At 50.0% G+C, this 57,671-nt stretch carries 60 protein-coding genes (2 of these 60 cut by a window edge); 12 read left to right on the forward strand and 48 right to left on the reverse strand.

The features are described from left to right. Positions 1–375 carry the start of a glucose-1-phosphate thymidylyltransferase RfbA gene (gene rfbA / locus R3187_RS12735; RefSeq protein WP_318967435.1) on the reverse strand. It extends 522 nt beyond the left edge of the window, so 375 of the gene's 897 nt are visible here — the first part of the coding sequence; it begins with the start codon at positions 373–375; its stop codon lies off the left edge, out of view. Positions 376–570: 195 nt separating this feature from the next. On the opposite strand from rfbA, the gene R3187_RS12740 reads away from it, so the two are divergent. After that, on the forward strand, positions 571–1,230 hold the full coding sequence (locus R3187_RS12740) for a transposase (protein WP_318967501.1): 660 nt from the start codon (positions 571–573) through the stop codon (positions 1,228–1,230). 29 nt (positions 1,231–1,259) lie between these two features. Here R3187_RS12740 and tviB read toward each other — a convergent pair whose 3' ends face one another. The 13 genes from tviB to ccmA form a co-directional block, all read right to left on the reverse strand. Continuing rightward, a complete protein-coding gene (tviB, locus tag R3187_RS12745) occupies positions 1,260–2,537 on the reverse strand; it encodes a Vi polysaccharide biosynthesis UDP-N-acetylglucosamine C-6 dehydrogenase TviB (protein ID WP_318967436.1) in 1,278 nt (425 codons plus the stop codon). A gap of 16 nt (positions 2,538–2,553) precedes the next feature. After that, the gene (locus R3187_RS12750) at positions 2,554–3,579 is read right to left on the reverse strand and encodes an SDR family oxidoreductase (protein WP_318967437.1); all 1,026 of its coding nucleotides are present in this window, start codon (positions 3,577–3,579) and stop codon (positions 2,554–2,556) included. A 104-nt stretch (positions 3,580–3,683) separates the two neighbouring features. Beyond that, a complete protein-coding gene (wecB, locus tag R3187_RS12755; protein ID WP_318967438.1) occupies positions 3,684–4,826 on the reverse strand; it encodes a non-hydrolyzing UDP-N-acetylglucosamine 2-epimerase in 1,143 nt (380 codons plus the stop codon). An 88-nt stretch (positions 4,827–4,914) separates the two neighbouring features. Further along, a complete protein-coding gene (locus tag R3187_RS12760) occupies positions 4,915–5,778 on the reverse strand; it encodes a VacJ family lipoprotein (protein WP_318967439.1) in 864 nt (287 codons plus the stop codon). A gap of 1 nt (position 5,779) precedes the next feature. Continuing rightward, the gene (gene ccmI / locus R3187_RS12765) at positions 5,780–6,985 is read right to left on the reverse strand and encodes a c-type cytochrome biogenesis protein CcmI (RefSeq protein ID WP_318967440.1); all 1,206 of its coding nucleotides are present in this window, start codon (positions 6,983–6,985) and stop codon (positions 5,780–5,782) included. After that, positions 6,982–7,491: a cytochrome c-type biogenesis protein gene (locus tag R3187_RS12770; RefSeq protein ID WP_318967441.1), complete on the reverse strand. Its 510-nt coding sequence runs from the start codon at positions 7,489–7,491 to the stop codon at positions 6,982–6,984. The genes ccmI and R3187_RS12770 overlap by 4 nt, the downstream gene beginning before the upstream one ends. Further along, positions 7,488–8,078 carry a redoxin family protein gene (locus tag R3187_RS12775; protein WP_318967442.1) on the reverse strand — a complete coding sequence of 197 codons (591 nt, stop codon included), beginning with the start codon at positions 8,076–8,078 and terminating at the stop codon, positions 7,488–7,490. Before R3187_RS12775 ends, R3187_RS12770 begins: the two co-directional genes overlap by 4 nt. Then, the gene (locus R3187_RS12780) at positions 8,071–10,050 is read right to left on the reverse strand and encodes a heme lyase CcmF/NrfE family subunit (RefSeq protein WP_318967443.1); all 1,980 of its coding nucleotides are present in this window, start codon (positions 10,048–10,050) and stop codon (positions 8,071–8,073) included. Before R3187_RS12780 ends, R3187_RS12775 begins: the two co-directional genes overlap by 8 nt. A gap of 11 nt (positions 10,051–10,061) precedes the next feature. Then, on the reverse strand, positions 10,062–10,592 hold the full coding sequence (gene ccmE / locus R3187_RS12785) for a cytochrome c maturation protein CcmE (RefSeq protein ID WP_318967444.1): 531 nt from the start codon (positions 10,590–10,592) through the stop codon (positions 10,062–10,064). Further along, positions 10,592–10,792 carry a heme exporter protein CcmD gene (gene ccmD / locus R3187_RS12790; protein WP_318967445.1) on the reverse strand — a complete coding sequence of 67 codons (201 nt, stop codon included), beginning with the start codon at positions 10,790–10,792 and terminating at the stop codon, positions 10,592–10,594. The genes ccmE and ccmD overlap by 1 nt, the downstream gene beginning before the upstream one ends. Before the next feature lie 2 nt (positions 10,793–10,794). Continuing rightward, positions 10,795–11,529, reverse strand: coding sequence for a heme ABC transporter permease (locus tag R3187_RS12795; RefSeq protein WP_318967446.1), 735 nt, complete (start codon positions 11,527–11,529; stop codon positions 10,795–10,797). Between the two features lies 1 nt (position 11,530). Beyond that, entirely contained in the window at positions 11,531–12,193 is a 663-nt protein-coding gene (gene ccmB / locus R3187_RS12800) for a heme exporter protein CcmB (protein ID WP_318967447.1), read from the reverse strand. Next, positions 12,187–12,855 carry a cytochrome c biogenesis heme-transporting ATPase CcmA gene (gene ccmA, locus R3187_RS12805; protein WP_318967448.1) on the reverse strand — a complete coding sequence of 223 codons (669 nt, stop codon included), beginning with the start codon at positions 12,853–12,855 and terminating at the stop codon, positions 12,187–12,189. The genes ccmB and ccmA overlap by 7 nt, the downstream gene beginning before the upstream one ends. Before the next feature lie 103 nt (positions 12,856–12,958). Here ccmA and R3187_RS12810 point away from each other — a divergent pair, with 103 nt between their 5' ends. Then, the gene (locus R3187_RS12810; RefSeq protein WP_318967449.1) at positions 12,959–14,971 is read left to right on the forward strand and encodes a flagellar hook-length control protein FliK; all 2,013 of its coding nucleotides are present in this window, start codon (positions 12,959–12,961) and stop codon (positions 14,969–14,971) included. Beyond that, positions 14,968–15,306: an EscU/YscU/HrcU family type III secretion system export apparatus switch protein gene (locus R3187_RS12815; RefSeq protein ID WP_318967450.1), complete on the forward strand. Its 339-nt coding sequence runs from the start codon at positions 14,968–14,970 to the stop codon at positions 15,304–15,306. Before R3187_RS12810 ends, R3187_RS12815 begins: the two co-directional genes overlap by 4 nt. A gap of 60 nt (positions 15,307–15,366) precedes the next feature. Here R3187_RS12815 and R3187_RS12820 read toward each other — a convergent pair whose 3' ends face one another. From R3187_RS12820 to R3187_RS12980, 33 genes are all read right to left on the reverse strand, one after another. After that, positions 15,367–15,813: a DUF2802 domain-containing protein gene (locus R3187_RS12820; RefSeq protein WP_318967451.1), complete on the reverse strand. Its 447-nt coding sequence runs from the start codon at positions 15,811–15,813 to the stop codon at positions 15,367–15,369. 14 nt (positions 15,814–15,827) lie between these two features. Next, the gene (locus R3187_RS12825) at positions 15,828–16,322 is read right to left on the reverse strand and encodes a chemotaxis protein CheW (protein WP_318967452.1); all 495 of its coding nucleotides are present in this window, start codon (positions 16,320–16,322) and stop codon (positions 15,828–15,830) included. 29 nt (positions 16,323–16,351) lie between these two features. Further along, positions 16,352–17,143: a chemotaxis protein CheW gene (locus R3187_RS12830; protein ID WP_318967453.1), complete on the reverse strand. Its 792-nt coding sequence runs from the start codon at positions 17,141–17,143 to the stop codon at positions 16,352–16,354. Further along, positions 17,143–17,922, reverse strand: coding sequence for a ParA family protein (locus R3187_RS12835; RefSeq protein ID WP_318967454.1), 780 nt, complete (start codon positions 17,920–17,922; stop codon positions 17,143–17,145). Before R3187_RS12835 ends, R3187_RS12830 begins: the two co-directional genes overlap by 1 nt. A gap of 2 nt (positions 17,923–17,924) precedes the next feature. Beyond that, positions 17,925–18,890, reverse strand: coding sequence for a flagellar motor protein MotB (locus tag R3187_RS12840; protein WP_318967455.1), 966 nt, complete (start codon positions 18,888–18,890; stop codon positions 17,925–17,927). A 5-nt stretch (positions 18,891–18,895) separates the two neighbouring features. Then, positions 18,896–19,639, reverse strand: a complete 744-nt coding sequence (locus tag R3187_RS12845) for a flagellar motor protein (protein ID WP_318967456.1) — start codon at positions 19,637–19,639, stop codon at positions 18,896–18,898. Continuing rightward, positions 19,632–20,831 carry a chemotaxis response regulator protein-glutamate methylesterase gene (locus R3187_RS12850; RefSeq protein WP_318967457.1) on the reverse strand — a complete coding sequence of 400 codons (1,200 nt, stop codon included), beginning with the start codon at positions 20,829–20,831 and terminating at the stop codon, positions 19,632–19,634. Before R3187_RS12850 ends, R3187_RS12845 begins: the two co-directional genes overlap by 8 nt. A gap of 11 nt (positions 20,832–20,842) precedes the next feature. Beyond that, positions 20,843–23,062: a chemotaxis protein CheA gene (locus R3187_RS12855; RefSeq protein ID WP_318967458.1), complete on the reverse strand. Its 2,220-nt coding sequence runs from the start codon at positions 23,060–23,062 to the stop codon at positions 20,843–20,845. 15 nt (positions 23,063–23,077) lie between these two features. Beyond that, complete coding sequence (locus R3187_RS12860) at positions 23,078–23,836, reverse strand: protein phosphatase CheZ (protein WP_318967459.1); 759 nt, start codon at positions 23,834–23,836, stop codon at positions 23,078–23,080. Between the two features lie 25 nt (positions 23,837–23,861). Next, positions 23,862–24,245, reverse strand: a complete 384-nt coding sequence (gene cheY, locus R3187_RS12865) for a chemotaxis response regulator CheY (RefSeq protein WP_026349410.1) — start codon at positions 24,243–24,245, stop codon at positions 23,862–23,864. A gap of 47 nt (positions 24,246–24,292) precedes the next feature. Then, on the reverse strand, positions 24,293–24,973 hold the full coding sequence (locus R3187_RS12870) for an RNA polymerase sigma factor FliA (RefSeq protein ID WP_318967502.1): 681 nt from the start codon (positions 24,971–24,973) through the stop codon (positions 24,293–24,295). Positions 24,974–25,008: 35 nt separating this feature from the next. Beyond that, the gene (locus tag R3187_RS12875) at positions 25,009–25,839 is read right to left on the reverse strand and encodes a MinD/ParA family protein (RefSeq protein WP_212682426.1); all 831 of its coding nucleotides are present in this window, start codon (positions 25,837–25,839) and stop codon (positions 25,009–25,011) included. Positions 25,840–25,879: 40 nt separating this feature from the next. Next, positions 25,880–27,325, reverse strand: coding sequence for a flagellar biosynthesis protein FlhF (flhF, locus tag R3187_RS12880; RefSeq protein ID WP_318967460.1), 1,446 nt, complete (start codon positions 27,323–27,325; stop codon positions 25,880–25,882). 9 nt (positions 27,326–27,334) lie between these two features. Continuing rightward, complete coding sequence (flhA, locus tag R3187_RS12885; protein WP_318967461.1) at positions 27,335–29,440, reverse strand: flagellar biosynthesis protein FlhA; 2,106 nt, start codon at positions 29,438–29,440, stop codon at positions 27,335–27,337. Between the two features lie 150 nt (positions 29,441–29,590). Beyond that, the gene (gene flhB, locus R3187_RS12890; RefSeq protein ID WP_318967462.1) at positions 29,591–30,721 is read right to left on the reverse strand and encodes a flagellar biosynthesis protein FlhB; all 1,131 of its coding nucleotides are present in this window, start codon (positions 30,719–30,721) and stop codon (positions 29,591–29,593) included. 13 nt (positions 30,722–30,734) lie between these two features. Beyond that, positions 30,735–31,508 (reverse strand): flagellar biosynthetic protein FliR, encoded by a 774-nt coding sequence (gene fliR, locus R3187_RS12895; protein ID WP_318967463.1) that lies wholly within the window; start codon positions 31,506–31,508, stop codon positions 30,735–30,737. Beyond that, positions 31,508–31,777 carry a flagellar biosynthesis protein FliQ gene (fliQ, locus tag R3187_RS12900; protein ID WP_318967464.1) on the reverse strand — a complete coding sequence of 90 codons (270 nt, stop codon included), beginning with the start codon at positions 31,775–31,777 and terminating at the stop codon, positions 31,508–31,510. Before fliQ ends, fliR begins: the two co-directional genes overlap by 1 nt. Then, on the reverse strand, positions 31,774–32,517 hold the full coding sequence (gene fliP / locus R3187_RS12905) for a flagellar type III secretion system pore protein FliP (protein WP_318967465.1): 744 nt from the start codon (positions 32,515–32,517) through the stop codon (positions 31,774–31,776). The genes fliQ and fliP overlap by 4 nt, the downstream gene beginning before the upstream one ends. Before the next feature lie 6 nt (positions 32,518–32,523). Further along, the gene (gene fliO, locus R3187_RS12910) at positions 32,524–33,150 is read right to left on the reverse strand and encodes a flagellar biosynthetic protein FliO (RefSeq protein WP_318967466.1); all 627 of its coding nucleotides are present in this window, start codon (positions 33,148–33,150) and stop codon (positions 32,524–32,526) included. Beyond that, entirely contained in the window at positions 33,150–33,539 is a 390-nt protein-coding gene (fliN, locus tag R3187_RS12915) for a flagellar motor switch protein FliN (RefSeq protein ID WP_318967467.1), read from the reverse strand. The genes fliO and fliN overlap by 1 nt, the downstream gene beginning before the upstream one ends. A 4-nt stretch (positions 33,540–33,543) precedes the next feature. Beyond that, positions 33,544–34,632, reverse strand: a complete 1,089-nt coding sequence (gene fliM, locus R3187_RS12920) for a flagellar motor switch protein FliM (protein WP_318967468.1) — start codon at positions 34,630–34,632, stop codon at positions 33,544–33,546. Between the two features lie 12 nt (positions 34,633–34,644). Beyond that, on the reverse strand, positions 34,645–35,217 hold the full coding sequence (gene fliL, locus R3187_RS12925) for a flagellar basal body-associated protein FliL (RefSeq protein WP_318967469.1): 573 nt from the start codon (positions 35,215–35,217) through the stop codon (positions 34,645–34,647). A 55-nt stretch (positions 35,218–35,272) separates the two neighbouring features. Further along, entirely contained in the window at positions 35,273–37,225 is a 1,953-nt protein-coding gene (locus R3187_RS12930) for a flagellar hook-length control protein FliK (protein WP_318967470.1), read from the reverse strand. Positions 37,226–37,330: 105 nt separating this feature from the next. Further along, positions 37,331–37,783, reverse strand: coding sequence for a flagellar export protein FliJ (gene fliJ / locus R3187_RS12935; RefSeq protein WP_318967471.1), 453 nt, complete (start codon positions 37,781–37,783; stop codon positions 37,331–37,333). Then, positions 37,783–39,126 (reverse strand): flagellar protein export ATPase FliI, encoded by a 1,344-nt coding sequence (gene fliI / locus R3187_RS12940; RefSeq protein ID WP_318967472.1) that lies wholly within the window; start codon positions 39,124–39,126, stop codon positions 37,783–37,785. Before fliI ends, fliJ begins: the two co-directional genes overlap by 1 nt. After that, entirely contained in the window at positions 39,119–40,039 is a 921-nt protein-coding gene (gene fliH, locus R3187_RS12945; protein ID WP_318967473.1) for a flagellar assembly protein FliH, read from the reverse strand. Before fliH ends, fliI begins: the two co-directional genes overlap by 8 nt. A gap of 32 nt (positions 40,040–40,071) precedes the next feature. Beyond that, on the reverse strand, positions 40,072–41,106 hold the full coding sequence (gene fliG, locus R3187_RS12950; RefSeq protein ID WP_318967474.1) for a flagellar motor switch protein FliG: 1,035 nt from the start codon (positions 41,104–41,106) through the stop codon (positions 40,072–40,074). Continuing rightward, on the reverse strand, positions 41,099–42,811 hold the full coding sequence (gene fliF / locus R3187_RS12955) for a flagellar basal-body MS-ring/collar protein FliF (RefSeq protein WP_318967475.1): 1,713 nt from the start codon (positions 42,809–42,811) through the stop codon (positions 41,099–41,101). Before fliF ends, fliG begins: the two co-directional genes overlap by 8 nt. 10 nt (positions 42,812–42,821) lie before the next feature. Beyond that, positions 42,822–43,160, reverse strand: a complete 339-nt coding sequence (fliE, locus tag R3187_RS12960) for a flagellar hook-basal body complex protein FliE (RefSeq protein WP_318967476.1) — start codon at positions 43,158–43,160, stop codon at positions 42,822–42,824. A gap of 183 nt (positions 43,161–43,343) precedes the next feature. Further along, entirely contained in the window at positions 43,344–44,750 is a 1,407-nt protein-coding gene (locus R3187_RS12965) for a sigma-54 dependent transcriptional regulator (protein WP_318967477.1), read from the reverse strand. Continuing rightward, on the reverse strand, positions 44,747–45,937 hold the full coding sequence (locus R3187_RS12970; RefSeq protein WP_318967478.1) for a sensor histidine kinase: 1,191 nt from the start codon (positions 45,935–45,937) through the stop codon (positions 44,747–44,749). The genes R3187_RS12965 and R3187_RS12970 overlap by 4 nt, the downstream gene beginning before the upstream one ends. A 117-nt stretch (positions 45,938–46,054) precedes the next feature. After that, on the reverse strand, positions 46,055–47,545 hold the full coding sequence (locus R3187_RS12975) for a sigma-54-dependent Fis family transcriptional regulator (protein WP_318967479.1): 1,491 nt from the start codon (positions 47,543–47,545) through the stop codon (positions 46,055–46,057). A 143-nt stretch (positions 47,546–47,688) separates the two neighbouring features. Beyond that, on the reverse strand, positions 47,689–48,483 hold the full coding sequence (locus tag R3187_RS12980) for a flagellin (RefSeq protein WP_318967480.1): 795 nt from the start codon (positions 48,481–48,483) through the stop codon (positions 47,689–47,691). A gap of 224 nt (positions 48,484–48,707) precedes the next feature. Here R3187_RS12980 and pseB point away from each other — a divergent pair, with 224 nt between their 5' ends. Genes pseB through R3187_RS13025 form a run of 9 tightly spaced genes read left to right on the forward strand, consistent with a single transcriptional unit; the run spans position 48,708 to position 56,938 of the window. Beyond that, positions 48,708–49,706: a UDP-N-acetylglucosamine 4,6-dehydratase (inverting) gene (gene pseB, locus R3187_RS12985; RefSeq protein ID WP_318967481.1), complete on the forward strand. Its 999-nt coding sequence runs from the start codon at positions 48,708–48,710 to the stop codon at positions 49,704–49,706. Continuing rightward, entirely contained in the window at positions 49,707–50,855 is a 1,149-nt protein-coding gene (gene pseC / locus R3187_RS12990) for a UDP-4-amino-4,6-dideoxy-N-acetyl-beta-L-altrosamine transaminase (RefSeq protein WP_318967482.1), read from the forward strand. It begins immediately after the preceding gene. After that, entirely contained in the window at positions 50,852–51,550 is a 699-nt protein-coding gene (gene pseF / locus R3187_RS12995) for a pseudaminic acid cytidylyltransferase (RefSeq protein ID WP_318967483.1), read from the forward strand. The genes pseC and pseF overlap by 4 nt, the downstream gene beginning before the upstream one ends. Then, positions 51,547–52,575, forward strand: coding sequence for a UDP-2,4-diacetamido-2,4,6-trideoxy-beta-L-altropyranose hydrolase (pseG, locus tag R3187_RS13000; RefSeq protein ID WP_318967484.1), 1,029 nt, complete (start codon positions 51,547–51,549; stop codon positions 52,573–52,575). The genes pseF and pseG overlap by 4 nt, the downstream gene beginning before the upstream one ends. A gap of 29 nt (positions 52,576–52,604) precedes the next feature. After that, a complete protein-coding gene (gene pseI, locus R3187_RS13005; protein WP_318967485.1) occupies positions 52,605–53,654 on the forward strand; it encodes a pseudaminic acid synthase in 1,050 nt (349 codons plus the stop codon). Beyond that, the gene (locus R3187_RS13010; protein WP_318967486.1) at positions 53,651–54,628 is read left to right on the forward strand and encodes an ATP-grasp domain-containing protein; all 978 of its coding nucleotides are present in this window, start codon (positions 53,651–53,653) and stop codon (positions 54,626–54,628) included. Before pseI ends, R3187_RS13010 begins: the two co-directional genes overlap by 4 nt. Continuing rightward, entirely contained in the window at positions 54,612–55,283 is a 672-nt protein-coding gene (locus R3187_RS13015; RefSeq protein ID WP_318967487.1) for an HAD family hydrolase, read from the forward strand. Before R3187_RS13010 ends, R3187_RS13015 begins: the two co-directional genes overlap by 17 nt. Next, positions 55,276–56,148, forward strand: coding sequence for a class I SAM-dependent methyltransferase (locus R3187_RS13020; RefSeq protein WP_318967488.1), 873 nt, complete (start codon positions 55,276–55,278; stop codon positions 56,146–56,148). Before R3187_RS13015 ends, R3187_RS13020 begins: the two co-directional genes overlap by 8 nt. Positions 56,149–56,170: 22 nt before the next feature. Continuing rightward, entirely contained in the window at positions 56,171–56,938 is a 768-nt protein-coding gene (locus tag R3187_RS13025; protein WP_318967489.1) for a hypothetical protein, read from the forward strand. A 233-nt stretch (positions 56,939–57,171) separates the two neighbouring features. Here R3187_RS13025 and R3187_RS13030 read toward each other — a convergent pair whose 3' ends face one another. Next, positions 57,172–57,671 carry the 3' end of a 6-hydroxymethylpterin diphosphokinase MptE-like protein gene (locus R3187_RS13030; RefSeq protein ID WP_318967490.1) on the reverse strand. It continues 2,299 nt past the right edge of the window, so only the last 500 of its 2,799 coding nucleotides appear in the window; its start codon lies off the right edge, out of view — the gene reads right to left on this strand; it ends in the stop codon at positions 57,172–57,174.

The raw sequence follows: 57,671 nt of genomic DNA on the forward strand, positions 1-57,671 counted from the left end.
GAAGCCATGACCAATAAAAATATTATCACCCAGTACCAGACAAGCAGGGCTGCCAGCGAGAAAATCTTCAGCAAGAATAAAAGCCTGAGCGATTCCATCAGACGACGGTTGAATGCAGTAGCTAAAACTGACACCAGAATCGCTACCATCGCCCAGCAGGCGCTTAAAAGCGGCTTGATCCTCTGCAGTGGTAATGATCAGAATGTCACGGATCCCGGCCAGCATCAGCACTGATATTGGGTAGTAAATCATCGGTTTGTCGAAGATTGGCAATAATTGCTTTGAAACACCCCGGGTTATCGGATGCAAACGGCTACCGGTTCCACCTGCCAATACTATCCCTTTTACGCCGCTACCTGCTTTGGCGATACCCATACCTGCCCCGTATCTGACAATCTCAAACAAAGCCCGCATCTTACCAAAATAAAATGGGTCAGAGTGATTTTAACTTAACTTACAAAATCACTCTGACCCATTTTATTGCTTTGGCAGCAGATAATGCTATATTTTTATAACTTTAATTAACCTAATATTAATATGGCACGCAGGAAGCGATATCTGATAGCCAATATGCCTTACCATGTGGTGCAAAGGGGCCACAACCGCAGCAATTGCTTTTTGGGTGATGCTGACAGAGCTTGCTATTTATCAATTCTAGAACGGTATTTAGTGGTCTATCAGGTACGGCTTCATGCTTTTGTGTTGATGAGCAATCATGTTCATTTGCTAATGACGGCAACTAAGAATGGAGCTATTTCAAGTTTGATGCAGAATCTTGGTCGTGACTATGTGCACTATTTTAATAAACGATATCAACGGGTGGGGACATTGTGGGATGGGCGCTTTAAAGACAGCCTGGTAGATACCGACCAGTATTTTCTGACTTGTCAGCGTTATATCGAACTTAATCCGGTAAGGGCTAATTTGGTTACTGATCCCGCTGACTATCATTGGTCGAGTTATCACGCCAATGCCAGAGGCATACCAATCAAGATCATCAGCCCGCACCAATGTTACCTTAATCTGGCCGATACCGATGATGCACGGATAACAAGTTACCGAACGTTATTTGACCAGCAGTTTGCAGAAAACGAGCTAACCCAAATCCGCGATGCGATTAAGCATAATTACCCGCTGGCGAACGAAAGTTTTGTGCAGCATATAACCAACAAGTACAACATTCGTTTTGGCAGGCGCAATAAAGGCAGGCCAGAAAAAGGGTCAGAGTGAATAGTTTATTCACTCTGACCCTTTTTATATTACAGTCTTAAATCTGCAGTACCGGCTGGTAGCAGGTATTTAAGATCGTAAATAATATGCTCAGGTTTAGTCAGGGCTTTGATGCCCTGAGCGCCCATCTCGCGGAACTGTTTGTGCGCCACAGCCAGGATAACGGCATCGTAACTGCCATTTTCAGGGGAGTTAATCGGCGTAATGCCGTATTCGTGCTCGGCTTCTTTACTATCAACCCAGGGGTCGTATACATCGGCGGTAACACCGTATTCTTTTAATTCGCTGACAATATCAATCACTTTGGTATTGCGGATATCCGGGCAGTTTTCTTTAAAGGTCAGCCCCATTAGCAATACTTTTGCGCCAGCGACATGAATTCGTTTTTTGACCATGGCTTTGACCAGTTCGCTGACGACATAGCGGCCCATACTGTCGTTTATGCGCCGGCCGGCCAGAATAACTTCCGGATGATAACCTATCGATTGGGCTTTATGGGTTAGATAGTACGGATCAACTCCGATGCAATGCCCCCCCACTAAACCCGGCCTGAATGGCAGGAAGTTCCACTTGGTGCCGGCGGCCAGCAATACTTCTTCGGTATCGATACCCAGTTTATTAAAAATAACGGCCAGCTCGTTTATCAGCGCGATATTTAAATCCCGCTGGGTGTTTTCAATCACCTTAGCGGCCTCAGCCACCCGGATGCTGCTGGCCTGATAAGTACCGGCAGTAATAATACTGGCATATAACGCATCGACTGTGGCTGCGATAGCCGGTGTTGAACCTGAGGTGACTTTTTTAATGGTGGTAACCCGGTGCTCTTTATCACCCGGGTTTATCCGCTCCGGGCTGTAACCGGCATAAAAATCGATATTATATTTAAGGCCGCTTACCCGCTCGATCACCGGAATACAGTCTTCTTCGGTCGCGCCGGGATAAACCGTTGATTCGTAGATAACAATGTCGCCTGGCTTAATCACTTTACCGAGGGTTTCGGAGGCTTTAATTAATGGCGTTAAATCCGGCCGGCGGTGCTCGTCGATAGGTGTGGGTACCGTAACAATATAAATATTGGCACTTTTTAAATCATCCAGCTGATGGCTGAACTGCAGTTTAGACGCGCTGGCCAGCTCTTCGCTACTGACTTCCAGCGTATGATCAGTGCCCTTTTTTAATTCCGCTACCCGGGCCTGATTAATATCAAAGCCGAGCGTCTGATAATGCTTACCAAATTCCACGGCAAGTGGCAGGCCGACGTAGCCAAGGCCGATAATGGCCAGTTTTGCATCTGTTAAAGCTGTCATATCATTCCTTTTGCCATTATTTGGCTGGCTGGGCAATATACCAGGGCATCGCTACTGCGATACCTTCATTAATGGTGTGGCTGGGCAAATAGCCAAGCATAAGCCGCGCTTTACTGACGTCGGCCTGGGAGTGCCGGACATCGCCCGGCCGGAAATCAGCATATTCCGGCGCATGCGGGTAGGCAATACCATTGCTGGCCAGCGCGCTCTGAATAGCTCTGAACAGCTGGTTCAGGGTGGTTCTGTCGCCTACCGCCACATTAAACACTTCACTTTGTTCAATCTCTGCCAGTGCTGCACGCAGATTAGCCTGGACGGCGTTATCAACAAAACAAAAATCGCGGCTGGTTTCACCGTCACCGTTAATCACCACCTTGTCGCCGGCAATCATTGCTGCAGTCCATTTTGGGATCACGGCCGCATAGGCACCGTTTGGGTCTTGTCTTGGTCCAAACACATTAAAGTAGCGCAGACCAATACTGTGAAAGCCATAGCTGCGACTGAACACATCTGCGTATAGCTCGTTGACATATTTAGTGATGGCATATGGGGATAGTGGCTTGCCAATATTGGCTTCCACCTTGGGTAGCGCCGGGTGATCGCCATAGGTTGAACTGGATGCCGCGTAAACAAAGCGTTTGACCCCGGCATTGCGGGCGGCCAGCAGCATATTCAGAAAACCACTGATATTGACGTCATTGGTCGTCACCGGATCGGCCAGCGAACGCGGTACTGAACCAAGTGCAGCCTGATGCAATACATAATCCGCACCGGCTACTGCCTGAGCGCAATGTTCAGGATTGCGAATATCGCCTTCAATAAAATTGAAGCGTTGCCACTGCTCCGGACTTACCAGGTTTTGTACTTCATCTAAATTGCGTTGATGGCCGGTGGCAAAGTTATCCAGGCCGGTAACCTGCTGCTCAGCGGCCAGTAATGCCTGCAGTAAATTAGAACCGATAAAACCGGCGCAGCCCGTTATAAGCCAGCGGCGTGGCCCGGCACCACTGGTTAAACTGCTGATAATCTGACTAAAATCCATGTCTGCTAATCCTTATTGCTACGCTAACATTTTGGCTAACATGCTGGTCGACGTGTTCACCGGGTGCAGCATAACATGGCCAACAAATCGATTTAAACATCTGTTTATTCATTATCGCCTGCTGCTAGCTGCTGTTTAATTGCAGTAACAATGCGTTCGCAGGCTTTACCATCACCATACGGGTTATGGGCAAAGCTCATGGTCTGATAGTATTCACTGTCGGTTAATAGCCGGCTGACCTGCTCGACAATTTTCTGGCGGTTAGTCCCGACCAGCTTCACCGTACCGGCACTGACAGCTTCCGGTCGCTCTGTGGTGTCGCGCATAACCAGCACAGGCTTACCCAGTGACGGTGCTTCTTCCTGAATGCCACCCGAATCAGTTAACACGATAGTGGCGTTACTCATTAAATAAACGAATGGCAGATAATCCTGAGGCGGTATTAAATGCACGTTTGTAACATCGCTGAGCAACCGATACACTGGCTCGCGGACATTCGGGTTTAAATGAACCGGATAAACAATATCACAATCAGGAAACGCTTTGGCGAGATCTGCCAGGGCGGCACAAATTTGCTCAAAGCCGTCACCAAAGCTTTCGCGCCGGTGGCCGGTAACCAGAATTAAACGCCGGCCATGCTGGCCATACGGAAACTGTTGGGCAAACGCATTACTAAGCTTGTCGTCCTGACCAATTTTACTGACAACCTGCAGCAACGCATCAATGACAGTATTGCCGGTAACGACTATGCTGGCGGCGGCCACATTTTCAGCCAGTAAATTTGCCGCCGAAGTGTCGGTGGGGGCAAAATGCAAGCGAGTAATAGCGCCGGTCAGTTTGCGATTCGCTTCTTCCGGCCACGGACTGTAAATATTGCCGGTTCGTAACCCGGCCTCAACATGGCCCACGGCAATTTTTTCATAGTAGCAAGCCAGCGCTGCAGCAAAAGTGGTACTGGTATCACCATGCACCAGCACAATATCAGGCTTAAAATCGCGCAGTACCGGCTTTATTTTCAATAAAATGCTGGTGGTAACATCAAACAAGTCCTGGCCGGATTTCATAATTGCCAGATCATACTCAGGCTCTATCTGAAATAAACTGAGCACCTGATCCAGCATTTCCCGGTGCTGGCCGGTAACGCATACGCGGCTGTCAATCTCACTGTCAGTTTTTAACAGATTAACCAGCGGTGCCATTTTTATCGCTTCGGGGCGGGTTCCGAATACGCTGAGTACTTTAATCATAATAATCCTTAATTCTGTTACTCCATTTAAATCACTCTGACCCCTTTTTTATCGGCTGGTGCAGAAAAAGGGGTCAGAGTGATTTTATTTATTGGAATTCATCAAGATAGTCCAGCAGCTCGTCATCCAGCTCTTCTTCTTCAGGTTGCGGCGGATTACCGTCGTATATTTTAAATTCCTGACGCTGATAATATGACTCTTTGACAAAAGAATAAGGGTCAAGCGAGTCTTCCAGCATTTGCTCAACATTCATAAGTTGTTCGCGACTGTCCAGCGCGTCAATAGCAAAGCGGGTAAGGGTCAGTGGTGTATTTAGCAACCCGAGTGGAAAGTATAGTCCATCGACAATGCCACCGGCCGTACCGCGGACTGTGGTGGGCCCTCTGGCCGGGATCATTAAGAAGGCACCATCACCTACTCCCCAAACTGCCAGGGTCTGACTGAAGTCTTCTTCCACTTCGGCCAGACCAATTTTTGCCGCAACATCAAATAAGCCTAAAATACCAACGGTAGAATTAACCAGAAACCGGCCGGCGCTCACTGCGGCCCGGCCAGGCTTACCCTGCAGTAAACCGTTGATAAAACTGGCAGGCTCACTGAGGTTATCAACCGCATTAATTAAGCCTTTGCGGGCCGGCTTTGGTACCACTGTCATATAGCCCACGGTCGCAGGACGTAACAAATATTTGTCGAGGACATCGTAGTTAAAATCCCAGAGTGGCCGGTTTATTTGCTCCAGCGGATCGCGCGGGTCCGTATAGTCCGGCACCACAGGGGTAGCGGCTTCAGCCGCCTCTACATATTCATTATCGTCGCCCGATTGCACGGTGGCGTTGTTCGATTGCGCCGGCTGAGATTGTGAAGCCGGTTTGCCGGCACAACCGGCAATGAACAGGGTAACGGTCAGTACAAAGAGCAGCGGCATCCGATGCTTACAAGTATTTACAGCCATGTCAGGGTTCCAGAGTCAGCGTTACGCTGATTTTTGCATCGTTAAAAGTAAGGACATCCGATTCTACCTGCAGGTCGCCGGCCATTTGCTCAACAGTGCCTGCCTGCGACATTCGCGCCACAACCACCACCTGGTCGGCCCGGTTCAGGCTCCAGTCTGGTTGCATCGCCATTTTCTCATCCAACAGTAATTCCACTTCGCCACTGGGGAGTGGGATCCGCTGCACCGCAAGTGGCAATTTCGGTCCATCGACCGCGCGGGCAAACAAAAACAAACTGGCTTGCGGATTTTCAGCCGCAAGCTCTGGCGCGACGGTTAAGCGCACCCGGATTTGCCGGCCAATGCTCCCGGCACTGTCTACCCCCAGCTCGTTAAGCTTGCTTAGCACCAGCGGATAACGGGGATCAGTCGGTTCCAGTTGTTCAGCCAGTAAACTCCAGGCTTTTATCGCCTCGGCGGTATCGCCTTTTTCATGGGCAATCAGCGCCATTAATGACATGGCATCCAGATTATCCGGCTCGGTTAATAATATTCTGGCAACCGCCCGCCCGGCTCTGGCCAGGTTTTCATCGCCACCTACCACAATCAATGCCTGGGCAAAATTAAGCAATAACGGGATCCGGTTCGGGCTAAGCTTAAGTGATTTTTCAAAGGCCTCGATGGCATCTTCCATTAGCCCCTGTGACATCCAGATCCGGCCCAGCAGCATCCAGGCAACGGCGTCATCGCCCTCTTCTGCCAGTTTGGTACGAAGCGCCAGGGCAAATAAGCGGGTTTCATGCTCAGATAACGGCTCGCCCTGGCCCAGCAAGGCCCGCTCGCCATAACTTGCCAGGTCGGCTCTGGCCTGCTGCCAGTCGGCAAGTTCAGTGTAATGGCCGTTAAAACGGTAAATTGCCGCCACCGCGATCAGCACGAACAACAGCAAGCCCAGATGCCACCAGATTTGCCGCTTGGGCTGCTGGTATTGCATTGTTTGTTGCTGTTGCTGATTAAACTGTTGCTTTAACTCAGCGGCAGCAGCGGCAAAATCCTGCTCTGCCAGCTCGCCACTGTCACGCGCTAATGCCAGCAATTGCAGCCGCTCTTCAAATAATTGCAGCGGAGTCTGATTGTTGGCGGAACTGGCCTTGCGGGGCCAGCTGATAATAATGGCACTGAGAGCCAGCATTATCACTGCAGCAAGCAGTAATGGCCATAACATCATTTTTTACTCCGGTATTGTTCAATCAGTTTATCCAGCTCGGCGTCCAGCTGTTCTGACGGCGCTGTTTCTGCTTGTTGTTCAGCTGAGTGCTCATCTTCATCCGTTACTGCCTGCTGCCTGCGCCGCTGTAGTTGCAAGCCAAACAGAGCCAGCAGCATAAGCAACGGGGCCAGCCATAGTAACAGGGTGTAGCGATTAACAGGCGGCTGATAATGGACAAAATTACCATAGCGGTTAATCATATAATCCAGCACGTCATCACGGCTGCTGCCCTGCATAATCATATCGTAGGTTTTCTGGCGCATATCCACCGATACTACTGCATTGGAATCCGCTATATTCTGGTTCTGACATTGCGGGCAGCGTAATTCAGCAGTCAGCTCCTGGTATAACTGGCGCTGCGTTTCATTTTCAAAGCGCAGCGCCTCCTCAGTGGCCTGCAGCGGCAGGCTAAACAGCAGTAAGGTAAACAACCAGCAGACTGTTTTTATGGCTACTGCTTTCATTCAGAGCCCCCGTCCAGCTGGCGCCATTGCTGATACAGCGGTGCCAGTTTATTGCGCCACACCTGCGGGTTAATGTCGCCAATATGGTGGGCCCGCACTATGCCCAGACTATCAATAATAAAGGTTTCAGGCGCACCACTTACCCCTAGATCGAGCGCCAGGCTGCGATCGAAATCCAGAATATTAAACTGATAAGGATTACCCCGCTGTTGCAATTTGTTACTGACATCGGCTTGTAAGGCGGCTAAATCGAAGCTTTCACCCAGCAAGGGGTCAACCGGTAGCACATAATACAGGCCGATAATTTTAACGCCCTGCTGCTCTCGTAGTTCTGTCATGTAGCTGAGTTCAGCATTACAGGTAGGGCACCAGGTCCCCCAGACGTTCAGTAAAAAGGTCTCGCCGCGCAGTTGTTCCGGCTGCCACCGCTTTGCCGGGTTCATTAAATCGGGCAGATTAAAGGCCGGCAACGGCTTATCGGTGCTGACAGACTCCCGCTCCATCGGGTTGGAGAAAAGACCACTGAGTAAAAACAGTGCCAGTCCGAGAAATAACGCCAGCGGCAGAAAAAACATCAGTTTACGCATTGGCTGCCTCCGTCTGATTTAGCGATGTCGCCACAGGGCCGCTGCGCCGGTACCGTTTATCCAGCAGTGCCACCAAAGCCCCCAGCGCCATTAACAGGCCACCGAGCCAAATCCAGCGGACAAAAGGTTTAACGTATAAGCGCAACGCCCAGGCATTGCCGGGCAGAGTCTCGCCCAGTGACACATATAAATCGCGGCTTAACCTGGCGTGGACTGCCGACTCGGTCATCACGGTACGCTGAATAGTGTAGAAGCGTTTTTCAGCATGTAGCTGGCTGATAAATTGCCCCTTACTGTTATGCACCGCGATTTCTGCTGCTTCGCCACCATAATTGGCGCCATCGAGCGGATAAACCTCCAGCAAGGTGAACTGATAACCTGCCAGGGTAATGCTGTCGTTTACCTGCATCCGCACATCGCGCTCGACACTGAAGGTTTTGGTCATTGCCACCCCAACCACTAACACGGCAAAACCAATATGGGCAATGGTCATGCCGTAATGGCTGGCATGCAGCTTAAAGGCGCCTTTGGTTACCGAGCCAAACTGACTCAGCCGCTGATACAGCTCATACAAGGCTGATACCCCTACCCAGGCGCCAAGCAGCAGGCCGAGCAGCGCCAAATTGGCCTGCACACTCTGCATTGCCGCCAGCGTACCCAGCGCCAGTACCAGACTGGCGACAGCGACTAAACTGAGCGGGCCCAGCAAGGGTTTTACCGGTTGCTGTTTCCAGCGCACCCAAGGCCCCAGGCCCAGCAGCAGCGCAAACGGAATAGTCAGGTAGTAAAACATCTGGTTGAAAAACGGCTCGCCAATCGAAATGGTACCAAGCCCCAGCTCTTTATGAAACAGCGGGAATAAGGTGCCTAAAAACACCACCAGGGTGGCGGTTAATAAAAATACATTATTGCCCCACAACATCACTTCGCGGGAGAACAACTGATAGCGGGCCTGGCTGCGCACTGAATTCATCCGGCTGGCATACAGCGCCAGCGAGCCGCCGATGACCACTAGCAGAAACACCAGCAAAAAGATGCCACGATCAGGATCTGCCGCGAACGAATGGACCGACACCAACACCCCGGAGCGGACTAAAAAAGCACCGACCAGACTTAACGAAAAAGCCGCCAGTGCCAACAGCACCGTCCAGGATTTAAAGGTACCGCGCTTCTCTGTAACCGCCAGGCTATGAATAAGAGCGGTACCAACCAACCACGGCAGGAAAGAGGCGTTTTCCACCGGATCCCAGAACCACCAGCCGCCCCAGCCCAGCTCATGATAAGCCCACCAGCTGCCAAACATTATACCGAGGGTTAAAAATAGCCAGGCTGCCAGGGTCCAGGGCCGGGCCCAGCGCGCCCAGGTGCTGTCAAATTTGCCACCAATTAACGCGGCAATGGCAAAAGCAAACGACACGGCAAAACCGACATACCCCATATACAGCAGCGGCGGGTGGATGATCATGCCAAAATCCTGCAACAGCGGATTCAGATCCATGCCCTCTACCGGATAAAACGGCAGGCTGCGGGCAAAGGGGTTAGACATAAACAGCGAAAAAGCAATAAAGCCAATATTAATCAGCCCCAGTACGCCCAGGATCCGGCCCTGCATTAACAGCGGTAAGCCTTTGGAGAATATGGCAACCAGTGCGGTCCAGCCCGCGAGCATTAATATCCACAACAGCATCGAACCTTCGTGCGACCCAAAGCTGGCGGTTATCTGATAATACCAGGGTAAAATTGAACTGGAGTTAGTCGCGACATTAATAACAGTAAAGTCGCTGGTTAAAAACGCATGCACCAGCGCCAGTTTTGCGAGCAGGCAAAATACAAAAAGGCCGATTGCCAGGGGTTTAGCCTGCAATAAAGCCCGCTGATTGCCACTGAAACTGCCATATAACGGCACTGCCGCCAGCAACACCGCCAGCGCCAGGGCAAAGGTCAAAGCCAGCTGGCCATATTCAGCTATCATCGCCTTGCCCCTTAGTAAGTTGGTTTTTCGGCTGGTTGGCCGTCAGTATTGTCTGACGCGCCCTCAGCCGCCGGAAAATTCGCCTGCGACGGCGGTACATGCCGGATCCCTTTCATCGCTTCTGCCACTTCTGGCGGCATATATTCTTCGTCATGCTTGGCCAGTACTTCACTGGCCTCAATTACATCGGGTGCCAGTAAAGTACCCTGGGCAACAATACCCTGCCCCTCCCGGAACAGATCCGGTAAAATGCCGTCAAATTCCACCCAGACCATCGGTCCGGTATCTACCAGCTGAAAGCGCACTTTTAAGCTTTCTGCATCCCGGGATACTGAGCCCGGCACAACCATGCCGCCAATCCGCAGCCGCTGCCCGACAACGGGTTTAACCTTGTCTTTACCCAATCCTTCCACCAGCTGGGTTGGGGTATAAAACAAATCGATATTTTGCTGCAGCGCATACAACATGGCGCCGATAGCACCGCCAATCAGGCTGATAATCAGTAGAATCGAAAACAGGCGTTTTTTGCGTCGTGGCTGCATTAGACTTGTTGCTCCTGATACTGCTTAACCCGGAGTTCGCGGGCAATGGTAGCTTTAAGTTGCTGTTTAAACTGTTTTTGCTGATAAACGCTGATGACAATTAACCCCAGCAGCAGCAGGTAGGTAATGCCGAACGACAACCAGACAAAAAAACCGTAGCCGCCCATGGCCAGAAAATCACTGAAAGATTGAAAATGCATGGTTAGCCTCCTACCAGCTTTCTGACCCACGGCCGGTGCTGCTCGTTCACTAAAATAGCAGTACGCAACCGTAAACAGGTTAGCGCCATTAATAATACCGCAAACGCCAGAATACTGATTAACAAAGGCCACAACATGCTGGGGTCAATTGAAGGCCTGGCGAACTTGGTAATACTGGCTCCCTGATGCAGGGTGTTCCACCACTCCACCGAAAAATGAATAATGGGTAAGTTAATTACCCCGATAAGGGCCAGTAAACTGGACACTTTGGCGCCAACCTGGCGGTCACTGAATGCGCCGTTTAATGCAATTACCCCTAAGTACAGAAATAACAGAATAAGTTCCGAAGTTAAGCGGGCATCCCATACCCACCAGGCACCCCACATCGGTTTACCCCAGGCCATCCCGGTGATAAGGGCAATGGCAGTATAAGTAGCGCCAATCGGCGCGATAGCCAGCACCGCCCAGTGGGCGACTTTAATCTGCCAGATCAGGGCGACAAAGGCAGCACTGGCCATAGCCGCGTAAGCGCCCATTGACATAATGGCCGATGGCACATGAATATGAATGATCCGGTAACTGTCGCCCTGCTGATAATCAGCCGGCGTGAACGCCAGGCCCCAGATATTGCCAAGCAGCAATAGCGTAATTGCGCTTACCATCAGATAAGGCAGCAGTTTGCCGCAGAAATGATAAAGTGTTTCACTTTTTGCGTACGGATCTAACCACTTAAACATATCAACTCACATTAATTCGTAGCGCACTGGTCACAGCCATCGGCACCAATGCCAACGCCAATAATAACATGGCCAGCAAAATGGCCAACTGTCCCTGATAACCCAGGCCCATACTGGCAGCTTCTATCGCACTGCTGGCAAAAATTAACAGCGGAATATACAGCGGCAATATCAGTAGCGCCAGTAAAATTCCGCCTTTATCCGCCGCCATGGTAAGGGCAGAGCCCAGTACACTGAGCAGACTGAGCAGCGGTGTACCCAGTAGCAGGGTAAGTGCCATAGCGGCAAGAGCCGATTGCTGCAGCCCCAGTAACAAGGCCACCACAGGGGATAACAAGATCAGTGGCAAGCCGGTGCTTAACCAGTTAGCAAAGGTTTTCGCCAGCACAAATGCCAGCAGGCTTTGCCGGCCTGCCACCAGCTGTTCAATAACGCCGTTGCGGTAATCATCTTTAAACAGTCGCTCCGCCGCCAGCAACACACTCAACAGTGCCGCAATCCAAATTACCCCCGGAGCAATAATACGCAGCATATTGGGCTCTGGTCCAACACCAAGCGGAAACAGGCTGAGCACGATAATAAAAAACAGAATAGGATTAAGCCAGTCGGCTTTTTGCCGCGCCAGCAAGCGCAATTCGCGCTGTAAAAAAACCAAACTTACCATCGGTAGGCCAGCTCCAGCTGCACCAGCGACTGAAATTGCAACGTCAGGCTCTGGTGGGTGGTCAGAATAATGGCGCCGCCAGTGTTCAGGTGGTCCAGCATACGTTGCTGCAGCAAACCAATAGCGCTTTGATCCAGTGCCGTAAAAGGCTCATCCAGGATCCAGATAGTGGCCGGGGTTAACCACAGCCGGGCCAGCGATACCCGACGCTGCTGCCCGGCAGATAACATCCGACACGGTACATCTTCCAGACCAGCCAGGCCAAGTTGCGCCAGTAAGGCCCAGTCGTCCGCCGCATTAAGGCCCGAAGCGGCGCGCCAGAACCGTAAATTTTCCAGTGCAGTTAATTGCTCATGTACGCCGCTCTGGTGGCCGATATAACATAAGTTGCTGCAATAAGCTGGCAAGCTTTGCGCCAATGGCTTAGCCTGATAATACAACTGGCCATCGTCGGCTGCGCTTAAGCCCGCTAAAATACGTAATAATGAGCTTTTTCCGGCGCCGTTTTTACCGAGGATTTGCAGTAACTGGCCACGGCGTAATTGCAGTGACAGCGAGGAAAATAATACCCGGTCCTGCCGGATACAACTTAAGCCCTCAGCCCGTAAGATGGGCAGGTCAGGCGCTGCAGTGGTTGCTGCTGGTGGCTGCGTTATGTTCACTGGCCTTGGTATCAACTGCTGATAAAATTGCGCGCATAGTAGCATACCAGCGCTGGAATACGAATCAGATCGATATCGCTCATTGTGATTAATCAGGAGAAATATGAACCAGATCAATCTGGATAAATTGCTGCAAAGCTTGCCGGCAACCTCAGCGCAGCCAACCACAGGAAAAAGCGCTGAACTGAAGCTATTAGCCGGTGAACTTTACACGGCGCGCCTGCAGATGCTGTCCGGCCACAGCCAGCTGCAGCTGCAAACGCCGCAAGGCCCGCTGGCTATCAGGCTGCCAACACAGCTAAGCCAGCAGCTTAGCCAGCAATTTGGCACCCAGATGCAGGTAAGACTAAGCCCGGCAGCGCCAAACCAGCTTACCCTGACACTGCAAACCATGCCCATAGCAACCAGCAGCATCAGTCTTAGTCCAACTCAGTTACCACCGGTGCTGAGCCAGTGGCTTAGCCAGCAACTGCCTGGCGCGTCCTCAGCCCCCGCCGGGGCATTAACGTCGACGGTCAATTCAGCCGCCACAACCAACACCGTCACAGTACCCATGCAGCTTGATCTGAAAACCGGCCAGTTGCAGCTAACAACCGCTGCGCCAACCAACCCGGTGTTACTGACCTTGCCAGCTAAAGACATAGCAGCTTTAAACCAGCAGTTGCAGGCAGCCCGGCAGCAAGGGGCACCAGCAGCCCAGACAAACTTGGCCCAACCGGCACCATCGGCTGGCGAGCTGGCTAACAGGAGCAACCCGCTCAAGCCGGGTAACACTCAGCTGCCGGTAATGCTGATTATCAGTTTTAACCAAAAAGCAGGTGCCGCACAACTGGCGTTGCAGCCCGTTAATACTGATGTTCGCCCCCTGCCGCTAACCCCGGCCAGTCAGCAACAATTACTGCAAACACTGGTAAGCCAGCTGGCCCCTGTTAAACATACCGTGTTAGCCGACAGCGGGAAAATTAATCTCGGCCAGTTAACGATTAGCATCCCACCGCAGCTGGCAGCGTCTCTTGCCAGTGCAAAAAGCAACATGGCAGGCGCCGCTGCGAATCCAGTGACAGCTGCGGCGCCACTGCTGCTGCAACTGCAACCACCGCCGACCAAAAACGGTCAGTGGCAATTACAGCTGCAAGCTGTCGGTCACAGCCAGCAGCTGACCATCAGTCAGCAACAAGCGGACAGAGCTGTCAGCTGGCAAATGCCCCAACAGCCAACAACAACTGCGCCAGCAACCGCAAAAAATCTGCAGGCAACAGCGGTTACAGGGGCCAGCCAGCCGCTGCTGCCACCACTTTCTGCTGAAAGTAAAGCCCAGGCCTGGCGCAACTTACTGCCACTGTTATCTCAGCCGTTAATCCAGCCCAATAACATGCCAAACCTGCCGGTACCGTTGCAACAACTGTTCAGTCAGATCCAGCAAAGCCTGCCGGAAATTAGTAAACCGCTGGCGCCGCCGACCATCGCAACTCAGCTGGCGGCGCTGTTGCAGTTTCAGCCGCTACAAGTCCAGCCAAACCCGCAAACCACCGGCGGCACCCTGGCGCTGGCTATTCAGTTATTGTTAGGACATTTAAGTCAGAAGCCATTACCCCCGCCAGCCAGCAACCCGGCCAACCGCTTAAGTCAGCTGATCTCGCAGCTTGATAATACCCAGGCAGCCAGTGCGCTGCGCCAGCTGGCAAGCTTAAGCAGCCCGCTACAGCAAAGTCAGCTGGCGACAGTCGATGCCCAGAGCCAGCTGCAGCAGTGGTTGTTACAGTTACCGTTGCAGCAGCAAGGCCAAACCATCATGCCGCAATTGCTACTGGAGCAACGCGAAGCTGATGGCAAAAATGCGGAACAAGGCCAGAAACAATGGCAACTGACGATGAAATTTGATTTGCAGCAGTATGGAAATTTATTGGCAGTGGCCAAATTACAGCAGCAGGACTTACAACTGCAATTTTACACTGATCATAATGAAGCGCTGCGCCTGGCCCAGAAGTTTCTGCCACTGTTAAAAGACCGCTGTCTGGCACAAGGCTTAACCGTAACCCAGGCAGAGTGTCAGCTTGGCAAAATCCCTGAAAGCTTGATCCCCCGCCATAACAGCCTGCTAACGGTACGAGTATGAACAACGACGAGACACTGAACAAAACCAGCACAGACAGCAACCCGCAGAAAAGCGCGACCGCGTTAAAGTATGATGGTAAATCGGCACCGACTATCGTCGCTAAAGGCCATGGCGAGCTGGCCGAAGATATTATTGCCCTGGCCCGGGAGCATGGTGTGTTAATTCATCAGGATGACGAGCTAAACCGGCTGCTTGGCCAGTTGCAGCTTGGCGATAACATTCCGAAAGAGTTATATATTGTGATTGCCGAGCTGATTGCGTTTTCTTACGTGCTGCAGGGCAAATTCCCCGACCAATGGCAGAATATTCACCAGAGAATTGACTTAAAAACCTAACGAGAATAAATGAATAGTTAAAAAGGGTCGGAGTGAATTTTTTATTCACTCCGACCCTTTTTAGGATTTGGCCTGGTGCAGGTTGAATAGCAGTTCGGCTTCAGCCCGCGGCAGTTCACATTCGCGCATAATTTCTTCTAAATCTGCGCCCAACTGCACCATTTTCATAGCCCGGGTATAAATTTTACTTTCCGGATCGGTCAGCGACAGCGCTTGTTGCTGCTCGGCCAGTTCGTTGTAGGCGTTTTGCAGATTTTGCAGCTCATTTTCCAGGCTTAGCACCCGCTGATCGAGCGTTAATACCCGCTGACCGACCCCGATAATACCGGCCCGCAATTCTTCTGTTTCGCTTTGGGCATTGGTAAGTTGCAGGCTGTTTTGTTCCAGCTGTTGCTGCAAAATTGTCAGCTGCTCATTGCCGGTACTGCGCTGTTTCAGCAGCAGCCAGCACAGCACCACGACTATTATGGCAATGACAATCGCCTGGCCCAGCAGCCATGAATTCATTGGGAATGCTCCGCTCACAGACTGTTAATTTCTTCCCACTCTTCATCGTTGAGCAATTTGTTTAAATCGACCAGGATAAGCAGCTCACCCTCGCGGTTCGACACGCCCTGGATAAAGCGCGCACTTTCGTCAGTGCCAACATTAGGGGCCGTATCAACTTCCGATTGTTTCAGGTACACCACCTCTGCCACACTGTCGACCAGAATACCAATAACCTGACGCTCGGCCTCGATGATGACGATACGGCTGTTATCGGTAACATCACCCGGAGCCAGACCGAATCGGGCCCGGGTATCGATAACAGTCACCACATTGCCGCGCAGGTTTATGATCCCCATAACATAGCCTGGCGCACCGGGAACCGGAGCAATTTCAGTATAGCGCAGCACTTCCTGAACCTGCATGACATTAATGCCGTAGGTTTCTTCCTGCAAACGGAACGTAACCCATTGTAATACCAAATCGGCATTGTCTTTTTTGCCGGCTGCTTTTGCCTGATTATTGCTCATATACTGCTCCTGTAAATTTTGCTGCCTGCTCAGGCATTAATGTCCTGGCCGCGATTAAGTAAGTTAATCATAGCGTCGACATCAACTAAAGCACACATATGCTTTTTAATTAATCCTGCCATCCAGGGTCTTTTGCCATCTGTTTCCCGCCATTTCACCTCGTCCTGCTCCAGACTGTAGGTATTAATCAGCGTTTCACAAGTTAGCCCCCAGTTACTGGTGCCGAGCATAATAACATACTGATAGTTTAGCTTTTGCTGCAGTTGTTGATCATATTTTTCTGGCATTACCCAGCGGGCACTGTCGACAACGCTGATTTTTTGTTGACGGTACAGCATAATGCCTTTAAACCAGGCAGGTTTACCAAATAAACTGTTTATTTCACCCAGTTGATGAATACCACCCAGCTCTGTCAGCGGTACCGCCAGTTTTAACCCGGCGACGCTGAAGAATAAGGCCTGAAACCGTCCTTGCCGATAGGCTTTTTGTTCTGTTTTAGCAGCCGTTTCTATCGGCTGATGCAGGGCCGCTGCCCCGAGGCGCTGAGCAATAGGCACGTCCCGGCTTTGTACAGTTGCCTCTTGTTGCTCCGGTACAGTAACCAGGGTTTTCAATTGAGGTTTAACCACGGCCGGCGCAACAACTTCAGCTTTAACAATAGGTTCAGCGACTGCTGTTACCGGACTGGCCTGAGCAAGCAAGCGGTTCAGCTCCCGGGTTTTAGCATCTTCTACCAGACTGGTTTCTGTGGCGCCGTCGTCAGTTAATAACGCTGATAAATAGTGCTGCATCACTTTCTGGCTGGCAATTAAACTGCTCATTATGCCTCCGGTGCCAGCTGCAACAGGTAAGTTAGCAGCGTATTGTAAGCAAATACTCCCCGCGATGCCGGTGCAAATACATTCGGTGGCGTTTGCGCCACACTGGCATCGCGAAACTTAGTATCTACCGGCACCACGGCTGACCACACCTTGTCCTGATATTTGGCCTTTAACTCTTTATAGGCTTCCAGCGATGCCCGGGTTCTTTTATCATACATAGTCGGAATTATAGTAAAGGCATAGTCTTTTTGCTGCGAGCTGCGCATCAGGGCCATGGTCGCGATCATCCGCTCCAGCCCTTTCAGAGCCAGAAATTCCGTTTGTACCGGGATCAGTATCCGGTTGCAGGCAGCAATGGCGTTGACCATTAATACCCCCATAACGGGCGGGCAGTCGAGCAATACATAATCATATTCAGATTTAACTTTTTGCAGGGCTTTCTTTAAAATAAGGCCCATACCGCCTTTATTTCCCAACGAGCGGTCCAGCGTCGCCAGCGCCATCGAAGACGGCAGAATATCCAGGTTACTGACACCGCTCGGACACAATGACTGCAGTATTTCTTCCCGGGTAATGTCTTTGCCGCGAATAAAAATATCATAAACGCTGTTTTCCAGCTCTTCCGCGTCAATTCCAAAGTAATACGTTAGCGAGGCATGCGGATCGGTGTCGACCAGCAGCACCCGCTTACCGCGTTCGGCCAGCAAGCCGCCTAAGGTAACAGTAGTGGTGGTTTTGCCGACGCCACCTTTCTGATTTGCTATTGTCCAAATTACCACGTTCAGGGTTCCTGTTGTTCGGGCAGTGCATCCGGATTGTCCTGACGGGTGGTGATTCTGACGCCACCACCTGGCAATGCGATTACCCGGATACTGCCATCTTCCTGGGTGACCTGCTGTAACTGTTGTTGTAAGTCTTCACTTTGTTCCAGCTGCTCCAGCTCGTCTGGCAGATAGCCATAGCGAGACAAGGCAATGACAACCTTCCGGTTTTCTGCCCGGCCCTGGACTGTTTCGTTGCTGCTGTCAGCATAATACTGGCCATAGCCTTCTATCGCCATCCGATGCGAAGGCGTACCCAGCTCTTCCAGCACCCGCAGCACCGAGGTCGCTCTGGCGACTGACAATTCCCAGTTTGAGGAAAAAAGTTCGTTATTTATCGGCTGATTGTCGGTATAGCCGCGGATCCGGATGAAATTATTAATCGGATTAATAATCCGGGTAATTTCATTGAGCAAGGTGCGGGCAGAACTGGTTGCCGTAGCACTGCCACTGGCGAATAATAAGCCGCTACTTAATTCAATAGTCAGCCAGTTTTCTTCCTGTTGAATATCGACCACACCTTGTTCAATCAAATTGGCCAGCGCCTGGTTAAGCTCTTTTTCCAGCGATACTAAAGGGCTACCGAGGAATTGCTCGCGAACATCTGACAACTTACTGGCGTCGGCCACCAACTCTGGCCCTTCAGCAGGCTCCAGTGAGGTGCCATAGCGACTGAAATCGCTCTGCGGTGCCGCCTGTGGCAATACGCCACTGCCACTGACCCCGCTGCCCGACTGCGCCGGTCGTTCAAATACCTTCGTCAGGGAATCAGCCAGGGCGCTGAACTCTTCATCTTTAACCACTGACATGGCATATAGCACCACAAACAACGCAAACATCAGCGTCATGTAATCGGCATAAGAAACCAACCAACGATCCAGTTGCTCGGGCTCATCATGCTGATGTTGTTGTTTATGCCTGTACATAATAATTAACTCAGCCGGTATGCGGCGAGCTTACGCTCAATGTTACGTGGATTTTCACCCTGGGCTATTGATACCAGACCTTCGACAATCAGTTCATGATACAGCGTATGCTGGTAAACTAAGCTTTTCAGTTTATTGCCTACCGGAATAAATACCAGATTGGCAAAACCAACACCATATATTGTTGCGACAAAGGCGGTGGCAACCCCCATACCGAGTAACTTCGGCTCTGAAATGTTAGCCATTGCCTGAATTAAGCCAAGCACTGCGCCAACAATACCGATAGTCGGGCTGTAACCCCCCATGGCTTCAAATATCCGGGCGCCACGTAACAGTCGTTCGCGCTCGAGGGTAAGTTCGGCATCGAGGGTGTCTTGCAGTACTTTTGCTTCGACACCGTCAACCAGCAAATTTAACCCCCGGTGTAAAAACGGGTCACTCTCTTCCAGTGCCGCAGACTCCAGTGACAAAAAACCATTTGTTCTGGCAGACGTACCCCAGTTGACAATGCGCTCTACCGCATTTTGCATCGGCAAACTTTGCGGCCTTAACACCCAGGGCAGCATACTGAGCCCCAACCGGAACTGCGGCAACGGGGTTTGCAACATCACAGCGCCTACCGTGCCGCCAACGACAATGATAAATGCCGGAAGGTGCAGCAAAGTGCTCAGCGCCCCACCCTCGAGCATAAAACCGCCTGCTACTGCCACTACGGCCAGTAAAAAACCACTGATTGCCAGTTTATCCATGTTTCACTTCCGTTATCAGCCGGCCGGCCACCTCATTCAAACTGACTTCAAGGTCCATTAATCCAGCCGCTGCAATCGCCTGGGGCATGCCGTAAACCACACAACTTGCCTCGTCCTGAGCCCATATCCGCGAGCCCGCTTGTTTAAGCATTCTGGCCCCTTCCCGGCCATCTGCTCCCATACCTGTTAACACTACCGCCAGCACTTTATCCTGAAATATTCTGGCAGCCGTGGCAAAAGTTACATCGACACTGGGTTTAAAGGTAATGCGGGGCGAATCGTCCTCTTTAATCCGCAGCCGCGCCTGACTGTCACTCCCCTCTACCAGCATTTGCTTACCACCCGGTGCCAGATAAGCCACGCCCGGGCGCAAAATATCATTGTCGGCGGCTTCTTTAATTTCAATTTTTGCCAGGGTATTCAGGCGCTGGGCGAAAGCACCGGTGAACGCGGCCGGCATATGCTGAATTAAAATGATCGGTAATGGAAAATCCGCAGGCAAATTAGTCAAAATACGTTGCAACGCAACCGGGCCCCCGGTGGAGGTGCCGATTGCCACTAGCTTATAAGTCTGGCCACTGGCTTTAAAGTTGGCATTACGTCCGACATTGGCCCCCAACCGCTCAGAAAGTTGCGGCCGGCCCAGTGCTCCGCGGGTTAAACCGCTGCTGATGCCTGAGGTGGCAGGTCGGCCTGAGGCACTGCTGTCGCTCGCAGTACTTTGAGGTGACGCGCTCAAAGAAGTGTTATTGGGGCTGCTTAAGGCATTGCTGAAGGTCGTCCGGCCCAGCGGTCGCTTTCGTGCAACAGCTTTTACCCGGTCGCGCAGCACATTGCCGGCTTCTTCTTTGTCGCGGGCAATATCTTCGAATTTTTTCGGCAAAAAATCGACCGCACCGGCATCAAGTGCATCAAAGGTCGCTTTGGCACCTTCATGGGTTAGTGACGAGAACATCAGGATTGGAATACGCTGGCTTTGCAGGATTTCCCGCACGGCACTGATGCCGTCGAGCACCGGCATTTCAATATCCATTGTAATAACGTCTGGCTTGAGTACCAGCGCTTTAGTGACGGCTTCCCTGCCATCACTGGCGGTATCAATTACCTCCAGCTGCGGATCTGAATTCAGAATTTCCGTCAGGCGACGGCGAAAAAAACTGGAATCATCTACAATCAGCACCCTGATCGCCATGCAGCACTCTCTTAAGCGTTCAGCTTATTAAACCTATCGAATTTAATCTTGGATTTTTTGGCATAGTGTTTCAGTAAGTTTGGTACATCCAAAATTAAGGCAATACCCCCGTCAGAGGTGATAGTTGCGCCCGCCATACCTGGCGTGCCCTGCAATAATGCGTCCAGTGGTTTAATAACAACTTCTTCCTGACCGATTAGCGAATCAACCACAAAACCGACTTGTTGAGTACCAATCTGAACGATAACCACATGACCCTGCTCGCGCCGTAACTGCTTATTCGAGCCTTTTACCAACCAGTGCTCGAGGTAAAACAACGGAATCGCTTTGTTACGCACGACAATCGTCAGCTGACCATCAACAATATTGGTTTTCGCCAGATCAAGATGGAATATTTCGTTGACGCCAGCCAGGGGTAAGGCAAAAGTCTGCTTACCGACCATCACCATCAGGGTTGGCAGAATGGCCAGCGTTAACGGCACTTTAATTTCCAGCAGGGTACCTTCACCCAGCTTTGAGTTTATCTGCACCGTACCATTAAGCTGGTTGATTTTGGTTTTCACCACATCCATGCCAACGCCACGGCCGGAAATATCGGAAATTTGCTCTTTAGTAGAAAACCCCGGTGCAAAAATCAGGTTAAAGGCATCGTTATCTGACATCCGGGCTGCCGCATCCACGTCAAGTATGCCGCGTTTAATGGCAATACCTTTTAGCTTCTCCGGGTCCATACCGGCGCCATCATCCTGGATCGTCAGTAAAATATGATCTCCGGCCTGAGTTGCCGCCAGTTTAACCAGGCCTACTTTTGGCTTACCGGCTTTTAACCGGACATCGGGCATTTCAATGCCGTGGTCAACTGAGTTACGCACTAAATGCACCAGCGGGTCAGCCAGCGCTTCCACCAGATTTTTATCCAGATCTGTGTCTTCGCCTTCCAGCACCAGATTGATATCTTTTTGCAGCGAACGGGCTAAATCGCGCACAACCCGTGGGAAGCGGCCAAATACTTTCTTAATGGGCTGCATTCGGGTTTTCATTACCGCACCCTGGATATCTGCCGTTACCACATCCAGATTTGAAATGGCTTTGGTCATCTCTTCATCCTGGGTGCTGGTAGATAAACTGACCAGACGGTTACGTACCAGTACCAGTTCGCCCACCATATTCATGATCTGGTCCAGCCGCTTGGTATCAACCCGCACTGTGGTTTCAGCGGCTGGGGCAGCATTCGCTGCTGCCGCTTTATCTGCTGCCGGTGCCGCCGGTGTGGCAGGCGCAGGTGCAGCTGCAACAGGTTTGGGAGCCGGGGCTGCTGCTGGCGTTGCCGGCTTGGCAGCCACTGAAGGGGCCGGCTTACGCTCGGCAGGCGCAGGCACTTCTACCGGGGCTTTACCTTTGCCATGCAGCTCATCCAGTAAGGCTTCAAACTCATCGTCACTTATTTCATCTTCACTTGACGGACTGGCCGCGGCACTGCTGGCAGCGGGTTTAACCGCTGGTTTAGCGGCGGGTTGTGCCGGTGGCGCCGTGCCTGCTGTTTTATTGGTATCCGGAACAAAGGAACCTTTACCATGTAACTGATCGAGAATCGCTTCAAACTCGTCATCGGTAATATCGCTGCTGTCATCGTCAGGAAGCGGAGCCTGCGGCGCAACGGCAGCTGTTGGCTCTGTTCGCCCGGGTGCGCCTTTGCCATGCAACTCATCAAGCATTTTTTCAAATTCTGCTTCACTGATGTCGTCAATATCGCCCCCTGCTGCTGAGAGTGCTTCAGGCTCTGGCTCAGCTGCTGGTTCAGGCTCTGCTGCCACGACAGCAGGCGGCGCTTCGCCCTCTGCTTGCGGCTCACTGTAATGGTGTAAGGCGTCAAGAATTGCCGGATTAGCGGGGGTCAGAGGTTGCCGGGCCTGTACTTCGACAAACATGGCATTAATGGCGTCAAGCGTCTGCAGAATAACGTCCATCAGCTCAGGCGTAACCCGACGTTTGCCGGTACGTAAAATATCAAACACGTTTTCTGCACCGTGGCAGGCATCAACCAGTTCTGTTAATGACAGAAAGCCAGCACCACCTTTAACGGTATGAAAGCCGCGGAAAATAGCGTTAAGCAGATTGGCGTCATCGGGATTATTTTCCAGCTCAACCAATTGTTCCTGCAACAACTCCAGGATCTCGCCGGCTTCGACCAGAAAGTCTTGTAAAATGTCTTCATCCATATCAAAGCTCATGCGCAGACACCTCTGTTAGAAACCCAAACTGGACAGTAAATCATCAACGTCGTCCTGACCAGATACCACATCGTCACGCTCGGCTGCATCAATAATTGGCCCCTCTGCTTCATGCGCTGCTTTGGCCTTTGCTTTGGCCGGCTTGGCTTTAATTTCCGGTAGTTCAGGATTGGTCTGGCCAAAGGCTGTTAACAAGCCAATCAGGCTGTCTTCAACCTCACGTACCAGTTCAATCACCCGGCGCAAGATCTGGCCGGTTAAATCCTGATAATCCTGTGCCATCAGCACATCAGTCAGTAAGGCATTTAACGTTGCGGAATCGACACTGGCCTGCTGCATAAAACCATCTACACCGTGACACAGCTGTTTGAATTCAGCCAGCTGGATTTGCCGCTGCATCAGGCGCTGCCACTGCGGCTGCAACTGATTAAGCTGCTGGGTAATTTGGTCCGCTATCGGTAAGCAGGACTCAACGGCATCCATGGTTTTATTCGCCGCCTGCTCTGTCATATCAATAACATGATTAAGCCGCTTTTTTGCGTCGGGAATGTCTTCTTCCAACAGATTATTCAGCGATGGGTCGATGTGAAAATTTTCAAGTGAATCATGCAGTTGGCGGGTGAGCTTCCCCACCTCAGCAAAAAGCTCAGAAGAGCCGGGCACGGTGATGGACTGCACCAGCTTGTTTGCCAGCTGTTGCTCTCCCATCTCCAGTAATTGCACCAGCTCTTTTGCTTGCTCCAGCGTAATATCAGCAGCCGTCGTGTCAGACATAGTGTCACTCCTTGTCAGTTACGGCTTAACCTAAACGCTCAAAGACTTTGGCCAGCTTCTCTTGCAGGGTGGCGGCGGTAAAAGGTTTAACAATATAGCCATTAACGCCAGCCTGCGCGGCGGCAATAATTTGCTCTTTTTTCGCTTCAGCAGTCACCATCAGTACCGGAATATGCTTTAACTTGGCATCAGCCCGAATTGCCCGCAATAAGTCGATACCTTGCATTCCTGGCATGTTCCAGTCAGTAACCACGAAATCAAAGTCACCGTTCTGTAACATGGGAAGTGCAGTACTGCCGTCATCGGCTTCCGACACATTGGTGAAGCCTAAGTCACGCAGCAAGTTTTTAATAATGCGTCTCATGGTTGAAAAGTCATCCACCACAAGAATTTTCATATTTTTATCCAAAGTCCCCTCCGACGAGATAATACGCCTGGTATCTCAACTGCTTTAATTTATACCCAAGCCTGCATTCTGGCTTTTAAGCGCACGAGTGCCTGGCTATGGATCTGACTTATCCGGGACTCGCTGACGTCCAGCACCGCCCCAATTTCTTTTAAATTTAATTCTTCGTTGTAATACAGTGAGAGTACCAGAGCTTCGCGCTCCGGCAAACTGCTAATGGTTGTTACCAGTGCTTTATTAAACGCTTCGTTCGCCTGTTGTTCATATAACTGATCGCCATCCCTGTCATCAGCAGTTACCAATACATCTTCTGATACACCCAGGTCTTCAATCCCGATAATTCTGCCTGTGCTGACATCAGTTAACATATGATGGTACTCATCGAGAGATATATCAAGTTTTTCAGCAACTTCAAAGTCTTTAATATCACGCCCGTGCGCAGCTTCAAGTTCGGCTATGGTATCGGCAATTAACCGGGCATTGCGATGCACTGAACGGGGCGTCCAGTCGCCGCGGCGCATTTCATCAAGCATGGCACCGCGGATCCGGATACCGGCAAAGGTTTCGAAACTGGCACCTTTGCTGCCATCAAAATTTTTCGCAGCTTCAATCAGGCCAATCATGCCGGACTGAATTAAATCATCAACCAGCACACTGGCCGGTAACCTTGCCATTAAGTGATAAGCAATTCTTTTGACTAATGGTGCGTGGCGTTCAACCAGCTGCTGCATCTGGTCAACTCCACCATATGCGGCCAGTTTACTATTCACACTACCCCCTGGTCAGCATGTGGCTGCAACAGTTGCTCAAGAAAAAACTCCAGATGACCAGAGGCATTCGCTGGCACAGGCCATTTTATCGCCTTCAGTGCTAAGCCTTTTACTGCCATACTGGCCGGACTTTTCGGAAATACATCAATAAAGGCTTTTTGTTTGCGGGCGGCTTTGCGGACGTTTTCATCGTATGGCACGGTTGCTACCAGTTCGAGACTGACATCCAGAAAACGATCGGTAACCCGGCTAAGCTTGGCAAACAGCTCCTGGCCTTCTTTCATATTGCGCACCATATTGGCGACAATCTTAAATTTTTCCACGCCATGATCCCGACTGAGTATTTTCATCAGGGCGTAGGCATCGGTAATCGAACTTGGCTCATCACATACCACAACCACTACATCCTGCGAGGCGCGGGAAAAGCTTAGTACCATATCGGAAATGCCGGCAGCAGTATCGACTAACAGTACGTCGACCGGCGTTTTCAGCTCGCTGAATGCCCGGATAAGGCCGGCATGTTCAACCGCGGATAATTCGGTCATATTCTGTGAGCCTGAGGTGGCCGGCACAATTTTAATCCCAAAGGGACCGTCTATGATCACGTCATCCAGTTCACACTCGCCGGATAACACGTGTGAAAGATTTTTTTCTACCCGCAAGCCCAGCATCACATCGCAGTTTGCCAGGCCCAGATCGGCGTCCAGCACCAGCACTTTTTTACCCAGTTGGGCCATTGCCATTGCCAGGTTAAGACTGACGTTAGTTTTACCTACGCCACCCTTACCGCCGGTTATTGAAATTACTTTTACCATCTGCTTATTCATTCTTCTCAGGCCACTGGCTTGATCGTCAATTAATTCGTGACTATGCATAGGCTGTTTCCGCTCGGGACACGTCATCCTGATACCATTGGTGTCCTGCAGAGCTGTGCGTCAGCCGCAAAATCTCAGCACGTTGCACTAAATCGGCGGCATCGGCTACTACGATATCTTCAGGCACCCGCTGGCCATTGGTTAAATAACTCACCGGCAATGCATTTTGAATGGCCACGTTGATTACTTCACCCAAACTTAAGCATTCATCAAGTTTGGTAAAAATACAACCCGCCAGAGAAATCCGTTTGAACTGCGTGACCGTCTCCTGCATAACTCTGGCCTGCGCTGTCGCAGACAATACCAGATAACTTTTTATTTTGACACGTGAATTATGCACTAAACTGGCAAGTTTTTCTGCAAGGCGCACGTCACGCTGGCTCATACCCGCGGTATCGATAAGAATAAGTTTACGCTGCGCCAGCTGATTTAACAGCATTGCCAGTTCGTCGCTGTCTTTCGCCTGTTTAACCGGACAGCCAATGATCCGGCCAAATGTGGCCAGTTGCTCGAACGCGCCAATCCGGTAGGAGTCAGTGGTAATTAACGCCACCTGATCAGCACCGTGTCGCTTGGCAAAACCCGCTGCAAGCTTGGCCACAGTGGTGGTTTTACCTACCCCTGTCGGGCCTACCAGCGCGATAATACCGCCACGGCGCAGAATGTCATCATTAGTGGTGCTCAGCTGGCCGCTCAGTAATTCCATAGCGGTATCCCAGGCTTCACTGGCATTAATATCTTCCGGCATAAAGCAAGCAAGCTGATCAGCCACCTGTTCTGACAGCCCAAGTTGCTGCAAGTGTTCAATCACCAACGCCCGTACTGGTTCGCGCCGGGCTAAATCCTGCCACATTAAACCCGACACCTGGTGTTGCAACAACTGGCGCATTGACAACATTTCATTGCGCATTGCCTCGAACTGGCTGGCCATAGCCTGACTTTGCTGTTGCTGCTGTTTGGTCAGCTCCTGCCATTGACTGGCTGCCAGCGCCGGACTGGTGCCAGAACTTTGACGCTCAAAGGCCGCTGCCTTGGCAACCGGCTGTGAAGCCGCTGCAGGCTGGCGCTGACTTTGCGCTGTTGCCGGCTCTCGGCCCTGCTGTTTAATCATTTGCCGGGCCAGTAACTCACGAAGCGAATCAGCCGGTGCGGCGGCTTGCTCAGCAGCAGTGTCAGACATTGGCTCGTATTCATCTGCAGTAGCGCTGAAGCGTGGCTCACTGCGCGGCGGCTGACGCAAGTTCGTCGCTGCCGGGGCCTGCGCCACTGCTGGCTTGTCGGTTTTAGCACTCTGGCTTTCCGGATCTATTGCTGCGACAATTTCAACGCCTTCAGCCACTTTTTTGTTTGATAAGATTATTGCATCAGGTCCCAGAAATTCTTTGACTTCCGTCAAGGCGGTACGCATATCTTTGGCGACAAAGCGTTTTATTTTCATGAGTTACTCCTAGTTTTGCTGACCAATAACGCTGACAATTCGAATTTGTTTATCATCGGGAATTTCCTGATAGGACAATACCCGCAGCCCCGGAATGGTGTACTTCACGAATCGTGCCATGACTGAGCGTAAAATTCCTGACGTTAGCATGACGGCACTTTCACCATTTAATTCCTGGTTCTGATGTGCCTCCTGCAGTGATTGTTGGATCCTGTCAGCCAGCCCCGGCTCAATGCCGGCACCGTCGTTGCCCGCCGCCTGCATAGACTGATGCAGCATTTGCTCAAGCTCAGGGGCAAAGGTAATCACCGGGATTTCGTTCTTGCTGCCCACCACTTCCTGGACAATTAACCGGCGCAGCGAAATCCGGCAGGCTGCCGTCAGCACATCGACATCCTGACTTTTACTGCCGTATTCAACCAGAGTCTGGACAATGGTTCGCATATCACGGATTGGCACCCCTTCCTGCAACAGGTTCTGCAGCACTTTTACGACGGTAGTCAGCTGCAGTACGTCCGGTACCAGCCCTTCCACCAGTTTCGGTGAATGCTTAGCCAGCATATCCAGTAAATTCTGTACTTCTTCATGGCCCAGTAAATTGGCGGCATTATTGGTTAAAATCTGGCTCAGGTGGGTGGCGACAACGGTGGCGGCGTCAACAACGGTATAACCGAGTGTCTGGGCATGCTCGCGCTGGTCTTTACTGATCCAGACCGCTTCCAGGCCAAAGGCCGGATCTTTGGTGGCCACACCTTTAAGCTGACCAAATACCTGGCCGGGGTTTATTGCCAACTCGTTATCGTGGCGCAGTTCACCCTCACCGCTGGTCACGCCCATCAGCGCGACCCGGTAACTGTTCGGTTCTAAATCAAGGTTGTCGCGAATATGCACCGGTGGTATCAGAAAGCCCAGCTCCTGTGACAGTTTTTTGCGGACGCCTTTGATCCGGTTCAGCAGCTCGCCACCCTGGGCTTTATCTACCAGCGGAATTAAACGATACCCCACTTCCAGGCCAATGGTATCAACGCCCTGGACATCATCCCAGCCAATTTCTTTGACCGGTTGCACCTGGTTATCTGCAGTGGGCGTGGTATTTTTTGTTACCAACTCGGCCTGCACCCGCACCGCTTTTTTGCGGATAAACCAGGCTGTACCCCCAATCAGTGCAGCAAGGCTTAAAAAGGCAAAATGTGGCATGCCCGGTACAACGCCCATCAGAGTCAGCACGCCTGCGGCGATAAACAACACATGGGTGTTATCACTAAGCTGAGCGGTCATTTGCTCGCCCAGATCACCGGATTTATTCTGGCGGGTAACGATAATAGCGGTACCAATAGACAGCAACAGTGACGGAATTTGTGCCACCAGGCCATCACCAATGGTTAACAGGGTATAAATTTCCATGGCATTGCTGAAGCTTAAATCATGCTGCAGCATACCGATAAACAGCCCGCCAATTAGGTTAATCACCAGAATAACGATACCGGCGATGGCATCACCTTTTACGAATTTACTGGCACCGTCCATTGAGCCATAAAAATCGGCTTCATTGGTGACTTCTTCACGCCGGGTTCTGGCTTCATCCTGGGTGATCAGGCCGGAGTTTAAATCAGCATCAATCGCCATTTGCTTACCGGGCATTGCATCAAGGGTGAAGCGGGCTGACACTTCAGCGATACGACCGGCACCTTTGGTCACTACCACGAAGTTGATAATGATCAGAATTAAAAATACCACGATACCCACGGCATAGTTGCCGCCAATTACTACTGAGCCGAATGCTTCAATCACTTTACCGGCCGCATCACCGCCGTTATGGCCTTCCAGCAACACCACCCGGGTACTGGCAACGTTCAGTGCCAGGCGCATAATGGTCGCAACCAGCAGTACGCTGGGGAATATGCCGAAATCGAGCGGCCGCAAGGTGTAAATGGTTACCAGCAATACCACCAATGCCAGCGCGATATTAAAAGAGAATAAGGTATCAAGCAGAATGGGCGGTAACGGCAGTACCACCATTGCCAGCGCGGCCAGAATAAGCAGCGGTGTGCCAAGCCCTTTCATAAACGACAGTTTTGATTTATCAAAATTGTGAAAATACTGAACAAACTGCATGGCGTACCTAACAAATTATTGGCGCTTAACGCGGGGCTTAAGCAGTATCAGCAAAAACCATTCCATAACTGTAAATAGCCGGCGCAGAATAAAAAGGGTCAGAGTGATTTTACAGAAAATCACTCTGACCCTTTTTATTTTTGGCCGGGGTTAGTGGCGGTAATCGGCAGGGATAGGTAACTCTCTGGCCAGGGTTTTCGGCCGGCTGCCTTTGCCTTTTCTATACATTTTCAGCTGATACACATAGGCCAGTACCTGGGCAACAGCGGCGAACAGTTGCTCCGGGATCGGGTGATCCAGTTCAGTGGTGTAGAAGATTGACCGGGCCAACGCGGGCGACTCGATAACCGGTACCTTATGCTCATTAGCAATTTTCCGGATATGCATGGCCACTTCATCGACGCCTTTGGCAACCACAACAGGCGCCCGAAACTTACCCTGATCATACTTTAATGCCACTGCAAAGTGGGTGGGGTTGGTGACTATGACATCGGCTGTTGGCACTTCCTGCATCATCCGTTTCATTGACATTTGCATCTGGGTGCGGCGGATCCGGGCTTTAATTTCCGGACTACCTTCCGAGTTTTTATGCTCGTCTTTTATCTCCTGCAAACTCATTTTCAGCTGCTTGATATGATTCCACTTCTGATAGGGTGCATCGACCATGGCGATAATAGAAACACTGCTGCACAGCCCCAGGAACAGCCATGCCAGAATATACAGCGCCGATTCTATATTGTTCGGCTCACTCATCAGTGACAGCGCCATAATGTCCATAAAGAAAAACTTCAGCAGTAAATAAGCCACGGTAACCACTACCGCTACTTTTAAGATACCTTTAACCAGTTCTACTAACGCCTGTAAGCCAAACATCCGCTTAAAGCCTTTTAACGGGCTCATTTTGCTAAGCTTTGGCCCGGCTGCCTGCCAGCTGAAATTAAAACCTCCCAGTAAACAGTTACCGACAAAAGCCGCGACCAGAATAAAGGCAAAAATAGCGGCCAGTGGTGGTAGCAATTCCTGCCCTACCGCGCCCCATGCGGTAAACATCGAGTTGGTGTCAAACATGTCTTTCTGATTAAGGCTCATCATCCGCTGGCCGACATTCAGCACACCGACTGCCAGCATTTTGCCAAACATCAGCATAGAAGCCGCACTGGCGATAAGCACAAAAGCCGTGCCAAGGTCTTTTGAGCGGGCTATCTGGCCCTTTTCCGCTGCGTCTTGCAGCTTCTTGGGCGTGGGCTGTTCGGTTTTTTCGGCGCCGGAATCTTCTGCCATGGGTCAGCCTCCGTTAACAGCCAATAAGCCGGCAGCTGTAATCTATCGCATGCTGCCATTGCTTATCGTAGTGGAATAAAAAGGTATCCAGCGTCAGCCATAAAATCAGTAAACCTGACAACATGGTAATAGGGAAACCTATTGAAAAGATATTTAACTGCGGCGCGGCGCGAGTCATGATACCAAAGGATAAATTGACAACCAGCATTGCGACTATTGGCGCCAGGGCAATGGCCAGCGCTGTTGCAAACATCCAGCCACCAAATTCAACAATGGTCCAGTAACTGCTCATTTCCCACCACTGGCCATTGATCGGTAAGGTTTCAAAACTGAATATCAGCATCTGGATCATGATCAGGTGACCGTTGAAAATGAAAAACAGCAAGGTGGCCAGGATCAGATAGAACTGACCAATAGCCGGTACACTAACGCCGCTGGAGGGGTCAGCCAGAGACGCAAACCCCAGGCCGGTCTGAGTAGCGAGCAGCTGCCCGGCAATGACAAAGGTGGTGATAAACATTTGCGAGATGAAACCCAGAGCAAAGCCAATCATGATCTGAAAAAACACTTCGACAAACATCGCGGCTGACATTAAGTCAGGCGACGTCACCGGCGGCAGCATTGGCATTGCTGCCAGAGTAATCATAACTACCAGACCGGTTTTAATCCGCATTGGAATATTGCGGGCACCAAGCCCGGCCATAATCATCAGCATACCGGTTACCCGACACAGCGGCAGCAGAAAATCTGCAATGCCCTGCATTAAGATGCCCAGCGGATACTCCATCAGTTCACCACAGTCGGAATACTGAGAAACAACTCATGGGTGTAGTCCATAATCACCCGGACGAACCAGTGACCGCCGAAAATCAGCGCCAGTAGCGTCACAATTAACCTTGGCAGAAAACTTAAGGTTTGCTCGTTAATGGATGTCGCCGCCTGAAACACCGCGACGATTAAGCCGACAAACAGTGATGGCAAAATAATGGCACTGACCAGCAGTATCACGATAAACAATGCATCACGCAGCACATCGACAAAAACCTCAGGACTCATGTGCCTACTCCGTAACTTGTAGCGAGGGTACCCATTACCAGGATCCAGCCATCCACCAGTACAAACATCATCAGTTTAAACGGCAGGGAAATAATCATCGGTGACAACATCATCATACCCATTGCCATCAACACACTGGCTACCACCAAATCGATGATCAGAAACGGAATAAACAACATAAAGCCAATCTGAAATGCCGTTTTTAATTCGCTGGTGATAAAGGCCGGAATAACGACGGTCATTGGATAATCCTGTGGCTGCTCTAATACCTCAATACCGGCAATCTGGGCAAAGGTATCCAGATCTCTTACCCGGGTTTGATGCAACATAAAAGCTTTTACCGGCACAATCGCCGCATCCAGCGCCTGGACCGGGGTAATGGATTCATTTAGATAGGGTTGAATAGCCTGCTCGTTAACTGTCTTGAATACCGGCGCCATGATAAAAAATGTCAGAAACAGGGTAATGCCAATTAACACCTGATTAGACGGGGTTTGCTGCAAACCAATAGCCTGGCGCAAAATGGCCAGCACGACGATGATCCGGGTAAAGCTGGTCATCATAATCACCATTGCCGGAATAAAACTCAGCATGGTCATTAACGCCAGCACCTGCAGCGTTACACTGTACTGCTGCGTACCATCATCATTAGTGGTGACGGTTAAAGCCGGCAATACACTGTTATCTGCCAGCACTGCAGGGCTGAGTAACAGCAACAACAAACACAGCAATCGCAACATAAAAACTTACTTTTTCAGGAATGATTGCAACTGTGTATGAAAGTCTGATGCCAACTTTGTTTCAGGAAGGGAATTTTCTAACTCAAACAGCATATTGATGCTTTGTGGTGTTACACCCAGCACCCGCTGTTTTCCTTGTATTTCAATAACTAAAAGCCGTTCCCGCTGCCCCAGCGGCACCGAGCAAATAACTTTAACATGCTGACTGCCAGGCAGGCGCAATGTCAATTTTTTGAATAACCAGCCAAGAGCAAATACCAGCAGCAATACTGCCGCCAGAGAAATGGCGATTTTAGTCAGACTCAATCCCCCTGCCGGACTGCGCTCTGCAGGCAACTCCTGGCGCTGAAACGGTATGCCCTGGCGTGGTTCCGCAGCTGTTGTTGCCTGAGCGACAGACTCTGTCGCCGTTTCATCAGCAGTAGCGGCTTGCGGTACAGCTTGTGGCGGGGGCACTGGCTCTGCCTCGCTTTTCGGATCAGCTTCTGGATCAGCTGTTTGCTCAGTTTCCGGCGCTGCAGCTTCAGTAACCTGCTGTTGCCCGGTTGCAAACGAGGGCGATGTTGCAGCCAGCGCCGTGATCAGCGCCAACGCCAGTAAGATCCGGTCCGGGGTTATTGATATTGACTGCATCAGCGTAACTTTTTAATCCGTTCTATCTGGCTAATGACATCTGTCAGGCGAATACCGAATTTATCATTCACTACCACCACTTCACCATGCGCAATAAGGGTACCATTAACCAATACATCCAGCGGCTCACCGGCCACCCGCTCCAGTTCAACCACTGAACCCTGGTTTAGCTGCAATAAATTCCGGATACTGATTTTTGCCCGGCCCACTTCCATAGAAATAGTAACCGGGATATCGAGGATGGTATCAAGTTTACGTTGCTCATCCACAGTGATGTTAGATTTCTCATCTCTGAGCTCTTCCAAATCAACGGCTTTGGCATCGTCAGTGCCCTCAGCTTCGGCCATGGCTGCAGCCCATTCATCCATCGTATCTTTATCGTCTGCCATCGTCTTATCCTCTGTCCCGCTCTGTTAAATTCAGATCGGCTTCTAATTCTGAAATATCTGCATCGCTGTCCAGGCGTCTGCCACCTTTAGTGAACACATGAAGTTCAGACTTTACCGACTCCGGCCGCCTGATTTTTTCAATAATTTTCAATGCTACGTTTTCACGTGACCGGCCCAATTTGGCCCGGTAGGTTGGTAAATCTTCAATTAACACCGTAATGTGATCAGGTATTTCTACCGGAATAATATCGCCTGCTTTCAGTTCCATCACTTCTCTGAGGGTCAGATCAACATCCAGCATTTTGGTCGACAAATCGACTTTAACATCCATAATTTCATCACGCAGCGCCTTACTCCAGCGTAAATCAGTATCTTCTTTATCGCTCTGTACTCCGGCATCCAGCAGCTCGCGAATGGGTTCGAGCATTGAATAAGGCAACGCCACGTGAAAATCGCCGCCACCACCGTCCAGTTCAATATGAAATGAACTGATCACCACGACCTCGGTCGGGCTGACGATATTTGCCATCGCCGGATTAACTTCTGAATCCAGGTATTCGAATGAGACATCCATCACCGGGGCCCAGGCTTCTTTATAGTCTTCAAAAATAAGTTTCAGCAGCATCTGAATAATCCGCCGCTCGGTCGGGGTAAATTCCCGCCCTTCAATTTTGGCATGGTAGCGGCCGTCACCCCCGAAGAAGTTATCTACCAGAATAAACACCAGTCGCGCTTCCATGGTAATTAAACCGGTCCCTTTTAATGGCCGGAACCGCACCATATTCAGACTGGTAGGCACAAACAACGTATGGACATACTCACCAAACTTAATCATCTGCACGCCGTTTATCGATACTTCAGCAGTGCGGCGCATCATATTAAACAGACTGATCCGCATATGGCGGGCAAAACGCTCGTTGACCATTTCCAGAGTAGGCATCCGACCACGGACAATACGATCCTGCGACGAGAAATCGTATTCCATAGTAGACCGGCCCCGGCCATCACCGCCGTCGTCTATTTCTTCTTCTTCGACGTCATCAACACCATGTAACAGCGCATCAATTTCATCTTGCGACAATAAATCGGTCACGTTAGCTCACTCTTATTGCATAACAAAACTGGTGAAAAGTACCTCTTCCACCACCACAGACCCGGCAACTTCCAGCAAGGCCTGCTGTAAATCGCTGAGGGCTTTGTTTTTTAACGCATCTTTACCCGTGGTGGTGATCAGCTCATCGGCATTGGCGCTGCTGAAGGCCTCCAGCAAACTTGCCTCAATCAGCGGAATGTGCCGCAGTGCCAATGTTTCATTGTTACTGCCGCGCACCAGCAACTGAACTTTTATCTGCACCAGCCGATCCCGGGCTGATCCCGGTACATTGAACACAAAGGGCCTTGGCATTGCCACATACAGCGCGTTACCCTCAGGTCCGCTGGGCCTGTTACCGTCGCCGGCCTCAGCAACTGTACCTTCATCATTGCTGGCTACTGGGTCAGCGCTTTTCGCGCCCAGAAAATAGAAGTAAGCGCCTGCAGCCAGCACCAACACCACTACCACAGCGCCACCCAGCATAAGTATCTTTTTCAGGCCACTTTTGCCTTCAGTCAGCTTTAAATCACCATCGGCTGCCATTTTCACTCCGTCAATTTTCTGATTACTGGCTATTATGCTCACTGGCCACAGCCAAAGTAAATTGGCCGTGGCAATTCATGCCTGACTCAGCCTTAATTTACGCATAATAATCAACTATTCGTTCACTAAGCTTAACGTCTAACTGCACCGCTGTCGCCTGTTCTTCAGTATGCTGCTCGCTGCCACCCTGACCATTACCCGTCTGACCATCGCGCCGGGCACTGGCCTGACTGTCACCCTGACGTTGCTGCTGTACCTGCCCTTCACCTAACTGAATGCCTTGCTGTTGCAGCATTTCCCGCAACCGTGGCATCTGTTGCTCTAACAATTCTTTGGCATGTTGTTGCTGGACAATAAATTGCACAGATGCCTGCTCCTGCTGCAAATTCACTCTGATTTGCATCTGGCCTAAATCCGCCGGATCAAGCCGTATTTCAGCAACGTGAATATTCTGGCGCACCATCAGGTTAATCCGCTCGTTGAGCTGGCCGGCAGCATTTTGTGCCAGTAAATTGACCTGTTTCAATTGCTCCGTAACCGATTTATTGACACTTTGTGCTGTTGTTCGCTCAGTTGCTTGCCGGGTAACGGCCACTGTTGCTGCATCTAATCTTGCAAAGGCGGCTTCGCTCTGGTTTTGCGCTGCCGGACTGAATACGCTGCCAAAACCGCTTAATGCTGATTCAGCGCGGGCGCCCGGCGGGGTTGTACCGGCGTCAACTTTCACTTGCTGATTCATTGTATCAGGGTCAGCCAGTTGTGCCTGTTTTGACTGAATAAGGCTATCAGCCGAACCGCTCCGTTGTTGCTTCGCCTGCGATGATTCTGCAACTGCAGCAGCACTGGCTAATACGCTTGCTGGTGCACCATCACCTGTCGTGTTGGCTGCGTTGTCTGTATTATCAAAAATTGTCGCCGCAGCTTGTGGGCCGGTTTCCTGCTTTATAACCTCAGATGTCTGGGCAGCAGGGCCTGGCTTGGCTGCTTCGCGCATTTCGGTTGCAGCTGCCATAACCACCGCAGTATCTGGCCCGGCCAACGTCGCCGCAGCTGTCTGCGCAGCGGCGGTGGTTGGGGCATCAGAGCCAGAAATAACTGTCGCAGCCGGCTGCGCGGTTGCAGGCTCTGTTTTCGCTGCAGCTGTTGCTGCTAATTTGCTGCTGTCAGCCTGGGCCGAAGCCGGAACGGCTGCCTGTTTATTGTCAATGTTATCGCCATCTTCTGCGACAGCAACAGCCGGGACAGCACTTTGCTCAGATCTGGCTTGCTGAATCTCCCCGGGTTTAGCACTGATTTGATCCTGACCAGCGGCAGAAACGTCTTTGTCGGCAGCAGCTGCCATTGCCGGTCCGGCATCACTGTTCGAAGCGGCAGATTTTAGCTCAGCCGCGTTGGCACCGGTTGGCTGACTGGTGTTTTCAGCCGGCTTTTTCAGCTGTTCAGCATCGCTACTGTCTGCTGTCTCTGCTGCGGCTTCCGGGTATACCGGCAGGATAAACCAGGCACCTTTACTTAGCTTTTTACCGTCTTCAGTAGCGGCATTGTCAACCGTAGCTGTTTCATCGCTCAGGGCTGTTTCATCGCTCAGGACGGTCTTATCGCTTAACTCTGTGTCGCCAGTCAAAGCGGCTTTATCGGTCGCATCAGCCTGAGTATCGGGGTTTGCCTGAGTTTTGGCAGAGGCTTCAGATGTCAGCTGCAACCGGGTCTGGCTTGCCAGATCGAGCATTCCCAGCAGATTGCTGACATCGCTCTCATTGCTCAGTATCAGCTCAGCGTCAGGTGGAATAACGGGATGCAGGGCATTGTCTGGCCGGCCCGCTGGCAATCCCACCATGCTGGCCATTCGTTTGCCTTTACCGCTAATGCTAAAAGCGGCAATACTTTGCCTGTCTGTGGTTAGCTGCGCGCCGGATTGCTCGAGAAAGCGCCCAAATTGTTTTGCGCCGGCGGAATCATCCATTGCTGCGCCCGCCTGATGAGCAACAGGCTCTGCGCCTGCGGTTCCGGGGCCGGAACTTGAAACAGAAAATGACAACAATGGGTTCATCTGGGTCTCCTGGTTGTGCTACGGGTTCACAACTGAGCAAGGGGTTGTAGTGCTATTAATTAAGTTTTAATACAAAAATCGCGCCAGTTTTAAATGTCAGCTCGATCATTGTTGCTGGTTAAGTTGCCGGCGATAAAATTGCTGACCGGCGTATTCATCACTCAGGTTTTGCTGCTGGCGTTCAAGTAACTGTAACGCTGCTGCATCTGAGCGCTCAACTAACAGCTCCAGTGCCTTACGTTTAGTTTGCATTTTTAACCAGCTTTGTTTGCGCTGCTCTGCTGCGGCTTTCGCCTGATGAACCACTCTGGCCTGCTGCACCAGCGCCTGGTCTAATTTGCCGATAAAATTGACATACTGACTGTACTGACGGCTTTGCAGGCCCTGACTACCCTGACGCTGACTTTGCTGAATATACTCGGTACGGTAATTGGCCAGCCCCTGATATTTTTGCTCTGCCTGCTGAAAATATTGTTGCGCTTTAATAAACTGAGCCTGCAAATTATCTTCGCGTTCACGCTGCACTTTGATAATTAAACTAAAACGATGTGCTGCCATCAGCCGGCCATTCGCTGGGCAGGAGCTACCTGACTCAGCGCCACTAAACTGTCATCGTAGGGCACCACATCGTGCATGCCCTGTTGCAGAAAGGTTTTAATTTTTGGCATCAGGCCAATGGCCTGATCCAGCAACGGATCGCTGCCGCGCACATATGCACCAATAGCAATTAAATCTTTGCTTTGCTGATAGCTGGCATACAATTGTTTGATTGTGCGGGCAAGCTGCTGATGCTCATTGCTGGTTACCGCAGGCATTACCCGGCTGATCGATTTTTCGATATCAATGGCCGGGAAATGACCACTGTCGGCAAGACTACGGGACAGCACGATATGACCGTCCAGAATGGCCCGGGACGCGTCAGCTATCGGGTCCTGTAAATCATCACCCTCTGATAACACCGTATAAAAGGCCGTTATCGAGCCCTGATGGCCGCTACCGTTTCCGGCCCGCTCAACCAATGCCGGTAATTTGGCAAATACCGAAGGTGGATAACCCTTGGTGGCTGGCGGTTCGCCCACTGCCAGGGCAATTTCCCGCTGCGCCTGGGCATAGCGGGTTATCGAGTCAATCAGCAATAATACATCCAGTCCCTGATCGCGAAAATACTCGGCGACCTGCACCGCCGTTTCGCACCCTTTCAGACGCATCAATGGCGATACATCGGCGGGTGCGGCAATAACCACCGCGCGTGCTTTGCCTTCTTCACCCAGAATTTCATCAATAAACTCTTTTACCTCACGGCCACGCTCACCGACCAGCCCGACCACAATGACATCGGCTGCGGTACCCCGGGTCATCATGCCAAGTAACACACTTTTGCCGACGCCACTGCCGGCAAACAAGCCCATTCGCTGGCCTTTGCCTACGGTGATAATACTGTTAATGGCCCTGACACCAACATCGAGCGGCTGTTTAACCGGTCGGCGCAATAACGGGTTAATCGGTTTGCCTTTGCCTTTACTGAACTCAGTTGCGCTAATCGGTCCCTTGCCATCCAGCGGCTTGCCGACACCATCAATCACTCTGCCGAGCAAATTCAGGCTCAAAGGAATACCTTTATATTGGATAACAGGGGTAACACGGGCACCAGGCACAACCCCGGTTATATCGTCCTGCGGCATCAGAAATAACCGCTCATTGGCAAAACCAACCACTTCGGCCAGAATAGCCCCGCGGGCACTTTCCACCAGACAAGGCTGACCAATGGCAGCCCGACAGCCCGTCGCCTCGAGCGTTAAACCAACCACCCGCACCAGATGGCCCGATACGGCAGGTAAAGACGGATGAATATACTGCTGCTGTTGCTGCAGTTTGGTAAGCAAGCTGCTGCGCTCAGTCATGCGGTTTGTTATCCGGAGCGTGCTGCTCTGTAGTCGTTTTAGCTTCAGTTTTAGCTTCAGTTTCAGCCGCTAGCGCCGGCTCTGTCGATACAACATCAACTGAGCCGTCAGCGGCTTCAGCTAATTGCAGAAAATGTTCCAGAGTGCTCTGCACTCGCTGGGTTAAACTACGATCAACACTGGAAGACTCACTTTCAATCAAACAGCCGCCTTGCTCAACCAGTGGCTCAGTGCGCAGCTGCCAGCCACGCTCGGCTAATTCAGTGTCATTATAATGGCGCTTAACACAGGCGATATCTGCCGGGTTAAGTTTAATAACCAGCTTGCTGCTTTGCAGTGGCAATGCGCTGATGGCTTCTTGCAGCGCCTTTAATATCACTTGTGGATTAGTGGTCACTTCAACATTAATAACCGCTTTCGCCATTGCCAGGCTTAGCTGCACCAGCTCCTGTTCAACCCGGTTGTCAATTTTTGCCAGCGGCTGCTGTAACTGGTCCAGCAAAAGACTTAATTCAGCCCGCAGCGCATCCAGCTCTGTTGCGCCATCTGCCAGACCCTGCTTTTTACCTTCGGCCAGGCCTTGTTTAAAACCATCCTGCTGGCCTTGTTCACGCCCTTCACTGTAGCCTTTGGCAAAACCTTCTTCTTTTCCCTGCTGCATACCTTCATCATGCGCGGCCTGGCGCATTTGCTCGATATCATCAGCCGTCAGTGGCTTAACCACTAACTCTTCTTCTGCCTGCTCAGCCTTTGAGGTTCTGACCTCTGGCCGGTGCATATTCAGGGCATTGGTCCGGGTGTCCTGTGCATAAGCATCGGCGGTTAAGTCCGGCGTCGGCCAGTGCTTTACCTGCTCTGATGCTTCCGGATCCGGAGAATATGGCCGGTTACGATTAAAGGCGCTTTTGGTCATTGTTAATTCCGCTGCCAGCTACTGCCAGTCTGTTACAGGAAGTCTTCACCACCACCACCACCCAGCATAATTTCACCGGCATCTGATAAGCGACGTGCGGTAGACAGAATTTCTTTCTGGGCGGTTTCCACTTCACTGACCCGAACCGGCCCCATCGCTTCTAAATCATCCTGCAGCAGCTCAGCCGCCCGTTTCGACATATTTTTCAGGATTTTCTCTTTCAGATTCTCGTCGGTTCCTTTCAGCGCCTTCATCAGCACATCCTGCTGAATTTCCCGTAACAGCACCTGAATACCGCGATCATCGACATCGACCAGATTTTCAAACACAAACATCAGATCCTGAATTTGCTGCGCCATTTCTTCGTCATGCTCACGGATCGAATCCATTAACTGACCTTCCATATTGGTATCGAGGTAGTTCAGGATATCGGCCGCTGCTTTTAAGCCGCCCATTTTCGCGGACTGGGTACCCGCCTGACCAGCAAATTGTTTTTCCATAATTTCGTTTAGTTCCTGTAATGCTGCCGGTTGTACTTCTTCCAGATTAGCGATACGCATCGTTAAATCCAGCCGGACTTTCTCTGAAAACTGCGACAAAATTTCAGCTGACTGCTCCGGTTCCAGATAGGACAACACTATTGTCTGAATTTGCGGGTGCTCATTGCGGATAATATTAGCCACCTGTTTGGAATCCATCCATTTCAGTGAATCAAGCCCTTTGGCTCCGCCGCCTAACACTATCTGATCAATCAGATTGGCCGCCTTTTCTTCACCCAGTGCTGCCGTCAACGCCCGTTTAATAAATTCTTCACTCTGGAAGCCTATGGTGCTGAAGTTCTGGATCTGCTCGATAAACAAACGATGCACAGCCGAGATCTTGGCCTGATTTAAATCAGTCATCTGCGCCATGGCCAGGCCGACTTTTTGCACCTGTTTTGGCTCCAGGTGCTTTAAAATCTGGGCGGCATCTTCTTCCGATAAGCTAAGCAGCAAAATGGCGGCTTTTTCAACACCATCCAGCTTGCCGACATCAAAGCTGGGTTTCTCTTCTATTTTATTATTCATCTTCAGCCAACCAGTTTTTCACTACCAGAGAGGATAACTCAGGTTCATTGGCTACCAGTGCCCGAACCGCCCGCAGTAAATCTTCATCACCGTGCAGGTCTGGCAGCATTAAGGTGCCGTCTGGTGCAAAGCCTACTGCGTTTTCATCAAAGGTTGAATTTAGCATATCTATGGTGTCATCACCCAGATCTAAACCACTGCTCAGGGCTTTGTCATCATAGGCATCATCTGTTTGCTCAGGGTAAATCAGTTTTTTCAGCATCGGCCGCACTATGCCCAGCATCAGCGCGATGATAATAATGCCACCAATCAGCAAACGCAGGATCCGTAAAAACCATTCTTCCTGATAAATTGCCAGCGGTTCTTCTTCCAGCAAGGCTTCGCGGACAAACGGCACTGATATCACTTCTATAGTATCACCGCGCTGGGCGTCAAAACCAATGCCGCCCTGTAATAACCGGCGAATATTGGCCAGCGATTCCTGAGTACGTGGCTGCGGCTCGCTGACACCCTCGGCATTGGGCTCGCCAGGTTCATAATCCACCGCCACCGACACTGACAAACGGCGGATTACCCCGCTTTGCTGTGAGGTATGGCTGATGGTGGTATCCAGCTCATAATTGCGGGTTGCTTCTTTGTGGCTGCGCCCCGGAACCACCGGCCGGGCATTACCGCCTTCAGCTTCTTCCGGGATAGTTGAATTAAGCGGCGGCTGGTTAGACAAAGCACCGGGAATACCCGCACTGCCGCCGCCGACACTGCTTTCTTCAATAGTCATTTCACTGCGAATTGCCGGTAAGTCAGGATTAAAGCGTTTCTGGGTTTGTTCAACGGCGGTAAAGTCCAGCATCAGGTCTACCTGAGCAGTATAATTGCCATAGCCCAGTACCGGCAGCAGAATTGAATCAACTTTCTGGCGGTATTCATCTTCACGAGCGCGTTGCAATTCATGTTCCCGACGTGAACGGGCAGCACTGCCGTCCTGGGAACCACTGTTCAGTAAGCGGCCGCTTTGATCGGTGACCGTCACTTTTGAAGGCTCCATCCCCTGCACAGCGGAGGCAACCAGATCAACGATGGCATCCACTTCACTGTCGCGGATGACGGTGCCGCCGCGCGCCGTGACCAACACGGTCGCCGACGGCGATGCGGCCTGACGGGCAAATACATTTTCTTTTGGAATAGCCAGCAATACCCGGGCGCGGGCAACGCTTTGTAACTCTTCGATGGTGCGGGCCAGCTGCTGCTCACGGCTATGTTTCAAGCGCTCCATTTCCAGGCGCTGACTAACGCCGAAGCCACTGTCCTGCAATAAAAATTCGGTACCAGCTGATGGCTCCTGAGTTAAACCGGCGCGGGACAAGCCCAGTTTTACGGACTGGTATTGATCTTCGGCGACATAAATCACGTTGCCTTCAAGCTTATAATCAACTTGCTGCGCATCTAAATGGTCAAGGGTCTGAATAAGTTCCTGGGTGGCATAAGTGCCCAGTGGCCGCATTTCTGCCTGCCGGGCCCAGAAAAAAATTAATACTGCAATAACCAGACAAATAACCAGGGCAATCATCAGCGTGACCTGACGCATCATATCTACGCCGCCAATCGCTCCCAGAAAGCCTGATTTCTGCTCCTGTGACTCTGAATTATTTGAGCTATTATAGTCACTTGGGCTTATTGCCAGCTCTGTCGATTGATTATCTGCCACGTGCTACCCCTTAAACCGGCATTGACATAATGTCTTTATACGCTTCAACCATTTTGTTGCGTACCTGTACTGTTGCTTCAAACGCCAATGACGATTTTTGTGCAGCGATCATAGCCTGAACCAGCGATACATTAGGATCACCCATTTCTACCCGGGTGCGCAGCTCCCCGGCTGCTGCCTGCACATTATTTACGGTTTTCAAGGCATCTTTGAATAAGGTACTGAACTCAGACTGGCTGGGATTTACCTCTGCCAACTGATTAACAGGTTTGATGTCGGCCGACAAACTGCGGGCCTGGCTGGCCATCGATTGCATTTGGGCGTATAACGCCTGACCTTTAATGTTCATAGCTGTACCCTGTCTTAAAAAGCCTTGCGAAAATATCGGGTGTCAAATAATTGCCAACGTGCGGCTGCAAGGATACTAAGCAGGAGTTATGCCACATTTATATGGCTGTTTTTAAACAACAAAAAAGCCGTAGAACCGGCTTTTATTAAAAAACTTCTGTTATTGTCCCATCGCCAAAGCAGGTCAGGCGGGGAGCTCTATGCCGGATTCACGCATTCTGGCCAGCTTATAGCGCAAGGTACGATCGCTGATGCCAAGCTTTTCTGCCACCGCTTTGCGCTTGTAAGCACAGGCCTTTAACGTTGCCAGAATAATCCGGTGTTCCTGCTCATGTAATTCTGATTTAAAATCATCCGGCACAGCAGTGGTGCTATTATCTGTTGGCGGCTGCGTTGCTGTTGCTGATCCCGTTGTCGCCAACGACTGCGCCACGGGCGCTGCCAGCACACTTGCGGCACTACCATCTGCGGATAGCAAAATATCCGCCGGGGTGATCTGCCCGCCCTGACACAGAATAAGCGCACGCTGAATCACATTATCCAGCTCCCGGACATTGCCCGGCCAGCTGTGCTGCAGCAACAGCTTTATTGCGCTGTCACTCAGCGATAATACCGCCCGCCCCTGTTGCTGACAGTATTTACTGATAAGGTGCTTTGCCAGTGGTGCAATATCTTCCGGCCGCTCGACCAGGGCTGGCCAGTTAAGTGGAAATACATTTAATCTGAAAAACAGATCCTGGCGAAAGTCGCCTGCAGCGACCGCCTGCTGCAGGTCGCGATTACTGGTCGCCAGCACCCGTACATCCAGTTTAATGGTTTTACGGCTACCCAGCCGTTCCACTTCACGCTCCTGCAATACCCGCAGTAATTTTGCCTGCAGGTTTAAATCCATTTCGGTAATTTCGTCCAGCAGCAAGGTGCCGTGCTGCGCTTGCTCAAACTTACCGGGACAACCGGCGATGGCACCGGTAAAAGCGCCTTTTTCATAGCCAAACAGGGTCGATTCCAGCATATTCTCCGGAATTGCAGCGCAGTTAATCGCAATAAAAGGGCCCTGGGCGCGACCAGATTGCTGGTGAATATACCGGGCCAGTACTTCTTTACCGGAACCACTGGGGCCGGAAATCATTACACTGGCTTCTGAGCGGGCGACCCGGGCAGTGAGCTCAAGTAGCGCTATGCTGGCAGGAGCCGCTACCACGGGGGTCTGCGGGTTAGCCTGCTCGGCTAAGACATAACGGCTGACGGTGCTGAGCAATACCTGAGGCGCAAAGGGCTTAGCCAGATAATCAACGGCGCCGAGGCGGATGGCCTCAACGGCATCCTGGACATTGGCATAGGCCGTCATCATCAGCACCGGCAGTTGTGGATAATGCTGGCGTAAGGTTTTAAGCAATGTTAAGCCTGAAACTTCACCCATTTGCACGTCACTGACCACCAGTTGTACCTGTTGCTTTTTCAGCAACAATAACGCACTTTCGGCACTGTCAGCACTAAACACCTGATAATTTGCCAGGCTAAGCGTATCGCACAAGGCCTCACGCAAGCCGGCATCATCCTCTACTATCAGTATTGGGGTCGCTGTTGTCATTCGATACCTCTGTCTGGAGAGTTAGCTTGCTGGATATTCGCGTCAGAAAAATGAATTGGTAACTTAATCACAAAGCAGGCACCACAGTCGGGACGCTGTACATAGTGAACCTCGCCCTGATGCGAGTTAACCACGGCCTGCACCACCGCCAGCCCAAGACCACTGCCATGCTGGCGGCGACTGAAAAACGGCTCAAAAATATATGGCTGCACATCAGCTGCAATACCTGGTCCGTTATCCGTCACGGTAAAATGTAAAGCGCCGGCCTGTTGCTGCACTGAAATATGAATATGGGCACCATTTTTCAGGGCCTGAATGCTGTTCTGAACAAGGTTATTTACTGCACCGGCCAGGCTGCTGATATTTCCCAATAAATACACGTCCTGACAACGGGTGCTGATGGTCAGTTGCGCCTGATGCTGCTGTAACAAAGCCTCAGATACCGCATTAATTTCGTTAAGCAGACTTTGCAAGGTAAAAGGCTGTACCGCCTGCGCAGTGCCGGCGCGGGCAAACAGCAGCATATCATTTACCTGTTGCTCCAGATCATGCAGCCTTGCCAGTAACTTCTGCTGAAACTGCTGTTGTGAGGCGGCATTAAGTTTGCTGCTGCCCAGGTTTTCCGCATACAACATGGCAGACGACAGCGGTGTCCGGATCTGATGTGCCAGAGTTGCCATCATTTTGCCGAGAGTGGATAGCCGCTGTAAGTGTGCCAGCCTGCTTTGCAGCTGGCGGGTCTGGGTCAGATCGGTCAGAACAATAAGTTGACCGGGTTCAGGACTGAGCGGGCTGATTTCAAGCTTTACCCGCCGGCCATCTTTTAACGATACTTCCAGCCCATCATCACTGCGCGGCGCAAAGCAGCGGGTTATCACGTCCAGCCAGAGCTGACCCAGTAAGGGTTGACCCAGCATTCGGGTTGCTACCGGATTGGCTTCTGAGACAACGCCTCTGGCACTTAGCAATATCACGCCAGCAGGCAACACATTTAGAATATGTTGCAGCCGGTTGTCCGCCCGGTTGTCGGGGCTGTTGGCCGGAGCATTGTCGGAGTTACTGGCAGTAGTATGACCAAACGCTGCTAACGCCTGACTAACCACCCTGCCCAGTTCCCGCTGACCCGGTATTGGCTGACTGCGCAGCGGCGCAGCGTTATCTGAATGAACATAGCTGACAGTTGGCATAAGCTACCTGATCTCACTGCAAATAACAGAGCAGATGCAGAGACTATGCCAAGGTTAAGATGCTGAATATAATGACAAAATTAGAATTAAAACCGTCAAACGCTTGACAGCGCACCGTTATTCATCGCGCCCGAGATTGTACTTACGCATTTTTTCGACCAGGGTAGTACGGCGCAGCCCCAGCACTTCAGCTGCCCGGGCAACGACATAGTCATGGTGCTGTAAGGCCTCAGATATCAGCTGCACTTCAAGTTCAGCAAGGTATTCTTTCAGGTCAAAATTACCCGCGGCCATATCACTGAGTTGCGGTAAACTTATCGCTGTATCACTGTGTGCTTGCTTGCTTTGCGACAGACTGTCGGAACCGCTGCTATTTTCATCTTCGCTGTCATCAGCGCTGGCGGCGAATAAATCATTGAGCATATCGCGTTCAAGCAGTGCCTCCGGATATTCTGGCTGATAGCTGTCCACATCCAGATAACAATACTTTTTCGGAAGCTCGGCCACATCCACTACCTGATCCGGATACATGATCAGCATCCGCTCCAGTAAATTTGCCAGCTCGCGCACATTGCCCGGCCAGCTATGCAGTTTCAGACTCTCCAGCGCCCGCTCGGTAAACCGGATCCGGCCATGATGTGCACCAGCCTGCCGGTTTAGTAGTTCCTGGATCAACAGGGGTAAATCCTCACAACGCTCACTAAGCGCCGGTGTTTCAATCGGAAACACGTTAAGCCGGTAGAAAAGATCTTCCCTGAACTGGCCTTCAGTGATCATATGCTCGAGATCACGGTGGGTAGCAGCAATAATCCTGACATCGGCTTTAATAGTCTGACTGCCCCCTACCCGCTCAAAAATACGCTCCTGTAATACCCGCAACAGCTTGACCTGCATGGGTTGTGGCATGTCGCCAATTTCATCCAGAAATAAGGTACCACCCTGCGCCAGTTCAAACCGGCCTTTACGGGTAGATATTGCGCCGGTGAAGGCGCCTTTTTCGTGACCGAATAACTCACTTTCCAGTAACTCAGCCGGAATGGCACCGCAGTTAATCGGCACAAAAGGACCTGCCGCCCGGTTTGATAATAAATGAATATTGCGGGCGACTACCTCTTTGCCAGTACCAGACTGGCCCAATACCAGCACGTTTGCATCAGTTTTAGCGACTTGTGAGATTAAAAACCGGACTTTTTGCATCGGCTCGGTCTGGCCAACCATACCATCAAACTTCAGTGTTGTTTCAGTCAGACGCTGGCCCGGTAATAACCGATGATATTGCTGACAATCGCGCAGCAACTGGGTAAGGGTATTGTAAGAAAAAGGTTCGGTAAGCAACCCCACCGCATTCGGATACTGCAGCAACGGGCTTAGCGGCTCACCAATCAGCAAAAATGCACATCGTGGAAAACGTAACAACAAATCCGCATGCTCTGCTTCACCAATAGCACCCAGCAGCACCACCGCAGGTGTATCAGGAGCCAGCTGTTGCAGCAACGCCTGATCACTCACTATCTGGTGTGGTTCGTTAATAAAGCTGAGTACTGTCGAAAGACGTTCGGCGCGCCGTTGCTGAGAATCTGTAATGTAAAGAGGAGGATGTGCTGCCATTGTGCCGCATTATTGTTATTGCTTTGATTTCATTGTACTGCGCTAACCTGAGCTTGCAACCAAAAACGCTATTTTTTTGACAGCTGTCAAAAAAATAGCGTTAGTCTGATAATGAATGAAAAGTACGCTGAATTATATTGCTATCAGCCTAGCAGTGTTAACGCTTGCTGCTGCTGAATACGGGCCTGCATTGCCACGCTGGTCGAGCTTTGGCTCAGAATATCTGCTGCCGTTTTATCACTGGTTGCTTTGGCAAAATCTAAGTCTTCAATCCGGCTGCGGGCAGCGGACTCGGCAATTTGCTGATTATTCAAATTACTACCGGCACTGGCAAAGCGATTTGCCTCGGCACCCGCCTGTGCCTGCAAGCTGCCAATCAACTCTATCGAGTCGGTTATTCTGGTCAGTGATTGCTCAGCAGATGTAGCCGAGCTGAAATCGATATTAAACGCATCTTCATTTTGCAATGCAGTTTGCACATCGGTCGTGGTCAGGTTTACTGAGCCGTTACCGGTACCAAATGCTACGCTGGCATCAGCACCGAACAATTTTTTACCCGCAAATTCTGTATTATCAATCGTTTGTTGAATATTCGCCAGATAACTATCTGCTTCTTTCTGCAATGCCTGCCGCTCTTGTGCACCATAAATGCCATTGCCGGCGACCACAGCTAACCGGTTCAGTTCACCCAGGTTATCGTTAATACCCTGCAGCCCTTGCTCGTATACCCGGGCTAACGACACACCATCGTAAGCGTTGCGTTCGCCCTGCCCTTTGGCACTAATACTGCTTCCCAGCTGATTAGCAATTTGCAAACCGGCGGCATCATCAGCCGCACTGTTTATCTGACGAGCCGTTGCCAGTTTTTTCAGCAAACCTTCCTGTTGCTGCTGAGCCTGATTCAGACTGTTTAAACCCGTTGAATTATTCAGTTTCATAGCAATACCACTTAAGCAAAGAAATTGGCTATAGTTTAGACGATCTGCCAGCGAAGCACCAATTTCGTATGCAACAGACGAGGGCTAAGGCAGTAGCTGGCTAACATTATAAGTTTATTAATCTTATTTTGGGCACACTTTATGCTTAGAGCAATTTGTGATAAGAACGTTGTATCCAAGTCAGAACGGCAGCACAATGCCGGATAATTGTTTGAGGGCACGCTATGTTTGATGGAAAAACCATTTTAATTACCGGTGGTACTGGCTCTTTCGGTCATAAATACACCGAAACACTGCTGGCCCGTTACAAACCCAAAAAAATTATTATTTATTCTCGCGATGAGCTAAAGCAATACGAAATGCAGCAAAAATTTGACCAAAGCTGCATGCGCTATTTTATCGGTGATGTCCGTGATGCGCAGCGGATGAGCCGCGCCATGCATGGTGTAGACTTTGTAATCCATGCCGCAGCGTTAAAGCAGGTGCCTGCTGCCGAATATAACCCAATGGAATGTATCCGCACCAATATTAATGGTGCTGAAAATGTGATTAATGCTGCACTGGATAACAATGTAGAAAAAGTCATTGCCCTGTCCACCGACAAAGCGGCTAATCCGGTAAACTTATATGGCGCGACCAAGCTCGCCTCGGATAAGTTGTTTGTCGCCGCAAACAATATATCAGGTGGCACCCGGCCCCGCTTTTCAGTGGTGCGTTACGGTAATGTGGTGGGTTCACGCGGCTCAGTAGTGCCATTTTTTCAGCAGCTGATTGCCAAAGGCACAGATCATTTGCCTGTTACCCATGCCGAAATGACCCGGTTCTGGATCAGCCTGCAACAAGGCGTTGACTTTGTGTTGAAAAATTTTGAGCGAATGCTCGGCGGCGAGATATTTGTTCCTAAAATTCCATCAATTCGTATTATCGACCTGGCCAAAGCAATGGCCCCCGACTTACCCGTTAAAATTGTTGGCATCCGTCCGGGCGAAAAGCTACATGAAATGATGTGTCCTGGCGATATGTCTTACCATACCTTTGAGTTTGCCGACCATTATGTAATTGCCCCGGCAATAAAGTTTTTTAATCGCAGCAATGACTTCAGCGGCAATGCCTTGGGTGAAACAGGACAACCGGTAGCAGCTAATTTTGAATATGTGTCTGACACCAACCCTGAATTTATGGATATAGCTACGATTCGCCAGTTTAATCAGGACTATGCATAAGTGATCCCTTACGGCCGTCAAAATATCAGCCAACATGACATCGATGCGGTGATCGAGGTATTGCAAAGCGACTTTTTAACTCAGGGGCCGGCAGTGCCAGCTTTTGAGCAGCGGCTTTGCGAGTTAACAACAGCGCAGTACTCGATTGCTGTAAATAGCGCAACCTCGGCACTACATATTGCCTGTCTGGCATTAGGCGTCGGCCCCGGCAGCCGAGTCTGGACCTCACCCATCAGCTTTGTCGCCTCGGCTAATTGTGCCCGCTACTGTGGTGCCATGGTCGACTTTGTCGATGTCGAACCAGATACCGGCAATATGGCCGTCGACCAGTTGCGACAAAAGCTGGAGCAAGCACGCGCCAGTGATACCCTACCGCAGGTGGTAATACCGGTGCATCTGGCAGGTGCTAGTTGCGATATGCAGCAGATACATTATCTTGCTAATGAATTTGGTTTTAAAATTATTGAAGATGCATCACATGCCGTCGGTGCCAGCTATCAGGAGGAGCCTGTCGGTTGTTGCCGTTATAGTGATATCACCGTGTTCAGTTTTCACCCGGTTAAAATTATTACAACAGCTGAAGGTGGCGCAGCACTAACTAATCATCAGCAACTGGCAGATAAAATGCGATTATTGCGTAGCCATGGCATTAGCCGTGATGATGCGCAGATGACCGAACCCAGCCATGGTGCCTGGTATTATCAGCAACTGCTACTAGGTCTTAATTACCGTATGACGGACCTTCAAGCCGCATTAGGCTTGAGCCAGAGCCAACGATTATTACCCATCATCCAGCAACGACAGAGACTGGCCGAGCATTATCATAAGCTACTTAGCCATTTGCCACTTGGTTTACCCAAGCCTGAGCCATTTAACATCAGCGCCTGGCATCTGTACATTATCCGGTTTAACGACAAAACAAAACGCCAGCAGGTATTTGATGGCATGCGCGCGGCCGGCATTGGTGTAAACGTGCATTATATCCCAATTCATACCCAGCCCTATTATCAGCAACTGGGGTTTGACTGGGGCGATTTCCCGCAGGCAGAAGATTTTTACGAACGGATTATCAGTCTGCCAATGTATCCGGAGCTAACCGGTAAGCAACAGCAATTTATTGCCGATAAATTAAGAGAACTACTTGAATGAGAATTGCAATTATTCCTGCCCGTGGTGGTAGTAAACGCATTCCGCGCAAAAATATTAAAGATTTTTGTGGCAAACCTATTATTGCTTATCCTATTGAAGCGGCATTGAATAGTGGTGTGGTTGATAAAGTAATCGTTTCTACTGATGATGAAGAAATTGCCAGTATAGCCAGACAATACGGTGCAGAAACACCTTTTGTTCGTAGTAGCAGACTTGCAGATGATTATACCGGTACAGTAGCAGTGATCCGTGATGCAATCTTGCAGCTGCAACAAATCGGCTGGACACTCACTGAATGTGCCTGTATCTACGCCACTACTCCGCTGTTAAATAGTGAACGTATCGCCGAGGCTTACCAATTATTGTTCGATAGCCATGCTGATTTTATATTTACTTGTGCTCGCTTTTCCTTTCCTATTCAACGAGCTTTGCTAAAAACAGACCAAGGGGGTGTAATTCCCTTTGATCCGCCAAGCGTTCCTAAGCGGTCTCAGGATTTGCCCCCAACTTTTCATGATGCAGGACAGCTTTACTGGGCTGCAGTTGAAACCTGGATGGACCCGGCAAAACATATTTACTCTGCCGACTCCAGAATGTTGTTGTTACCCGAACGTTTAGTTCAAGATATTGATACCCAAGAAGATTGGGAGCACGCAGAGTTGCTGTATAAAGTCATGCAGAGCCTCGGTCAGTGAATATCCTGTTTCGGGTAGACGCATCAATAACTTTGGGTAGTGGTCATGTTATGCGTTGCCTGACATTAGCAAGTGCTTTACGAAATAGTGGAGCCATTTGCGATTTTGTCTGCCGTATCCAACCCGGTCACCTTACCGAAACTATTCAGCAGCAAGGTTTCAATGTTTATCATTTGCCAGCGGCCTTACCAGATCAAAATGCCGATGCACAGGCAACATTATCCGTACTGAACAAAGATTATGCTTTACTGGTGGTTGATCATTATCAGCTGGCAGCAGATTACTGCAGCAGACTTAGAGCATGCTGCAGATATATTATGGTAATTGATGATTTGGCAAATCGGCTGCATGACTGTGATATTTTATTAGATCAAAACTTGTTTGCCAAACCAGAGCTTCGTTACACAGCGCTAGTTCCTGCCAACTGTAAATTGTTACTCGGTCCACACTTCGCTCTGCTACGCCAGGAGTTTTATCAGCAACAAGACAACACTTTGCCGCTGCATATTCTGGTTGGCTTTGGCGGCAGTGATGAGCAAAATTTAACCCAACTCGCCATTCAGGCAATAAAACAGTTAAAGTTGCCAGACTTAACAGCCGATATCGTAATAGGGACGAATAATCCGTGGCGAACCAGTATTGAACAACAAATAGCGTGTCTGCCTAATTTGACGTTACATATTCAATGTAACTATATGGCTAAACTCATGCACCGGGCACAGCTTATGCTGGGTGCAGGTGGCAGCAGCCATTGGGAGAGATGTATTTGCGCTTTGCCGGGACTCATTGTTACCGTTGCTGAAAATCAGCAAGCGACAACGGCGTACTTAGACGAATTAGGCGCTTGTGTCTGGTTGGGTCAGGCTGCTGACATGTCAGCACAGCGATTTGCAGAACAATTATTCTATTACCTTTCACAACCAGAACTACTGAATGAAATCGGCCAGACAGCAGCCTGTATAGTGCCCTTAAACGCTGGCACAATGAATGTAGTAGCAGCAATACGCAATGTCTTAATGTCGTAATGCAACAACCTTAGTCAGTGGGAGTACAGATGACAGTAATAAAACTTGGTAATCGTCTAATCGGTTCTGATAAAGCACCTTTTATTATTGCTGAGATGTCCGGTAATCATGGACAGTCATTGGAAAAAGCGATGGCATTAGTTGATGCCGCCGCCGCCGCCGGAGCGCACGCCTTAAAACTACAAACCTACACTCCAGATACCATTACACTGGATGTTCATGAGCGTGAGTTTTACATCGCAGATAAAAATAGCCTATGGCAAGGTAACTCCCTGTATAACCTTTATAAAACTGCAATGACGCCATGGGAGTGGCATAAACCAATTTTTGATTACGCCCAGAGCAAGGGAATGCTGGCTTTTAGTTCCCCGTTCGATTTGACTGCTGTCGATTTTCTTGAATCACTGGATGTGCCTTGCTATAAAATCGCGTCCTTCGAAAATATCGATCATGCTTTGTTAGCAGCCGTAGCAAAAACGGGTAAGCCGGTAATAATGTCTACCGGTATGGCTACACAAGGTGAATTGGCTGAATCGGTGCAGGTATTGCGCGATAACGGCTGTAATGACCTAATATTGCTAAAATGCACCAGCAATTATCCGGCACGACCAGTTGATGCAAATCTGCTTACTATTCCACATTTAGCGCAATTGTTTAATTGCCAGGTTGGCTTATCCGATCATACCCCCGGCGTTGGTGTTTCAGTTGCGGCCGTTGCTCTGGGGGCCACAGTAATTGAAAAACACTTTGTACTGGATAGAAATGGCGGAGAAGTTGATGCAGCGTTTTCGCTGGAGCCTTTTGAGCTTAAAATGCTGGTGGAAGAGACAGCTCGCGCCCATGATGCATTGGGCAAAGTGCATTACGGATGTACCGATAAAGAAATCGCTTCCCGCATCCACCGTCGCTCTTTATACATTGCTAAAGATATGCGTGCTGGTGATGTTTTTAACGCTTCAAACCTTCGCTCTGTTCGCCCCGGTCTTGGCTTGGCACCAAAGTATCTTGAACAGTTTATCGGCAAAAAAGTTAAGCAAGACGTAATAAAAGGAACACCATTAAGCTGGGATCATTTGTGACAGATAATCTGGAAAAACCAGCCATTTTACTAACCAGTGCAGGTGCAAAAATTCCAATGTTGCAAGCTGCCAGAGAAGCATGGTTACGTCTGTTTCCTCAGGGGGAAATTATTGCTGGCGACAGCCAGCAATTGGTAGTAAGCAAAGCATTTGCCGACAGTTTCTGGCAAATGCCTGTTACAGCGCAGTCAAATAAAGCTGAACTGAGGCGCGGCTGCTTGGAGCGTAACATCAAAGCTATTCTACCCAGCCGGGATGCTGAACTAATGTTCTGGGCTGAAAATAAAGACTACTTTGCAGAGGCCGGAGTTGAAGTTATTGTATCGACGTCTGCCGGTATTGCACGCTGCCTGGATAAACTGGCTTTTGCTGACTTTGGGCGGCAGCTTCATTTGCCCTTTATACCTACATCCTTGCATCTGGATGATATCAGCGCAAAGCAGTTTGTTGTTAAAGAGCGGTTTGGCGCAGGATCTAAATCGATCGGCCTTGCGATGACAAAGGCGCAAGCCATTGAGCATGCCAGATTATTGCAGGCGCCCATCTATCAACCAATGCAGTCTGGCTTTGAAATCAGTGTCGATGCCTGGCTGAACAATGACGGCAGTGTAAAAGGCGTGGTACTGCGACGGCGCGACAAAGTTGTGGCGGGTGAGTCACAAATTACGACTACTTTTACCGATACGGCTGTAACACTGAAAGTCAGCTATATATTGGAGCAACTGCAACTTTCAGGTCCGGTAGTTATGCAAGCAATCATTGACAGTAAAGGTCTGCCTCATATTATTGAATGTAATAGCCGGTTTGGTGGTGCCTCGACATTGAGTATTGCTGCCGGGCTCGACAGCCTGTACTGGAGTTTTTTAAGTGCCATGAGGCCAGACATAAAATTACCCGATTTTAATCCCGCCGAAGGTCAGATAAGACAACTGCGTTACAGTATGGATACCTATCAATATGATTCTGATATTTGATCTGGATGACACACTATACGATGAACGCCAGTTTGTCGAAAGCGGCTTTCGTGCTGTAGCTAATATGGCGCAGCAGCGCTGGCAACTAGATGCCGGCGCCGGTTTCCAACGATTATGTCAGTTGCTTGACAGCCGGGGACGGGGCCGTATTTTTGACGATTGGTTGGGGCCGCACAACTTAGCCACTAAATCGAATATCAGCGACTGCGTGCGCAGCTACCGCTTGCATAAGCCGGTTCTGACACTGCCAAAAGCCCATCGTCAAATGCTGCAAACCTTACCCGGACCACTTTATCTTGTCACGGACGGCCATAAAATAGTGCAGCAAAATAAAGTTGAAGCGCTTGGCTTAGCACCTTATTTTAAGCGTGTGTTTATTACCCACCGTTTTGGCATAAAACATGCGAAACCCTCTACCTATTGTTTTGAAATAATCCGAAAAGCAGAGCAATGCCGCTGGCAGGATCTGGTCTATATCGGCGACAACCCGACAAAAGATTTTGTTAACCTGAATAATAAAGGCGCACAAACCATCCGTATTTTAACAGGCTGCCATAAGGATCTGCAGGCTCAACCTGGCTATGACGCTAAAACCAGGCTGCATACTCTTACTGAGCTGATGCCGTTGACAGAAGGTAACCTAATTAATGTCTGATCATGCAAAATTTACCGAACATCGCCACTCACTGGGATTTATTGAAGCGATGCCCAAGCCCTCAGAGGCAGAGTTGCAGGCACATTATAACGCTAAGTACTACCAGGTACCTGAAGGTTCTTACCACAGTGCCTATACTGAGCAGGAGTTGCAGTATTTTCATAATATCGCCAGTGTGGCTCATCGCGTAGCGCAGCAGAATAATTTGCCTCATAGTTTGTTGGACCTTGGCTGTGGTGAAGGTTTTTTTGTCAACGCGTTTGCAACCTTTGGATGGGAGCTCGCCTGCTGTGATTATTCAGATTTTGGTATTAGTAAACATAATCCACATTTGTTGCCATATTTCCAGCAAGGCAGTATTGAACAGAGCCTGGAGCATTACAAAGGGCGTACCTTTGGCTTGATTAACCTGCAAAACGTGCTGGAGCATGTGCTGGATCCATTCCAAACCATGACGATACTTAAGCCCTTGTTGTCAGCTAATTCAGCGCTACGAATTAAAGTACCAAATGACTATTCGGATTTTCAATTAGCCTTACAACAACAAGGTTTTACTGACAATACCTGGTTTGCACCACCGGAACACCTCAGTTATTTTAACCAGGACAACTTAAGCAGTTTTATCTCAGCTTGTGGTTATCGCTTATTATCGTTACAGACCAACTTTCCTATCGAAGTGTTCCTGACCAATCCACATTCTAATTACTGGCAAGACAGAAGTCTTGGCAAACAAGCGCATTTTAGCAGGGTATTTTGTGAAAATTTTTTAATGAGCAAAAACATAGACAACTATATTCGCTATGCTGAAGCCAGTGCGGCACTGGGCTTTGGCCGAGAACTTATCGCTTATGTAACACCTGAGTAAGCCTTACTTACGGGAATGAAAAATGAACAACAAAGCAAACACCAATCCACTGGTATCAACAGATTCATCAGCAACAGAAGCCAATAGCCGCAAAAGTTTCTATCAAACCTTTAGCGATTGTCCGGTACCGCCAGCAGAAATGCTGAACAATTTAGGCCTTTTTATACGTCGTCAGGATTTGTCGCGTATTATGTTTATGAATGAATTGTACCAAAAGGCATTGCCAGTGCACGGCGTAATTATGGAGTTTGGAGTACGTTGGGGGCAGAACCTTGCGCTATTCTCATCATTTCGCGGCATGTATGAACCCTACAACTATAACCGCAAAATCATTGGTTTCGACACATTTGAAGGATTCCCGTCAGTTTCTGAGAAAGACGGCAAAGATAATGTGATTAAAAAAGGCGCTTACAGTGTCAGTGAAGGTTACGAGCACTATCTTGACGACGTATTACAGTACCATGAGTCAGAGAGTCCGCTCAGCCACATTAAAAAATATGAAATTGTTAAAGGCGATGCGACAGAAAAACTGGAACAGTACCTGGCTGAGAATCCTCAAACCATTATTGCTATGGCATACTTTGATTTTGATATTTACGAACCGACAAAAAATTGTCTTGAGTTAATTAAAGGTCATTTAACCAAAGGCAGCGTGATCGGTTTCGATGAACTAAATTATCACAAATTCCCTGGTGAAACCCTGGCATTAAAAGAAGTCTTTGGCTTAAACAAATACGCAATAAGACGCTCGCCACTCAGCCCCCTTACCTCTTATATCGTTATAGATTAGTGCCAGTATTAGTATATTTTTAAAGCAAAATGTACGTAACCAACTTAAAATATGAGAGTTACCAGTTTAAAACAGTGTCGCATTTTTATTATAAATACCGACAGGTAACTCTCATCGTGCATCCTGCCAACCTAACCGTTAAACACAGTCTTTTCATTTAACTCATTAATATATAGTGGTGGCAAATAATTTAGTTAGATACAACAAATCTGTCTGCAATGCCCAAATTAATTTCAACTGAAGTTCAATCCAGAACTTACAGCGTCTTGTTTTACCGGATTTTTTATAAAGTCATCTTTGGCATCAAGCAAATAACACCGCCAGAGTTTTAGTACGTGGTTAAATCTTTCCAAATCTTTTTCTGAATTGTCCCAAGGCAGCATCTTGGTTAAGATACTGAAAAAATAATTAGAACTACCATAAAAAAGATAAAAAATAATATTTTCCTTATCAGATGACTCATCTATTAGAAGTTTCCATTGCTTATCAATCAGGTCTTTTGCTTGTTGATATCCTGAAACTTTTACATCTATCAAATCACACCATCTATCAATACTTGCTGCAAGCAGGCTCAAATCATAATCAGCAAGAATCTGACGGGCGCAGTTCTTATTCCCTTTTTTGTAATAAGCTAACTTACATATTTTTTCGCAGATACTAGCTGCATCATCTTTTTGCTGAATAATAATGTTTGCTGGATCCAACGGCGCGGTGCCTTTAATAAACGCGCCAT

This window comes from Arsukibacterium sp., from assembly GCF_033721375.1.
Taxonomy (GTDB): domain Bacteria; phylum Pseudomonadota; class Gammaproteobacteria; order Enterobacterales; family Alteromonadaceae; genus Alishewanella.

What these genes read in the sequence shown, in the direction of transcription:
- R3187_RS12740 (WP_318967501.1), top strand. Translation starts at nt 571, where the DNA reads ATGCCTTACCATGTGGTGCAAAGGGGCCACAACCGCAGCAATTGCTTT.
- tviB (WP_318967436.1), bottom strand. Translation starts at nt 2,537, where the DNA reads ATGACAGCTTTAACAGATGCAAAACTGGCCATTATCGGCCTTGGCTAC.
- R3187_RS12750 (WP_318967437.1), bottom strand. Translation starts at nt 3,579, where the DNA reads ATGGATTTTAGTCAGATTATCAGCAGTTTAACCAGTGGTGCCGGGCCA.
- wecB (WP_318967438.1), bottom strand. Translation starts at nt 4,826, where the DNA reads ATGATTAAAGTACTCAGCGTATTCGGAACCCGCCCCGAAGCGATAAAA.
- R3187_RS12760 (WP_318967439.1), bottom strand. Translation starts at nt 5,778, where the DNA reads ATGGCTGTAAATACTTGTAAGCATCGGATGCCGCTGCTCTTTGTACTG.
- ccmI (WP_318967440.1), bottom strand. Translation starts at nt 6,985, where the DNA reads ATGATGTTATGGCCATTACTGCTTGCTGCAGTGATAATGCTGGCTCTC.
- R3187_RS12770 (WP_318967441.1), bottom strand. Translation starts at nt 7,491, where the DNA reads ATGAAAGCAGTAGCCATAAAAACAGTCTGCTGGTTGTTTACCTTACTG.
- R3187_RS12775 (WP_318967442.1), bottom strand. Translation starts at nt 8,078, where the DNA reads ATGCGTAAACTGATGTTTTTTCTGCCGCTGGCGTTATTTCTCGGACTG.
- R3187_RS12780 (WP_318967443.1), bottom strand. Translation starts at nt 10,050, where the DNA reads ATGATAGCTGAATATGGCCAGCTGGCTTTGACCTTTGCCCTGGCGCTG.
- ccmE (WP_318967444.1), bottom strand. Translation starts at nt 10,592, where the DNA reads ATGCAGCCACGACGCAAAAAACGCCTGTTTTCGATTCTACTGATTATC.
- ccmD (WP_318967445.1), bottom strand. Translation starts at nt 10,792, where the DNA reads ATGCATTTTCAATCTTTCAGTGATTTTCTGGCCATGGGCGGCTACGGT.
- R3187_RS12795 (WP_318967446.1), bottom strand. Translation starts at nt 11,529, where the DNA reads ATGTTTAAGTGGTTAGATCCGTACGCAAAAAGTGAAACACTTTATCAT.
- ccmB (WP_318967447.1), bottom strand. Translation starts at nt 12,193, where the DNA reads ATGGTAAGTTTGGTTTTTTTACAGCGCGAATTGCGCTTGCTGGCGCGG.
- R3187_RS12810 (WP_318967449.1), top strand. Translation starts at nt 12,959, where the DNA reads ATGAACCAGATCAATCTGGATAAATTGCTGCAAAGCTTGCCGGCAACC.
- R3187_RS12815 (WP_318967450.1), top strand. Translation starts at nt 14,968, where the DNA reads ATGAACAACGACGAGACACTGAACAAAACCAGCACAGACAGCAACCCG.
- R3187_RS12820 (WP_318967451.1), bottom strand. Translation starts at nt 15,813, where the DNA reads ATGAATTCATGGCTGCTGGGCCAGGCGATTGTCATTGCCATAATAGTC.
- R3187_RS12825 (WP_318967452.1), bottom strand. Translation starts at nt 16,322, where the DNA reads ATGAGCAATAATCAGGCAAAAGCAGCCGGCAAAAAAGACAATGCCGAT.
- R3187_RS12830 (WP_318967453.1), bottom strand. Translation starts at nt 17,143, where the DNA reads ATGAGCAGTTTAATTGCCAGCCAGAAAGTGATGCAGCACTATTTATCA.
- R3187_RS12840 (WP_318967455.1), bottom strand. Translation starts at nt 18,890, where the DNA reads ATGTACAGGCATAAACAACAACATCAGCATGATGAGCCCGAGCAACTG.
- R3187_RS12845 (WP_318967456.1), bottom strand. Translation starts at nt 19,639, where the DNA reads ATGGATAAACTGGCAATCAGTGGTTTTTTACTGGCCGTAGTGGCAGTA.
- R3187_RS12850 (WP_318967457.1), bottom strand. Translation starts at nt 20,831, where the DNA reads ATGGCGATCAGGGTGCTGATTGTAGATGATTCCAGTTTTTTTCGCCGT.
- R3187_RS12855 (WP_318967458.1), bottom strand. Translation starts at nt 23,062, where the DNA reads ATGAGCTTTGATATGGATGAAGACATTTTACAAGACTTTCTGGTCGAA.
- R3187_RS12860 (WP_318967459.1), bottom strand. Translation starts at nt 23,836, where the DNA reads ATGTCTGACACGACGGCTGCTGATATTACGCTGGAGCAAGCAAAAGAG.
- R3187_RS12870 (WP_318967502.1), bottom strand. Translation starts at nt 24,973, where the DNA reads ATGCAGCAGCTGGTTGAACGCCACGCACCATTAGTCAAAAGAATTGCT.
- R3187_RS12875 (WP_212682426.1), bottom strand. Translation starts at nt 25,839, where the DNA reads ATGAATAAGCAGATGGTAAAAGTAATTTCAATAACCGGCGGTAAGGGT.
- flhF (WP_318967460.1), bottom strand. Translation starts at nt 27,325, where the DNA reads ATGAAAATAAAACGCTTTGTCGCCAAAGATATGCGTACCGCCTTGACG.
- flhA (WP_318967461.1), bottom strand. Translation starts at nt 29,440, where the DNA reads ATGCAGTTTGTTCAGTATTTTCACAATTTTGATAAATCAAAACTGTCG.
- flhB (WP_318967462.1), bottom strand. Translation starts at nt 30,721, where the DNA reads ATGGCAGAAGATTCCGGCGCCGAAAAAACCGAACAGCCCACGCCCAAG.
- fliR (WP_318967463.1), bottom strand. Translation starts at nt 31,508, where the DNA reads ATGGAGTATCCGCTGGGCATCTTAATGCAGGGCATTGCAGATTTTCTG.
- fliQ (WP_318967464.1), bottom strand. Translation starts at nt 31,777, where the DNA reads ATGAGTCCTGAGGTTTTTGTCGATGTGCTGCGTGATGCATTGTTTATC.
- fliP (WP_318967465.1), bottom strand. Translation starts at nt 32,517, where the DNA reads ATGTTGCGATTGCTGTGTTTGTTGTTGCTGTTACTCAGCCCTGCAGTG.
- fliO (WP_318967466.1), bottom strand. Translation starts at nt 33,150, where the DNA reads ATGCAGTCAATATCAATAACCCCGGACCGGATCTTACTGGCGTTGGCG.
- fliN (WP_318967467.1), bottom strand. Translation starts at nt 33,539, where the DNA reads ATGGCAGACGATAAAGATACGATGGATGAATGGGCTGCAGCCATGGCC.
- R3187_RS12930 (WP_318967470.1), bottom strand. Translation starts at nt 37,225, where the DNA reads ATGAACCCATTGTTGTCATTTTCTGTTTCAAGTTCCGGCCCCGGAACC.
- fliJ (WP_318967471.1), bottom strand. Translation starts at nt 37,783, where the DNA reads ATGGCAGCACATCGTTTTAGTTTAATTATCAAAGTGCAGCGTGAACGC.
- fliI (WP_318967472.1), bottom strand. Translation starts at nt 39,126, where the DNA reads ATGACTGAGCGCAGCAGCTTGCTTACCAAACTGCAGCAACAGCAGCAG.
- fliH (WP_318967473.1), bottom strand. Translation starts at nt 40,039, where the DNA reads ATGACCAAAAGCGCCTTTAATCGTAACCGGCCATATTCTCCGGATCCG.
- fliG (WP_318967474.1), bottom strand. Translation starts at nt 41,106, where the DNA reads ATGAATAATAAAATAGAAGAGAAACCCAGCTTTGATGTCGGCAAGCTG.
- fliE (WP_318967476.1), bottom strand. Translation starts at nt 43,160, where the DNA reads ATGAACATTAAAGGTCAGGCGTTATACGCCCAAATGCAATCGATGGCC.
- R3187_RS12965 (WP_318967477.1), bottom strand. Translation starts at nt 44,750, where the DNA reads ATGACAACAGCGACCCCAATACTGATAGTAGAGGATGATGCCGGCTTG.
- R3187_RS12970 (WP_318967478.1), bottom strand. Translation starts at nt 45,937, where the DNA reads ATGCCAACTGTCAGCTATGTTCATTCAGATAACGCTGCGCCGCTGCGC.
- R3187_RS12975 (WP_318967479.1), bottom strand. Translation starts at nt 47,545, where the DNA reads ATGGCAGCACATCCTCCTCTTTACATTACAGATTCTCAGCAACGGCGC.
- R3187_RS12980 (WP_318967480.1), bottom strand. Translation starts at nt 48,483, where the DNA reads ATGAAACTGAATAATTCAACGGGTTTAAACAGTCTGAATCAGGCTCAG.
- pseB (WP_318967481.1), top strand. Translation starts at nt 48,708, where the DNA reads ATGTTTGATGGAAAAACCATTTTAATTACCGGTGGTACTGGCTCTTTC.
- pseF (WP_318967483.1), top strand. Translation starts at nt 50,852, where the DNA reads ATGAGAATTGCAATTATTCCTGCCCGTGGTGGTAGTAAACGCATTCCG.
- pseI (WP_318967485.1), top strand. Translation starts at nt 52,605, where the DNA reads ATGACAGTAATAAAACTTGGTAATCGTCTAATCGGTTCTGATAAAGCA.
- R3187_RS13015 (WP_318967487.1), top strand. Translation starts at nt 54,612, where the DNA reads ATGATTCTGATATTTGATCTGGATGACACACTATACGATGAACGCCAG.
- R3187_RS13020 (WP_318967488.1), top strand. Translation starts at nt 55,276, where the DNA reads ATGTCTGATCATGCAAAATTTACCGAACATCGCCACTCACTGGGATTT.
- R3187_RS13025 (WP_318967489.1), top strand. Translation starts at nt 56,171, where the DNA reads ATGAACAACAAAGCAAACACCAATCCACTGGTATCAACAGATTCATCA.